Genomic DNA, 40,871 nt, shown 5'->3' on the forward strand with positions numbered 1-40,871 from the left:
GCGTCTTCGACGCCTGGTTCAGACATCAGAAAATAGAAACCATCGACCTCAATGCCATTGATCGATAGGATGGCAAACTGTTCGCGATGTCTTCGCACACCTGTTCGCGATGTCTCCGGTCCAAACAAAGGGGAGAAGGAAAGGGCGCGCCTACAGGCGCTATTCCTTCACCGCTCCGGTCATCGAGGAAACGTAGTGCTCGACGAAGAACGAATAGAGCACCACCACCGGCAGCGAGCCGATCAGGGCTCCGGCCATCAGCGCTCCCCATTCATAGACGTCGGAGCGGACAAGCTCCGTCAGCACCCCGACCGGCACCGTCTTGTTTTCGGACGACTGGATGAACGTCAGCGCATAGATGAATTCGTTCCATGACAGGGTGAATGCGAAGATGCCGGCCGAAATCAGGCCGGGCACCGACAGCGGCAGCACGATCTTCATGAGGATCTGCCAGCGGCTCGCCCCGTCGATGAGCGCGCATTCCTCCAGTTCGAACGGGATCGAACGGAAGTAACCCATCAGCAGCCAGGTGCAGAAAGGCACCAGGAAGGTCGGGTAGGTGAGGATGAGCGCGAACGGGGTGTCGTAAAGCCCAAGGTTGAACACCATCACCGACAGCGGGATGAACAGGATCGACGGCGGCACGAGATAGGCGAGGAAGATCGCCAGCCCGACCTGCCGCGCCCCGGAAAACCGCAGCCGTTCGATCGCATAGGCCGCGAACACCGCAGCCAGCAGCGACAGGAACGTGGCGGCGGTGGAGATGATGATCGTGTTGAGCAGCCAGCCCGGATAGGACGTGTCGAACAAGAGATAGCGGATGTGCTCGAAGGTCGGATGCACGACCCATAATGGATTGAAATTGGCGTAGTCGGTCATCTCGAGGTTGGGTTTGATCGCCGTGATCGTCATCCAGTAGAACGGGAACAACAGCACGATGACGAACACCAGCAACGGCAGATAGACCGTCACCACGCGCCGCGGCAGGCTCTGAAGGTAGCCCATGCCGCCTTCGTCGAGTTCCGGACGTTTCGTTTTTTTGATCGTGGCCATGTCAGTCTCCGCCGCCTTGCTGCCATTTGCGGCGTTGCAGGCCGAAATAGCTGAACAGGATCGCCGCAAGCAGGAACGGTATCATGGCGACCGCGATGGCGGCGCCCTCGCCAAGCTGGCCTCCCGAAATGCCGCGCTGGAACGACAATGTCGCCATCAGATGGGTGGCATTGACCGGTCCGCCGCGGGTCAGCACATAGATCAGCTGGAAATCGGTGAAGGTGAACAGCACCGAGAACGTCATGGTGATGGCGATGATCGGCGTCAGCAGCGGCAGCGTCACAAAACGGAACAATTGCCAGCGACTGGCGCCGTCGAGCGTGGCGGCCTCGTAGAGCGACTGCGGAATCGTCTGCAAGCCGGCCAGCAGCGTGATCGCCACGAACGGAATGCCGCGCCAGACATTGGCGGCGATGACCGAAGCGCGCGCGTTCACAGGATCGCCGAGGAAATTGATGCGATGGTCGATCAGGCCCATTTCCATAAGTGCCCAGGACAGGATCGAGAACTGCGAATCATAGATCCACCAGAAGGCGATTGCCGACAGCACCGTCGGCACCACCCACGGCAGCAGCACGATCGCGCGGAAGAACGATTTGAAGGGAAGGTTCTGATTGAGGATAAGCGCAAGCCAGAGGCCGAGCGCGAATTTCAGGATCGACGCGCTAATCGTGTAGAGCAAGGTGTTGAAGACGGAGAGCCAGAAGACGGCGTCATCCGACAGATATTGGTAGTTTTCGATGCCTATGAAGATACCGGGGCGGCCGATGCGGGCATCCGTGAAGCCGAGCCAGATGCCGAGCCCGAGCGGATAGGTCAGGAAGACCAGCAGCAGCGCTGCCGCCGGCAGCATGAAGCCGAAGCCAAGCGCGTTCCTGCTGTCGGCCAGGAGCGACAGGCTCCGCGACAGGATCGACGGACGCGGCTGAACGGCAGCGGACGACACGGCCATGGGACGGCTCCTCATAAGCTCTGCTGGCATGGTGGCCTGAGTGGCCGCCACACGATTCTGGGAAACAGACCGGGCAGCGCGGTCGCGGCTGCCCGGATCGGCAGTGATCAAACGCGATAGTAGCGGTTGGCGCGTTTCTCCGCCTCTTCCATCGCCTCCTGCGGCGTCGCCTGGCCGGTCACCGCCTTGGCGAACATGTCGACCAGCACATAGTCGGCCATGGTCGCAGCCGAGGCGTAGCCGAGCGGCCCGGCATAGCCATTGGGACGCAGCGTCGCCGAGGCCTTGGCGTAAGCGGCATTGTTCGGGTCGGCCGTCCACACCGGATTGTTGTCGAAGGCCTTGAGTGTCTGGCAGCAATAGCCGGCCGAGGAGGTGATCCATTCCGCCATTTGCTGTTCCTCGAACATGAACTGCAGATAGGCTTTTGCCGCGTTGGGGTAGGGCGTGTAGTCGAAGATCACGGCCGTGGTCACCTGGAACAGCTCGACGGATTTCCCGACGGGACCGATCGGCAGGCTGGTCGTGCGCATATCCTTGGCGATTTCAGCCAGTTTCGGATCATTGTCCTTGTTGGTCTTGGCCGTGTTATACACGGAAATGCCGTTGGCGATGACGCCCAGTTCGCCGGCCAGGAAGGCGCGGTTGTTGTTCACGTCGAGCCAGCTTTCGGTGCCGGGGATGAAGGTCTTGTAGAGTTCCTGGGCGTATTCGATCGCCTTGAGCGTCTCGGGGCTGTTGATCATCACCTTTCCGCTCTCGTCGACCATCTGGCCGCCATGGCTCCAAAGCAGCCAATGAGCATAGTTGTTGCCGTCGCCGACGCCATGGCCGTGCGTGAAGCCGGCCGGATGCCCCTTCGCCTGCAAGGCCTTGCAAAGATCGAGGAAGCCCGCCGTGTCCTTCGGAAATTCCGAGAAGCCAGCCTCCTTCACCCAGCTTTCCCGATAGACCATGGCATTGCCGATGGTGGCCAGGGGCAGGCCGAGGAATTTTCCCTCGCGTGTCGCATATTGCTTTGGTCCGTCGTGCCAGCCGCCATATTTCGTGCCGAGATACTCACCCAGTTCCGACACGTCGTGCAGCTTGTCGGGGTACTGGTGCGGGTCGTCGAACCAGACCAGCATCAGATCTGGACCGGAGCCGACATTGGCGGCAACCGCCGCCTTGGGGCGAATGTCCTCCCAGCTTTCCTTGTCGACGCGGACCTCGACGCCGGTCGCCTCGGTGAACCGCTTGGTGTTGGCCAGCCATTGGTCTTCATCGCCCTGAACGAATGGCGACCAGCGCAGCATGCGCAGCTTTGCGCCGTCTTCGGGCTTGTACGTCAACCCCTCCTGGGCAAAGGCGGAAGAGCCGACGAAGCGGCTTCCCAAGGCTCCCGCCGCCACGCCGGCAGTCGTGCGGATCACGTCACGTCTGGTGAATTTCATGCTCGTTTCCTCCTGTTTATTGTCTCGCCTTATGGTTCCTACTGCCGGGCGCGCAGTTCGAAGCGCTGCCCGGTTTCGCCGTGAAAGAGATGGATGAGGCCCGGTTCGGCCGTGAGCCGGACGGTCTCGCCCGGCGTGAAGGAATGGCGCTCGCGGAAATTGGCGACGACCTCGTCACCGCCGGCCGTCCGGCCGATGAGCTGCACTTCCGACCCGGTCGGCTCGACCACCACGACAGTGACTGGAATGCCATCGTCTTGGGATAGCCGCAGATGCTCGGGGCGTATCCCCAGCACCACCTGCTCGCCGCTGCCGGTCGACGGCACTGCGGCCAGCGGCAGGGAAATCCCCCCGGAGCCGCGAAAAGACAATGAGCCGCCATCCGTCGCGATTTCGCCCCTCAGCATGTTCATGGCGGGCGAGCCGATAAAGCTGGCGACAAAAAGGTTGTTGGGCCGGTCGTAGAGTTCCAATGGCGGCCCGATCTGCTCGACGATGCCGTCATGCATGACGACGATCTTGTCGGCCATGGTCATGGCCTCGATCTGGTCGTGGGTGACATAGACCGTCGTGGTCTTTAGGCGCTGGTGCAGTTCCTTGATCTCGGCGCGCATCTGCACCCTGAGCTTGGCGTCGAGATTGGACAGCGGCTCGTCGAACAGGAAGACCGCCGGATCGCGCACGATCGCCCGGCCCATGGCGACGCGCTGGCGCTGGCCGCCGGAAAGCTGCCGGGGATAGCGCTCCAGCAACGGCACCAGCCCCAGGATTTCGGCGGCGCGCTTGACGCTGGCAGCGCTTTCGGCTTTCGCAACACCCTTGAGCATCAGCGAGAACGCCATGTTCTCGGCGACGGTCATGTGCGGGTAAAGCGCATAGTTCTGGAACACCATGGCGACGTCGCGTTCTTTTGGCGCAACGTTGTTGACGACGCGCTCGCCAATCGCGATCTGGCCGCGCGAAATCTTTTCCAGGCCGGCGATCATCCTGAGAAGGGTCGATTTTCCGCAGCCCGACGGCCCGACCAGCGTGACGAACTCGCCGTCCTCTATATCGACGCTGACACCGTGGAGAATCTCGACGGTTCCAAATGATTTGTAGACATCGCCAATCGCGACAGACGCCATCGATTTCCTCCCGAATGCTTCCTGCGACGTCTTCGAAGGAAACCGCTTTCCTGACTGGCCGCGGCAGTTCCCAAAGCTCCTCCCTGGTCACGCGCGATGATGAAACGGTAGCGCTACCAGACTGCCCTGTAAAGCGGCTGCGTGGCAAGCACGCTTCTTCGCCGCGCCTGATCGTGTTTGTCCCCAATGGGATTGGAGTTCGCCATGTCCAGGGTCGCAGCAGGAGAATGATTTGCCCAGCCCCAGCCCTTGAAACCGGAGGTGCGAGAAGCCATCAGCTACGACACCAGCCTAATCGGAAACTTCGGTTTGCGGCCGGTCGCGGCCGTCGGCGAGCTCGTCGTGCCATTTGCCTTCGGCGTCCTCGTACTGGATGCCGTCGGTGGTGCCGGCGACCTGCTGTTCGGCCGAAGCGATCTCGGCGGCGCGCAGCGCATCCTCGTGCGTAGGGAACGTCTCCGAAAATGTCTCGCCGACCTTGTAGGCCCAGCCCCCGTCATGCTCGACGATCTTGTAGGTCAGCTTGGCCATGAAATCCTCCAGTGGAAAAAGCTCGGTTGCTCAATGCGGTTTGCCTTGGGGCAGTTTGCGGTCGGGCAGTTTGCCTTCGGGCAGTTTGCCTTGGGGCAATCTCTCGTTGGGAACCAGCACGTCCGATTCCTTGGCGGCCTCGACCAATGCCCGGCGCGCATCCGCCGTCGAACGATACCCTTCCAGCACTTTTAGGCAAGTGTCGAGAGCATCGCGATGCCGAGGGCCACGATTGAGCGGCCAGGCGGTCATCAGGCACTCCGCAGCTTCCTGGGTGCTGCGGATCTCACGGTATTTGCCGACATGGCCAAGTTCGACCACGACCGGCTTTTCAAAAGGCTTGCTGTCCATCATCGCCGCCAACGCGGAGCCGCCGATTTGGTTGCACGCCCCTCGGCGTGCGTAATGTCTCGGGGGTAGCGGCCGTTGCGGCGGCAGCCCTGCAATCGGGCCGGTCAGCCGGCCGCCTTCATCCAGTGCTGCATCGTCGTCACCGAGCGGGCAAGCTGCGGCGCCGGCTGGATTTTTTCGCCGAAGGTGGCCGCGGCGCGCCACGCCCAGCGCGGATCGGCGAGGAAGGCGCGGGCCAGGGCCACCATGTCGGCACGGCCCTCGGCGACGATCGCCTCGGCCTGCTTCGGATCGTCGATCAGGCCGACGGCCCTTGTCGGGATTCCGGCGCCGTTGCGAACGGCCTCCGCCAGGTGCACCTGGTAGCCGCGACCTGCCGGCAGCTTCTGCAGGGGCGAATTGCCACCGCTCGAGCAGCAGAGATAGGCGACGCCCGTTGCCTTCAGCGCCTTGGCCACTTCGATTGCGTCGTCGACGTCGAAGCCGCCATCGACCCATTCCTTGACCGACAGGCGCGCCCCGAGCATCAGCCTGGGCACTGCCTTTCTCACCGCCTTGGCGATCTCGACGACAAAACGCATGCGGTTTTGCAGCGAGCCGCCCCAGCGGTCGGTGCGCTGGTTGGAAAGCGGCGACAGGAACTGGAAGATCAGATAGCCGTGCGCGGCGTGCAATTCGATGAAGTCGAAGCCGGCACGTTCGGCCCGCCGTGCCGCCTCGGCGAAGCGTTCGATGATTTGTAGGATTTCCTCGTCCTCCAGCGCCCGCGGCACCTGCCAGCCCGTGTCGTAGGCGATGGCCGATGCCGACACGATCGGCCAAGGGTCCTGATCGGCGTTCAGCGGCCCGCCGCCTTCCCAAGGTTTTTGGTTGGAGGCCTTGCGGCCGGCATGGGCAAGCTGCGTACCGAACCTGGTGCCGGGAGCGGCAACGCGCTTGGCCGCATCGAGCGCGCGCCGGGCGGCCGCCTCGTTGTCGTCGGAATAAAGGCCGAGGCAGCCATGCGAGATGCGGCCGCGCCGCTCGACGTCGGTCATCTCGACGGTGACCATGCCGGCGCCGGACATCGCCAGGTTCATCCAGTGGTACAGGTGCCAGTCGCTGGCCGAGCCGTCTTCGGCGGAATACTGGCACATCGGCGCCACCGCAATGCGGTTGGGAAAGGTGAGGCCGTCAAGCGTGATCGGCTGGAAAAGGGAAGGGGTCATCAGGAAACTCCGGGGAGGGGCTGTCGCTATTTAGGCAATGGTTTGCGCCTGCGCCATACACGAGGCGGTGAAGCGCTGCCCGTCTGCCCCTGCCGGGCACCTCAAACGTTCCGCAGCAGGCACCGTCGGCCAAGCTGCTGTCGGGATTGCGCGAAGGCCCGATCACCGCTACGCCTCGCCGGCAACACGGAGTTTACCATGGAAGACCGCATTCGCATCCGTTCGGAGGAAGTCCTTTCCGACGACTGGGCAGTCCTGAAAAAGACCGTCCTCGATTATCGCCGGCGCGACGGGCAGTGGGAGACGCAGATCCGCCAGACTTACGATCGCGGCGACGGTGCGGTGATCCTGCCTTACGACCCGGAGCGCTCGACGGTTCTGCTGGTGCGGCAGTTCCGCTACGCGGCCTACGCCACCGGCCACCGCGAGCCGCTGATCGAGGCCTGCGCCGGCCTGCTCGATGAACACGATCCCGAAACCTGCATCCGCAAGGAGGCGGAAGAGGAACTCGGCTATAGGCTGAAGGACGTCGAACGGCTGTTTTCGCCCTTTATGAGCCCCGGCAGCGTGACCGAGCGGCTCTGGTTCTTCGTCGCCCGCTATTCGCCGAGCGACCGCATCTCCGATGGCGGCGGCGCGCCGGACGAAGGCGAAGACATCGAGGTCCTGGAAATGCCGCTCGACGAGGCGCTGGCCGGCATCCACGACGGCAGCATTATCGACGCCAAGACCATCATCCTGATCCAGCATCTGAAGCTGAATCCGATCCGGGTGTGATGCAAGCCGGAACCTGGATGCCGTCGAGGAGCGCCGTCGGTGCGACGGGAATCGAACCCGTACGATCAGAGATCGAGGGATTTCAAGTCCGATGTGAGGTGGTGCGAGCGACGGGGATCGAACCCGTAAGCCATTGTAGTGGCGGCAGATTTTAAGTCTGCTGAGTTTACCAGTTTCTCCACGCTCGCTGGCACAGTTGGCCCTGTTTGGCACAGCCGTGGCACTGTGTCACGAAGGTTTCTCAGCAGGATTGGCACGGGCAAACTTGGTGCGCTGCTGCGGTGCAGAACCTTTTGATGGCGGAGCGAGGCGCCCCCTCTGTCCTGCCGGACAGAGGGGGGCGCGAAGGATCGCTACGGAGCGCGTTTATTCTGAGCCGTTGCATTCTTCGGCGGATGTCACGGAATGGATCCCAGGGTCTGCCCCGCGTCGCTTTGCTTGCCCTACTAGGATGACGAAGGCGCGGCGGCTTTCGGCCAATCGCAGACGTTGGAGAATTGGCGGCTGCAGGCCGGTCAGCAGCGACGGGCCATCCACTGATTCAAACTTGATCAAAATCATCCCGGAACCATTTCGCAACGCCTGAGTTTCGGGCTAAAGCTACTGGAACCCCTGACATGGCAGAGTTTGACACAGGACAAGGGAAGTCTGTTGCCAACGCGGTACGGCAATTGCTGCGTTCCGAAGACTATCGCCGGCACTTGCACGGCGTGCTGAATCTTGCCGTCGACCCACGACTGCCCAGCACCTTTGTCCCATTGCTTGAGGCGCTTGATCAGGCCGGGCGGGAACCGTTTTCGCGGAGCCCCAACGAGCGATAACCGAGAAAACGTGCCAGTCCGCTCCTGCACCCCATCTTCTCCTAAATCCCATGACTCAGCGCTACGACATCGAGAAGACACCTGAAGGCACGTGGGACATCATCGATGTGTTCACGGGGCAGCCGGTTGTCGAGGTCGGCGTCCCGTTGATCGACATGCCGATCGAAGAGGCCGACGACCTAGTCGACCTTCTCAACTGCCGCGACAGGGAACAGCGGCAGGATACTTGACGGCCGCCTTGTCTGATCGAAACTCCCGAACGTCAATTCAAAGAAAGATCCGCTAACGAGTGGCGAGCTGATTTAGGCCCGCGCCTGATCGTCTGCGTTCCAGCGCTGGCGGTTGGCGAAAGCCGACGCGACACCAGATCTCCCCCCTTGCGGGGGAGATGTCCAGCAGGACAGAGGGGGGTGGGCAGGATCGCGGCTTCATTCCAGCTTGGGTTCCTCTCCCACGGAGGCAGCTCAGATCTTGAGAAGTCGGAGGGACAGCACCCCCCTCTGCCTTGCCAGGCATCTCCCCCGCAAGGGGGGAGATCGGCAGCTTCGCCGACGGCGCCTACTTTGGAGAGGCCGGCGACGAAAGGTGAAGACCCAGTTCCCCGCTGGTCAAAATCCGCGCGGCTTGGCACAGTCGGGAAAACAGGAGTCTCCTCATGGCGAAGACCGCGCGTGCGACGAAACCAAAACCCTGGGCCGAGGCGGCGACGCATCTGGTCGACGTCGCCATGGGCAGGAGGCCCGCCGATCTCGTCATCCGCAACGGGCGCTGGGTCAACGTGCATTCCGGCGAGATCATCGCCGGCACCGACATTGCCATTGCCGGAGGCCGTTTCGCCTATTGCGGGCCGAATGCCGGTCACGCCATCGGCCAGGGCACCAAGGTGGTCGACGCCGGCGGGCGCTATCTGGTGCCGGGCCTTTGCGACGCGCACATGCATGTCGAGAGCGGCATGGTGACGGTGACGGAGTTCTGCCGCGCGGTCATCCCGCATGGCACCACCTCGATGTTCATCGACCCGCACGAGATCGCCAATGTGCTCGGCCTGCCGGGTGTGCGGCTGATGCATGACGAGGCCGTCGCCATGCCGATCAACGTGCTTGTGCAGATGCCGTCCTGCGTGCCTTCCGCACCTGGGCTGGAGCATGCCGGCGCCGAGCTGACGGTCGCCGATGTGACCGAGGCGATGGGCTGGGAGAACATCGTCGGACTTGGCGAGGTGATGAACTTTCCCGGTGTCGCTGCCAACGATCCGGTGATGGCCGGCGAGATCGCCGCGACGGTGAGAGCGGGCAAGACCGTCGGCGGCCATTATGCGTCGCGCGATCTCGGCCTGCCGTTCCACGGCTACGTCGCCGGCGGCCCCGAGGACGACCACGAAGGCACGCGCGCCGAGGACGCCATCGCCCGCGTCCGCCAGGGCATGAAGGCAATGCTGAGGCTGGGCTCGGCATGGTACGACGTCGCCGCGCAGATCAAGGCGGTGACGGAGAGCGGGCTCGATCCGCGCAACTTCATCCTGTGCACCGACGACAGCCATTCCGGGACGCTCGTCCATGAAGGCCATATGGACCGGGTGGTCCGCCACGCCATCGGCCAGGGGGTGAAGCCGGTGACCGCGATCCAGATGGCGACGCTCAACACCGCCCAGCATTTCAGGCTGGAGCGCGAGGTGGGGTCGATCGCGCCGGGGCGGCTCGCCGATCTGCTGATCGTTTCCGATCTGGCTGCAATGACCATCGACGAGGTCTATGGCCGCGGCGTCAGGCTGGCCAAGGGCGGCAAGCTCGACATCGACATTGCGGCCTATGACTATCCGAAGACGGCAAAGAACACCGTCAAGCTCGGCAAGAAGCTCAGACCGGGGGATTTCGACATCGTGGCGCCTGTCGGCGCCAACGAGGTTCGGGTGCGGGTCATCGGCGTGATCGAGAACCAGGCGCCGACGCGGGCGCTCGAAGCCGACCTTCCGGTGGAGGACGGGCTGGTCGCCATGGACCGTCGCAACGACGTCTGCCAGATCGCGCTGGTCGAGCGCCACCGCGGCACGGGCGGCCTCACCAATGCCTTCGTCTCCGGCTTCGGCTATATGAGCGACTGCGCCATGGCCTCCAGCGTGGCGCATGATGCGCACCACATCATCGTCGTCGGCACCTCCAAGCAGGACATGGCATTGGCGGTCAACCGGCTGGGCGAGGTCGGCGGCGGCGTCGTGCTGTTCTCCAAGGGCAAGGAACTGGCGCTGGTCGAAATGCCGATCGCCGGCCTGATGTCGGACGAGCGCGCCGAAATCGTCGCCGCCAAGGCCGACAAGCTGACCGAGGCAATGCGCAAGATGGGGTGTTCGCTGAACAATGCCTACATGCAGCACTCGCTGCTGGCGCTGGTCGTCATCCCGGAGCTGAGGATTTCCGATGTCGGCCTGATAGACGTGACGACGTTCCAGAAAGTCGACCTGTTCGTTTAGGCCACGAGCGGGGCCAGGCGTTAGCGCCAGCTTACCGTCGCCTCATCGGGGGCGTGCCAACAAGCCGTTGAGGACGAGATCGATATGGGCCCCGATAAAGGCGGCCTCATCGATAGGATTTCTGTCGGCGAAGATCAGTTTCCAGATCGTGAGGTGAACGGCCGAGCTGATCACCACTTCCGGCGTATTTGCAGCGGCGCTCTGGTGAAACTCGCCCGAAGCCACGCCTTGCTCGATAAACGCGCGAACTGCGTCGAGCAAGGGTGCGATAAACGCGCCATAATGCCGGTCGATGATGTTGGGGAAGCGTGATCCCTCAGCCAATTGGAGGCGCAACAACTCCCTCGTCTTCCTGTCGCCGGCGAGTTTGTCGTATCCCAGGAGAAGCAATTGGCGCAAACGGTCGGATTGAGAGCCTCGCAGCGCATCGATGGAAGCTCTGACGTCTTGGAACGGCGCCGAGACATGTCCCATCGTTGCCTCGAACAAAGCGTCCTTCGTCGGAAAATACAGATAGACCGTGCCTTTTGTGACGCCCAGGCGCGCGGCGACGTCTTCGACGCGCGTGGCTGCATATCCCTTTTCGACAAACTCCTCGAACGCCGCATCGAGGATCTCGTGCGGGCGCCTCGCTTTCTGTTCTGCTCGAGAAAGTTTCTTTTCCATAGCTGACATCCTTCGTTGAACTGCTCACACGACTTTGGCCAAAACATCCATTGACTAACTCGTCAGTCAGCGATATCTAGCCCACCGTTTCCTCTGATGCAACGGTGCCTGGAGCAATGAACACATTTCGCGCACTCATTCTGGGTCTCGCCTGTGCCGCCCTGGTCGGCTGCGAAGACCATACCTCAAGCCAAACGGCACCGCAGCCGGTGCAAGCAATTGCCGCCTCGCTGGCTCAATACCAGCCGGGCGCCGCGGTCACCGGGGAAGTGAAGGCTCGGGTTCAATCCGAGTTGTCTTTCCGGACCGGCGGCCGGGTGAGAGAACGCCGCGTCGATGTCGGATCACGGGTGCGTGCGGGCGACGTCCTGATGCGCATCGACGACACCGAGCAGCGCGCCGATGTCGATTCCGCCCGGGCGGGCCTGCGGTCGGCACAAGCCACCGTCAAGCAGAAGGCGCTTGCCTTCGAACGCTACAAGACGTTGCTGAAATCGCGAGCAATCGCTCAGTCGACCTATGACGGCGCGCGAGAGGCGTTGACGACAGCGCAGGGCTCTCTGGAAGTCGCCCAGGCGAGTTTAGAAACGGCGCTGGATGTTCTTTCCCATACGGAGCTCAAAGCCGACGCAGACGGCGTCATCACCTCACGCAGCGTCGAAGCAGGCCAGGTGGTCTCTGCGGCGCAGCCGGCGCTGGCGCTTGCGCGCGATGGCCCGCGGGACGCTTCTTTCGAGGTGTTCGAAGCCTTCTTCCTCCTGGGCCGACCGACGAGTGAAGTCGAGGTTGCTCCGGTGGGTGATCGGGCGCGCACGGCACGGGGCAAAATCCGGGAAGTCTCTCCAGTCATCGATACGAGCACCGGCACCATCCGCGTCAAGGTGGCGCTGCCGCAAGAGGCGCAATGGTCGCTCGGAACGTCGGTGGTGGGTGAATTCCATTCACCGTCTCGTGAAGGTGTGATCCTGCCGTGGAGCGCCATGGCCTCCGCCGGGGGTGAGCCGGCCGTATGGGTCATCGACGCGGCAAGTAAATCGGTCTCGCTTCGCAAGGTCGCGGTCGCCCGCTATCGAACAGCCGATTTCATCGTGACCGGTGGGATTGCGCCAAAAGATCTGATCGTCACCGACGGCGGAAAATTTCTGAGGCAAGGCCAGGCTGTGGCCTGGCAGGAGAAGTGACATGACCAGCTTCCGTTCACGCATCTCAAGCCGGTTCGTTCAGGTGATAACGATCCTTGTCTTGCTTCAGGCCGTTCTGGTGCTGTTGCTTCTTTCGGGCTGCGACCAAAGCCCAGCCGCGAAAGCGGCCCCGCCACGACCGGTCAACATCGTCACGGCGAAACCGGAGCAGCCCGCTGTTTTGGGTTTCGCCGGCGTCGTGCAGGCGCGGGTTGAAACAGATCTGGCATTCCGGGCATTGGGCCGCGTCATATCGCGCAGCGTCGAGGTCGGCGATCTGGTGCACAGGGGCGATGTTGTGGCCGAGCTCGATCCTCTGGCGCTGCAGCTTGCTGTGACGAGCGCCGAGGCTGATCTGCGCAATGCCCAGGCGCAGCTCGAGAACGCCACAGCCACCGAAAAGCGCAAGCGCAATCTCGCGTCTGCAAATACCGGCAGCGTTGCCGATTCCGAAGTTGCGGAGCAGGGCCTCAAGTCGGCCGAGGCGGATGTGGGACAGGCGCAGGCTCGTCTCGACAAGGCACGCGAGCAGCTTGGATATTCGCGGTTGAAAGCCGAATTCGACGGCGTGGTGACCGCCACTTCGGTCCAGGTCGGGCAGACGGTCACGGCCGGTCAGACGGTCCTGAGGTTAGCCGGCCTGGATCGGCGTGATGTTGTGGTCGATGTGCCCGAAGCCCAGATCGGTTCACTACGCCCTGGGACGCGCTTCGACATCGCTCTTCAGCTAGACGACACGGTTCGGGCGGCGGGCGTTCTGCGAGAGATCGGCCCGGAAGCCGACGCCAATACCCGCACCCACAGGTTGAAGATCGCCTTGAACGAGGCACCCGAGGTTTTCCGTCTCGGCTCCGTCGTCACGGCGACGGCGGCAAGCGAAGCGACGACCAGCGCGATCGTGCTGCCGGCCTCCGCAATCCTTGAGCGGGATGGCGCCGACCATGTCTGGGTGATCGATCGGTCCAAACTCACGATCTCCCTGAGATCGGTCCGGCTCGAAGCCCGGCCCGCCGGTGCTGCTCGTGTCCGGGTCCTGTCGGGGCTGCAGAACGGAGAAGAAGTTGCCGTCGCCGGCGCCAATGAACTCGCGGACGGCCAAAGCATAAGGCCTGCACAGGAGCTGCCCCAGTGAACAAGTTCAACCTTTCCGACTGGGCGCTCGAGCATCGCTCCCTCGTCTGGTATTTCATGATCGCCTTTGCCTTGGCGGGGATCTTTGCCTATGTCGGGCTCGGCCGCGAGGAAGATCCATCCTTCACCATCAAGACCATGGTGATCCAGGCGCAATGGCCGGGTGCATCAGCACAGGAAGTCACGCAGCAGGTCAGCGACCGTATCGAAAAGAAGCTGCAGGAACTCGAATCCGTCGAGCATACCCGCAGCCTGACCACGGCCGGCCAGACGATCGTCTTCGTCGATCTCCTGCCATCGACAAAAGCCCGGGATGTCGAGCCGACCTGGCTGCGCGTCCGCAACATGATCGCCGATATCCAGGCCGATTTTCCTTCGGGTGTCGTCGGGCCTTTTTTCAACGACCGCTTCGGCGATGTCTACGGCAACATCTTCGCCTTCACCGGCGATGGGCTGAGCCAGAGGCAATTGCGCGATCTCGTCGAGGGTGCCCGCACCAAGGTTCTGGCGGTTCCGGATGTCGGCAAGGTCGAGATCGCAGGGGCGCAGGATGAAGCGATCTTTCTCGAATTCTCGACCCGCAAGATCGCTGCCCTCGGCATCGACCGGTCTTCGATCATTTCCACGCTTCAGGCGCAGAACGCCGTCACCCAGTCAGGCTTCATCGAGGCGGGACCCGAACGTATCGCGCTGCGTGTCGGCGGCCGCTTCATCTCCGAGGAGAGCCTGCGAGCGATCAATCTGCGGGTCAACGACAGGTTCTTTCCGCTGACCGACGTCGCAACCATCACCCGCGGCTATGTCGATCCGCCGACCTCGCTGTTTCGCTTCAACGGCAAGCCGGCGATCGCTCTGACCGTCGGCATGAAGGCCGGCGGCAATCTGGTCGACTTCGGCAAGGCGCTGGAAAAGATGATCGCCGAAATTACCGGGGAACTTCCGGTCGGCGCGTCGGTAGAGCGGGTGTCCGACCAGCCGGCAGTCGTCGATGAGGCAGTATCGAGCTTCACGCATGCCTTGTTCGAAGCGATTGCCATCGTGCTTGCCATCAGCTTCGTCAGTCTCGGCATGAGGGCCGGACTGGTGGTGGCGATTTCAATTCCGCTGGTTCTCGCCATTACCTTCCTGGTGATGCAATACACAGGCATTTCGCTGCAGCGAATCTCGCTGGGGGCGCTGATCATCGCCCTTGGTCTTCTCGTCGACGACGCCATGATCGCCGTTGAGATGATGGTCGCCCGGCTCGAGGTCGGCGACAGTCTCGAAAAAGCCGCCACCCACGTCTACACCTCGACCGCCTTTCCAATGCTGACCGGCACGCTTGTCACTGTCGCGAGCTTCATTCCGGTCGGCTTCAACAGCAGCAGCGCGGGCGAGTTCGTCTTCTCGCTTTTCGTCGTCATTGCCGTGTCGCTCATCGTTTCCTGGGTGGTCGCGGTTCTGTTCACGCCGTTGCTCGGCGTGACGATACTGCCGAAAACGATGAAAAAGCATGCGGATCACAAGGGCTGGTTTGCAGCCGGCTTCGCCCGCATTCTGCATTTTTGCCTGCGCTGGCGATGGGTGACGATCGCTGTGACGGTCGCTGTCTTCGCCTTGTCGGTTGCAGGCATGTCGCTGGTCCAGCAACAGTTCTTCCCCAGTTCCGACCGGCCGGAACTGATTGTCGACTGGAACCTTCCGCATAACAGCTCGATCAGCGAAACCAGCCGGCAGATGGCACGGTTCGAACAGGAGAAGCTCGCCGGCAATCCCGACATCGATCATTGGTCGACCTATGTCGGAACGGGCGCACCGCGCTTCATCCTCTCTTTCGATCCACAGCCCAACGACATCACCTTCGGGCAGACCATCATTGTGACCAAGGGACTGGACGTCCGCGACAAGCTTAGAAAGGACTTGCAAGACTACCTGCATCAGACGTTTCCGGGCACCGACGCCTTCGTGAAACTGCTCGATATCGGTCCTCCGGTCGGCAAGCCGGTTCAATATCGGGTGTCGGGTCCGGATATCCAGACGGTTCGCGATCTGGCGGGCAAGCTGGGCCCGATCGTCGGTACCCAATCATCGCTGACCAATCTTGCCTTCGACTGGAACGAGCCGGCGCGCGTGGTGAAGATCGACGTCTTGCAGGACAAGGCGCGGCAGTTGGGCGTTTCCTCGGAGGATATTGCCACGGCGCTGAACAGCATCGTCGAGGGAGCAACCGCGACGCAGGTCAGGGATGACATCTATCTCGTCAACGTGATCGGCCGTGCCGAAGCAGAGGAGCGTGGATCCGTCGACACCTTGCTCGATCTTCAACTCTCGAGCAGCAGTGGCAAGGTCATCCCGCTGTCATCCGTGGCGACGTTCCGCTACGAACTCGAACAGCCGACGATCTGGCGGCGCGACCGGATCCCGACCATCACGATCAAGGCCGGCATCAAGGATGCGACGCAGCCGGCAACTATTGTGGCAGCACTTGCCGAAAAGGTCGAGGCGTTCAAGACGACATTGCCGGCCGGATACTCCGTCGCGGTCGGCGGGTCTGTGGAGGAAAGCGCCAAGTCGCAAGGCCCTATCCTTGCGGTGGCTCCGCTTATGCTGTTTGCCATGGCAACGCTGCTTATGATCCAACTGCAGAGCTTCCACCGGCTGTTCCTCGTCTTCTCCGTCGCGCCGCTTGCATTGATCGGCGTTGTCGCAGCGCTGCTGCTCAGCAACGCGCCGCTCGGCTTCGTTGCCCTTTTGGGTGTGCTGGCCCTCATCGGCATTCTCATCCGCAATTCGGTCATCCTGGTCGTGCAAATCGAGGAATTGCGTGGGTCTGGAATGTCTCCATGGAAAGCGGTCGTGGAGGCAACGGAGCACCGCATGAGGCCGATCATGCTGACAGCCGCAGCCGCCACGCTTGCCTTGATCCCGATATCGCGGCAGATCTTCTGGGGTCCGATGGCTTATTCAATGATGGGCGGCATCATCGTCGGGACAGTGCTGACCCTGCTCTTTCTGCCTTCGCTCTATGTCGTCTGGTTCCGGATTCGACCTGATGCCGAGGAGGCATGACGTGACGGCATTTCGCTGCTGGTGCCGTGCATTGCTTTTGCCGGCACTTGTCCTGTGCGTCCTGGCTGGCTGCGCGACGCGGCCACAGAGCGTGCTCAGGCCGCTTGCGCTCGCCCCCGGCGGCGATGCCGCTCAGGTCGACATGCTGGTCGCGACGACCCGCAAGCCGGTCGAGGATCCCGGGCGGCTCTATTCTGGCGACAGAGGAACGGCGATCTCATTGAACAGCATCGTTGTCTCCATTCCTCCAGATCGAATTCGCAAAGTCGGCGAGGTCCAGTGGCCCTCGCACGTGCCGGCGAATCCCGAGAAGGATTTTGCGGTCCTGAAGGTCGGCAAAGTCGCATCGGAACAGAATGTCCTGCGGTGGTTTCGCAAGAACCGCAACGCCAAACGGCAGGCCGTCATCTTCGTCCACGGTTTCAACAGCAGCTATTCTGATGCGGTCTTCCGCTTTGCTCAGATCGTTCATGATTCCGGAACGGATGCAGCGCCTATACTGTTCACCTGGCCTTCGCGCGCCAGCGTGTCCGGCTATCTCTACGACAAGGACAGCACAAACTATTCGCGTCGGGCTTTGGAAGACATGATCCTTCAGGCCGCCGAAAGCCCCGACGTCGGCGAAGTCACGATACTCGCCCATTCTATGGGAGCCTGGCTTACGGCGGAGGCGCTGCGTGGCGTCGGCATGCGCAACGGGACAATTCCAGCCAAAATCAACAATGTCATCCTGGCGTCACCGGACATCGATGTGGACGTGTTTCGTCGACAGGTCATCGAGATGGGGCCAAAGCTGCCGCATTTCACGATCTTCACCTCGACTGAGGACAAGGCGCTAGGGATTTCACGATTGATCTCGGGCGGCGTCAATCGCGTCGGAGCTCTCAGCGACGCCGATCTCGCTCCTCACTCGGCCGATCTCAAGCGGCTCGGCATCACCGTGATCAACACGAGCGCTGTCGATCCACGCGATCCGCTCGGTCATAATGCGTTTGCGGACAGCCCCGAAATGATTCGTCTTCTCGGGCGCGGCTTGGCCGGCCAGTCTTTGGAAGCAGGGCAGGCCACCTTCGCAGGTCAGGTCAGGATGGCGGCAACCAGGACGGCTGGTCTCGCTGGTTCCGCGGCGCGAGCGGCAGTTGTGGCTCCAATGTCGGTAATGAGCGGCGAACGGGTTTTCAAACGCGACCCTTACAGTGAAGCAGAGATTGTGGATGGCGCGATATCCTACTGAGCCGGCAAGCCCGCCACAGCTTGGGCCGCGTTGTCCACTCCTCATCCGCCGGTGGCGATGGTCAGCACCTTGAACGGCGTGGTGATGACGATCTCGGCGACGGAGCCGACGGCCTTGCCGATGCCCTGGCCGAGATTGTCGATCGGCCGCGCCGGATCGACCTCGTCTGATGCCAGGCCGGCCGGGGCGCGCAGCCGGTCGCCGAGCAGTTGCACCAGGAACGGGTTGTCAGCGAATTTGGCGTGGTTCAGGCGGTCGCCGCCTTTGGTCTTGCTCAGGTCGACCACCGACACGCCATAGCTGGCGAGGTCGGCCGCGTCGCCATAGTCGCCGACGCGCGGCTTGTCTCCGGAGATCAGCGAGGACAGCCTCAGGGCGCGATCGTCGCCCGAAAGCAGGATGGCGAAAGGCTTGTCGGGCTTGCCGTAACGGATCATCTGCTTCTTGAACACATCGACATCGATGTCGGGCGAGGCCAGGATGACATAGCCGAGCTTGTCGCCGAGATCACGGTCGCCGGTGATGGCAAGCTGGCGCAGCGCCTCCATCGTCACCCAGGTGCCCATCGAATGAGCGATGATGTCGATGCTCTTGGCCTTCGTCTTGGCCAGCATCCGCAACGTCTCTTCGAGATCGTCGCGCGCCGCGTTGGCGCTTTCCTTGTCGTAGATATAGCCCGTGGTCTTGCCGCTCGACGCCCATGAGAACAGCACCGGCGTGCCGGAGTATTTGGTATCGTGCGCGATCTGCGTCAGCCGGTAGATGCCGTCGTCGAAACCGTTGTTGAAGCCGTGCACGAAAACCAGAGCGCGGTCGCCGCGCATGGCGATGTCGGCGCCGACCGCCTTGGCGAATTGCGGGGCGCCTTCGTAGAATTCGACCTCGGTTGCCGTGAAGTCCTTCGCCGGGTTGCTGTTGGCGGAGCCCCTGACCCGCTCGATGGCGCCGACCTCATGGGTTTTCGGGACGGTGACTTCGACACTGGCAAAACTGGTGGTCGGTGATCGGTCACCGTCGAACACCTGGCGGGGGTCCTTCGTCGCCTTTTTTCGGGTGGTGGCGACGAAGATCTCATGCGTGGCGGCGATGTCGGAGGCAGGCACCGTCACGGTCGTCGTGTTGAGAAGGTCGTGTGTCTTGCGGCCGGCGCAGCCGGTCACGGCGAGCGCAAACGCTACGACGAGAAAAGTCTTCGAACGCACCTCACTGCCCGAGCAGGCTGATGCGGTCGGTCACCTCGCGGTCGCTGGCAAATCCGTCATCCTCGCGCAGCCGCTGGCCGATCATCTTCACCAGCTCGGGGTTGTCGGCAAATTTGGTGTGGTTGAAGCGATCCGATCCCTTGACGCTGGAGAGATCGACGACGCTCACGCCATAGTCGGCGAGGTCGGCGGCGTCCTTGTAATCGCCGACGCGCGGCCGCGAGCCGGCGATCAGGCCGGAGAGCCGCAGCGCCCGGTCGTCGTCGGACAGTAGAAGGATGAATGGCTTGTTCGGCTTGCCGTAGCGGCGCATCTGGCTCTTGAACACGTCGACATCGATGTCGGGCGAGGCCAGCACGACGTCGCCGAGCTTGCCGCTGAGATCGCGGTCGCCATTGATGGCGAGCTGGCGCAGCGCTTCCATGGTAACCCAGGTCCCCAGCGAATGGGCGACGATGTCGATGCGCCGCGAGCCGGTCTGCGAGAGCATTCTCAGCGTGACTTCCAGTTGGTCGCGGGCAGCACTGGCGCTTTCCCTGTCATAGACATAGTCCCGGGTCTTGGCGCCCGAGGCCCAGGAAAACAGCACCGGCGTGCCCGGGTAGCCGGAATCATGGGCGATCTGGGTGACGCGGTAGACGGCAGCGTCGAAGCCGGTGTTGTAGCCATGGACGAAAAGCATGACGCGGCCGCCGCGCGCGGCGATGTCGGCACTGAGCGCGTTGGAGAATTTCGGCGCGGTGTCGTAGCCGACGACGTCGGAGGCCATGAAATATTTGGCCGGGTCGTTCGACTTGCCGCGTGAGCGCCGCTCGATCTGACCGGCTTCGTGGGTTCCCGGCACGGTGACGTTGACGCGGGCATAGTTCAGCGTGGCCGAGCGCTCGCGGTCGAAAACCTTGCTGGGATCGTCGGAGCGCTTGCGCGTCGTGGCGATGAAGATGCTGTGGTTGCCGGCGATATCGGTCACCGGCGCCGACACCATGGCGCTGCCGAGCAGTTCCTCGGTCTGCCGGCCGCCACAGCCGGCAACGAGCAAGGCAAGGACAAGGATACAAATCTTCTTCAACTCTAGAATTCCACTCCGGCCGAAAGGCTTGATCCAACCTCCGCGACCCCTCCCGGACAGCCGAAGTGCGGCAGAAGTAAGTCGTTTCTTGCCGAAATGCGCTCAGCGGCTTGCGACAGTCGTCGCACTGTTGCGCGAAAGCCAGAACGATTGCCCTGATCAAACACGTACGGCGTGTGCTAGCTTCGCGAACACCACAGACGATCCGGGGTAATTTTTTCGATGACCAGTTTCTCTTCCCGCGTCGCGGTCGCCGCTGCCGCGATCCGCCGGATCTTCCCGGAAACACCGCTGCAGGAAAACGACTATCTGTCGAAGAAGACCGGCGCGCGCGTGCTGCTGAAGCGCGAGGATCTGTCGCCGGTGCGCTCCTACAAGATCAGGGGCGCCTTCAATTTCTTCCGCAAGTCGCTCGCCGCCGGCAACGATGCCGAGCTGTTCGTCTGCGCTTCCGCCGGCAACCATGCCCAGGGCTTTGCCTTCGTCTGCCGTCATTTCGGCAAGCGAGGCGTGGTGTTCATGCCGGTGACGACGCCGCAGCAGAAGATCGACAAGACGCGGCTGTTCGGCGGCGAATTCGTCGAGATCAGGCTGGTCGGCGACTTTTTCGACGACTGCTACCGCGCCGCCTCCGAATTCACCGAAAGCGCCGGCGCGCACATGGTGCCGCCGTTCGACCACAAGGACATCATCGAGGGGCAGGCGACGGTCGCCTACGAGATATCAGGCCAGATGCCGGGCGCGCGCATGCCAGACATCATCATCCTGCCGGTCGGCGGCGGTGGCCTGGCTGCGGGTGTGACGCATTATTTCGCCGACCAGCGCCGCGACACGCGCTTCGTCTTCTGCGAGCCGGCCGGCGCGCCAAGCCTGCGCGAGAGCCTCGCCACCGGCAAGCGCATCAAGCTTGCCAGGGTCGACAATTTCGTCGATGGCGCGGCGGTGGCCGAGATCGGCCGCGAGCCGTTGCGGCATCTCAGGGACTTTGCCACCGAGGCCGTGCGGCTGATCCCGGAAAACCGGCTTTGCGCGACCATGATCGAGATGCTGAACGTCGAAGGCGTGGTGCTGGAGCCGGCCGGCGCACTGGCGATTGACGCGCTGAAGGATTTTTCGAAGAAGGAAATCAGGGGCAAGACCATCGTCGCGGTGGTTTCGGGCGGCAATTTCGATTTTGAGCGGCTGCCGGACGTGAAGGAAAGGGCGCTGCGTTTCGAGGGGCTGAAGAAGTATTTCATCATCCGCTTTCCGCAGCGGCCGGGCGCGCTGCGCGACTTCCTCGAATTGCTCGGTCCCGACGACGACATTGCCCGCTTCGAATATCTGAAGAAATCGGCGCGCAATTTCGGCTCGGTGCTGATCGGCATCGAAACCAAGGACCGCCGCAATTTCGAGCTGCTCAACGCCAATTTCGAGGCCGAGGGCGTCCAGTATCAGGACATCACCGACAACGAGACGCTGGCCGGGTTCATCATATGAGCGCCCGGGCGGAGATTTTCGTTGCGTTGTTTTCCGGCATCAATGTCGGCGGCAACCGCATCGTCAAGATGGCGGAGTTGCGGTCGTTCTTCGAGCAGCTCGGCTTTGGCGACGTCGCCAGCTATGTGCAGAGCGGCAATGTCGTGTTCCGTTCGGCAAAGGGCGATGCGGCCACGCTGACCAAAAAGATGGAAACGGCCTTCGAGAAGAAATGGGGACTTCACTCGCGCATCATGGTGCGCGATCTCGGCTGGTTCGAGCGGCTGGTGGCGGAAAATCCCTATCCGGAAGTCGCCGGCGAGCCGACGAAGCTTCACGCCTATGTGCTGGAGCGCCCGCCGACCGCCGACGAGGTCGCGCAGCTGGCCGAAAAATGCACCGGTCCCGAACGGTTCGAGGTCAGGGGCGACGTGCTTTACCTGCATGCACCGGAAGGCCTCGGCAAATCGGTATTTGCCAACCTCATCCCGCGCACGCTGAAAGTGCCCTGCACCGCGCGCAACTGGCGCACGGTGCTGATGCTGCTGGCGATGGCCGGCCGCAATGGCGGCGCCTAGTCGCCTACGCTGCCGAAGCCATTTTCCAGTCGAAGGTCAGCTCTTCGCGGAAAGCGAAGCGTTTGATGTGGTCGGCGACGACCGTCTCCAGCCGTTCCAGCGAGCCGGCTTCGTCGGCGGCCACCGCGATATGCAGCGCTGCCGGGTCGGCATCGAGAACCGTGCGGCCCAGTGAGAGATCGATCGTGCCGTGGTTCGGATCGAACGCGACGGGAAACTTGTGCGCCCAGTGCTTGCAGAGCTGCTGCAGATAGCGGCTCGCATGTTCAGTGACGACAGTGGCATGGCTGGTCGGCATGAATGGATTCTTCCCTAACTTCGCTGGTTACCAGCTTCCAGTGTTCGGCATCGACGCCCAGGGCTCGGCCTTGGCCTTGGCCGGGCCTTTCTGCAAAAGCTCGATCGAGATGCCGTCCGGCGATTTGACGAAGGCCATGTTGCCGTCGCGCGGCGGCCGGTTGATGGTGACGCCCCTGTCCATCAGCTGTTGGCAGGTGGCGTAGATGTCGTCGACCTCGTAGGCGAGGTGGCCGAAATTGCGGCCGCCCTTGTAGTCTTCCGGATCCCAATTGTAGGTGAGCTCGATCAGCGGCGCCTTGTCGGTGATGCCGCTTTGCTCGTCTTCGTCCGCTGCAAGGAAGATCAGCGTGTAGCGCCCCTGTTCGTTTTCGTGGCGGCGCACTTCCTTGAGGCCAAGCTTGTTGCAGTAGAACTCGAGCGAGGCATCGATGTCGGCGACACGGACCATGGTGTGGAGGTAGCGCATGTGATTTTCCTCGAAATGTTGCTTTGCGGCGGAACATAGGGGTCACCCGGCCAAAGGGCAATTCCCGATAGCCGCTCCTGCCGGCAAACAACAAATCCGGTATTCCCGCAATGAACCGTGAAAAAACGCAGCTCAGGTCTTGCACACACCGGAAACGGAAGTGTTAATCTAACGTCAAGAATCAGTTGCGGTATTCTTGAAAAAAGGGGGGCGTTGTTATGGGGGAAAAAGCCTCTTTCATGGGGCGGGACGGAACCGGTCACGACGCCTTGCAAAGAGACGAGAGCGGCGACACGGCCGGTCTTGTCGAGATTGCTGGCGCTATCAAATGGTTCGACGTGGCCAAGGGTTACGGTTTCATTCTTCCCGATGACGGCTCTTCCGGCGATATTCTCCTCCATGTGACATGCCTTCGAAAAGACGGTTTCCAGACCGCCTTGGAAGGTGCGCGCGTTGTCTGCCTGGTCAAGCAAGGTGAGCGCGGATTGCAGGCGTTCCGCGTGCTCTCCATGGATCTCACCACGGCGACCCATCCGGCGGAGATGCAGGAGCAGCGCACCCACGTCTCGGTGACGCCGGAAAGCGGCCTCGAACGGGCGCTGGTGAAATGGTTCAACCGCACCAAGGGCTTCGGTTTCCTGACCCGGGGCGAGGGCACCGAGGACATTTTCGTCCACATGGAGACGCTGCGCCGTTACGGTATTACCGAGCTCAGGCCGGGGCAGGTCGTGCTGGTCCGCTTCGGGCGCGGCGACAAAGGCCTTATGGCTGCCGAAATTCACCCGGATATGGGTACCTTGCCCGTCTCGCACTAAAGTCCCACCTCGATCGAATCGGGACGCGATCTGGTGCTTTCCGCTTGACCGTGATCTTTTTCGAACCGTAGGTTCGGGATCCTGGTCCAGGTGGTTTGAGATTCAGGTCAGGCCGCGCCGAAAATGGTGGTTTCCGAGAACCGGAGCGGAGCGTACTTTTGGGTACGTGAGCACCGGAAGCACAGGAAACCGCCGTTTGCAGGCCGACCTCACCTGAATTTCAACATACCTAGGACGATGGCCGAGGAGTCTGAATGACTTACAGGAACTGGCTGACAACGGGCGTAGTCTGCGCCGCGATCGCCTTTGTCATCGCCACAGGCGCTTTCTTCCATTCGCAGCAACCGGCTTCGGCAGACAGCCGGGCGATGATCCTTGCCGTCGACCCGCAGCCGCTGGTCGCGGTGACGAACGGCGGCGAACGCTCATTCTCCGTCGAAATCGCCGACACCTCCGCCGAGCGCGAGGCTGGCCTGATGTTTCGCCAGGAGATGGCCGATGACCATGGCATGCTGTTCGTGTTCGAGGAGGCTCGGGATGTCAGCTTCTGGATGAAGAACACGCCGATGCCGCTCGACCTGATCTTTGTCGGTCAGGACGGCAGAATCCGGGCGATCAAGCAAGGCGAGCCGCAATCCGAGGCGATGATCTCGCCCGGCGAGCCGGTTCGCTTCGTGCTCGAGCTCAAGGCGGGCACCGCCGCCAGGAGCGGCATCGAGGACGGCGACCTGTTGCGTCACCCGGCAATCGGCACTGCGCGCAACTGAACGCGCAGGATCCATCGCAGATGCAGTTTTTTTCCCATGACGGTTTTGACCTTGCCTTCCTCGACCGCCAGCCGGCATCGGGGCAGGGCGATCCGGTGCTCATGATCCACGGCTTTGCCTCTACCCATTACGTCAACTGGGTGTCGCCCGGCTGGTTCAAGGCGCTGAACGATGCCGGCTACCGCGCCATCGCCTTCGACAATCGCGGCCACGGCGCCTCGTCGAAGAGCTATCAGGAGTCAGACTATACGCCGGCAAAAATGGCTTCCGACGGGGCAGCGTTGCTGAACCATCTCGGCATCGAACGCGCCCATGTCATGGGCTATTCGATGGGCGCGCGGATATCGGCTTTCCTGGCGCTTTCCGATCCGGACAAGGTGGCCACGCTGGTCTTCGGCGGTCTCGGCGTCGGCATGGTCGACGGCGTCGGCGACTGGGATCCGATCGCCGCCGCCCTTCTGGCCGACGATCCAGATAGCACCAGCCATTCGCGCGGCCGCTCGTTTCGCGCCTTCGCCGACCAGACCCGCAGCGACCGCCGGGCGCTGGCCGCCTGCATTACCACCTCACGGGAATTGCTGGCCGAGGCCGACATTGCGCGCATTGCCCAGCCGACGTTGATTGCCGTCGGCACCAGGGACGATATCGGCGGTTCGCCCGACGAACTGGCCGCCTTGATGCCGAACGCCAGGGCGTTCCACATCGATGGCCGCGACCACATGCTGGCCGTCGGTGACAAGTCCTTCAAGCAGCGGGTGCTGGAGTTTTATGCCGAAAATCCGCTGTGAGTAGTAGGTGCGCCTCTCCCTTCTCCCCTTGTGGGAGAAGGTGTCGCCGAAGGCGACGGATGAGGGTGTTCCAGCTTGACACCGACAGCGCTCCGGCCGGCACCCCTCAACCGTCTTGGCGCTGTGCGCCAATCCACCTTCTCCCACAAGGGGAGAAGGAAGAAGCCAGGTCACGCCCCGAGCGCTTCGAGCGAACGCGCCATGTTTTGCCGAGCCTGAGCCTCGAACCGCTGCCGGAACTCCTCGGTGTGGAAGATGTGCGGGCGGGCGAGGAAGCCCTTCAGGACAGCACTGCGGCCGGCGCGCCACATCGGCTCTTCCACCCAGCCATATTCGCGGCGCACCGCCTGTTCATAGGCGTCGAACGCATCAGGCGGCCCCCCCAGGATCGCAAGGTCCATGTCGAGGAACAGCGCGGCGTCGCGGCCGGCATTTTCGTCGGCAAACTGCGGCAACTCATGCGTGGCGGTGGCTGATATCATCGCGGTGATGCGGCCAAGGCGCTGCGCATCGGTGCGGCCGGCGAGCTTTTTCTCGGCAAGGGCGGCGCTCCTCGCCTCGTTGTCCTTGGCCCGGCTGTCATAGATGGCGTCGTGGAACCAGATCGCCGCCTCGACCGCCTCGGGGTCGTGCAACGATGCCCGATAGTGGCCGGCCAGCGCCAGCATCGCCTCGATATGGGCAAGGCTGTGATAGTGGCGGCCTTCGGCCTCATAGAACGCGGAAAGCTCGCGCTTCAGCGGCTCGTCGATCAAGGCTTGGTTTTCCATGGCCGCTTGAATTTCCGTGAACCAAATCCATTTGACGATGCACTAAAGAAAATTGAGTTCAACCGTGCTATGATCTGGCTTATAGAGCATGTCGCGCAAATGTGCGCAGCGGTTTTGGTGCCAAGCCGGAGACATTAGGCCGGAGACCATTGATGAACAGCGTTACGATTGCCCGCCCGACCATGGTGAAGCCGATCGACCCGATCTGGCGCTCGATCCGCGACGAAGCGATGGAGGCGGTCAACCGCGATCCGCTGCTGGCGGCGTTCCTCTATTCGACCATCCTCAACCAGGAAAGCCTGGAGGAGGCGGTCATCCATCGGCTGGCCGAGCGGCTCGCCCATCAGGATATCGGGTCCGATCTCATCCGCCAGACATTCAAGGCGATGGCAGCCGACGACAACGACTGGTCGTCGACGGTGCGTGTCGACATCCAGGCCTATTACGACCGCGATCCGGCCTGCGACCGCTTCATCATGCCGGTGCTTTATTTCAAGGGTTTTCACGCCATCCAGACGCACCGGCTGGCGCATTGGCTGTGGAACCAGGGCCGCCAGGATTTCGCGCTCTACCTGCAGAGCCGGTCGTCCTCGGTGTTCCAGACCGACATCAACCCGGCCGCCCGCATCGGCAAGGGCATCTTCCTCGACCACGCCACCGGCCTCGTCGTCGGCCAGACGGCGGTGATCGAGGACGACGTGTCGATCCTGCACGGCGTGACGCTGGGCGGCACCGGCAAGGCCGGCGGCGACCGCCATCCAAAAATCCGCTACGGCGTGCTGATCGGCGCCGGCGCCAAGATCCTCGGCAACATCGAAGTCGGCCATTGCTCCAAGATCGCGGCAGGGTCGGTAGTGCTGTCGCCAGTGCCGCACAACAAGACGGTTGCCGGCGTGCCGGCCCGCGTCGTCGGTGAGACCGGCTGCGACCGGCCCTCGCGGCAGATGGACCAGCTTTTGCCGTCGCAATCGATGGACCACGTCGTCAGCTTCGACATCTGAACGCTCGGGCAGGGCCCGTTGCAAAGGCGTCTTTCTCCCCGTCACTATACGGGCAGAAATGCCCCGCAGGGCAATGAGGGGCGGCGCAAACCTCAAGCGATTGCCCTGTCTCTCTCGCCGGCTTGCCTTTACATCGCCATTGTCGACGTGCCAGAAGCGCGCTCAAAACGAGCAAGACCGACGATCGGAGAAGACTTTTGAAGCCGGACGAAATCAGAAAGCTGGACGCCTATTTCAAGCGCGTCTTCCAGAACCCCAAGCTTGAAGTGAAGGCGCGGCCGCGCAAGGATGATTCGGCCGAGGTCTATGTCGGCGACGAATTCCTCGGCATCGTCTTCAAGGACGAGGACGACGGCGACTATAATTTCTCGATGGCGATCCTCGACATCGACCTCGCCTGAGCCGGGAGTAAGTTTGCAAGACGTCGGCGGGACAGCGCCCCCCTCTGTCCTGCCGGACATCTCCCCCACTTGGGGGGAGATTGGCCGTCACCACCGCTTTCGCCAATCTCCACGGTCGCAGGTGTGGCAGAGCGGCGAAGCTGCGATCTCCCCCCTTGTGGGGGAGATGTCCGGCAGGACAGAGGGGGGCGCTGTCCCGCCGACGCTTCACCACCCTAGCGTCCGGCCTTCAGCATACGCGCAGCCTTGGCGGCGATGGCTGCGTCGAGCGCCTGCCAGTCGCCCAGAAATTCCATGGGAAAGCGGTAGGTGAGGCTGAGATTGTCGCCGACCAGAATGTCGCGTTCGCAGGGCGCCAGCGACTGCGCAGCACTTGGGCCGCTCAGGCAGCGGGCCACGAACGGGTCCTTGCCCCGGCGATTGCCGACCGCCAGCACCTCGTTGAAATAGCCCGATTTTTCATTGAAGCCGTAAAGCGTCGTGCCGCCCGGACCGGGCGTGCCGGGCTCAACGATCAGGGCGCTGTAGATCGGCGCGAAGCGGCCGCTCATGTCACGCGACATGACCTGTCGTTCGAACGACAGAAAAATGATGCTCTTGGCTGATCCAGTGTGGTTGAAATCGTCGCGGGCCGCCTCGCTGTAGCCGTCCATTTCGGGATAACGCAGATAGAGGTCGAGGCGCGAGGCGATGCCGTCGCGCCGCGCCTGGTCGAAGCGGATGACATTGGCCGGCACGGCGATGACGTTGTTGCCGATCACCACCTCGTGGACTGTCGTGTCATCGGTGTATCCGGCCATGGCGATCGAGCGGCCCAACCATTTGCCGCCAAGGCTGATCGTCATCGAAAGCACCACCAGCGCCGCGAACACGTAGAACACCCGCTTCATCAGCTTGGAATCGACGATGGTGAGTTGCGGACCATTGGCGGCGGCTGCCTGCTTCATCGCGATCCCCGATTATCGGCAGCCTGTCCCAATGCGTCTGTTCCCTTGGGCTGTCCTTGAGCGACTCATGTGCGTGGCACGGCTCTTGCGGCACGCCTGTCGAAACACGACTGTGCGATTTCATGGTAAATGGAAGGTGAAGATGGGTCCGGTTGGACACACACTCGTTGCTTTTAGTGTTGCCTGACGGCGCTGATCTCTTGCGGTTGCACGGCGACGATCTTTGGCGTTGGGCGTCGTGCTGATCGACATTGCAGATCTTTCAGCCTGAGACGATTCGGAGGAGAAAAATGCCGCTCTATGCGATCGATGGAAAAGCCCCCGGTTTCGAGGACGCCGACAGCAACTGGATCGCGCCCGACGCTACCCTGATCGGCGACATACAGATCGGCCGCAACGCGGGCTTCTGGTTCGGTGTCGTCATCCGCGGCGACGACGAGCCGATCATCATCGGCGCCGATACCAATGTGCAGGAACACACGGTCATGCATACCGATGTCGGTTTTCCCCTGACCATCGGGCAAGGCTGCACGATCGGCCATCGCGCCTTGCTGCATGGCTGCACTATCGGCGACAACAGCCTGATCGGCATGGGCGCCATCGTGCTGAACGGCGCGAAGATCGGCAGGAATTCGCTGGTCGGCGCCGGCGCCCTGATCACCGAAGGCAAGGAATTCCCCGACAATTCGCTGATCATCGGCTCGCCCGCCCGTTTGGTGCGAACACTGGACGATGCCGCGGTGGCAAGCCTGCGCGCTTCGGCCGCCCACTACGTCGCCAACGGCAAGCGCTTCAAGGCGGGGCTGACGAAGACCTGAGGCCAGCCTTGGTCAAATCTTCGGCGATATGGTTCACCGGCATCGTCGCCCAGCTCACCATCCATTGGAGCCGCGCCTGGTCATTGCATCGCGCAGCAACGAAGCGCCGGCTTCAAAGCCGGCATTGTCGGCGTCCTCGAGGGCTGTCGTATAGTCGTCGATGCGGGTTTCGAGCGATGGGTCGGCGCCCGCCGCCAACAGCAGGCGGATGGCATCGACGCTACGGATGGCGACCGCATAGTGAAGCGGCGTCCAGTCGTTTACGCCCCGCATGTTCAGGTCTGCGCCCCATCGATCAGGGTTCGGACTATTTCCAGTCTGTCAGCCCGATCGGCGGAGGGTGCCGCAATGATTGCCGGAAAACCGCCGTGGTGGCGATAGTTCGGGTCCGAGCCCGCATCCAGTAAGATCGAGATGAAAGCGGCGGGGCTCCAATAGATCGCATACTCCAGTGGATGCCCAAGGCCGAGTTCAAAGGGCATCTGCTCGTCGAACCAGCCGGGTGAGCCGCCGAGAGCCACACCGAGGGCCTCGAAGTCGCCCGCCTTGAACGCGTCGTCGATGGCCTTGAACAGGCGGTGGCGCTCGCATCGATCTTCCGGGATTTCCAACATCGCAGCGATCCGGAGGTTGAATTGGCCGCCATATTGCTCCCATCCGCCGCTGCCTGAAAGCCTCATGGCGGGCTGCGATTGGAGAGCAGGTCGATAGCTTTGCGCAGCCGTACGCCGGACTTATCGCATCGACATCAAGTTCGTGATCAGACCTGCCTTGATGTCGAGTGCGGGTCGATGGGCCTCCGGATGACCGATGTCGTCCAGCTGATCGGGCGTCAAGTCGGCTAGTGCCATGCGTCTTGCGACGGTGCGCCGCCACCCCCTGAATTCGGCAATCATCATTGCTGCGCCCTTCAGGCCAGGTCCAAACAAATGTCTTTTCGAGGTGCGGGCGGCGCGAGTTTGCGTGTCAGCCATTTTTAGTCTCCCATTTCGAGATTTTGCGGATGAGAGCGTGCCATGCGGCTGTTTTCGGGCTGTTCGGCTGTGCGTGAAAAAAACGGATAAGCCCGACGAACTGCCGTTAAATCGGTGTTAAATCCATCTGCCGGAATGCTATTCTGCCGCGGCGGTCTAAGTCTGGAGACGGATCTGTGCGCATCAGGTTGCTGGGCGGCCTCGAGGTTACCTCCCCGGAGCGCCGGCCCGTCCGCTTCGCCACGCGCAAGACTTCGCTGCTTTTTGCTGCCTTGGTGCTGGCGGGCCGCCGCGGCCATCGTCGCGAGCAGCTTTCCGAAGCCTTTTGGCCGGGACGAAGCAATGGCCAGGCGCGCAATAGTTTGCGGCAAGCGCTGGTCGACATCCGGCGCTCGTTCCCGACCAGCAAGGATGCCACCCTCTACATCGACGGGGATCAGGAAGCCATCGCGCTGATTGCCGGTCCGGATGACGCGGACATTTTGATCTTCGACCGGAAACTGGAGCAGGGCGGGGCGGCCGATCTCGCCGTCGCCGCCGACCTCTACCGCGGTGGGCTGCTTGCGGGGGAAGCCATTCCTGAGGAACTGAATGAGTGGTTTGGACCCTATCTGGACAGGTATCAGCGCAAGGCCCTGCAGTTGGTCGATCGGCTGAGCCTCGCGCTGCCGATACCCGGCTCAGCGGAAGAGACGGCCTGCGAAGGGCTGGCAGAGAGATTGCTTGCCTCAGATCCTATCGCGGAGGCCGCCCATCGGGCGCTGATCCGGATCCATGCTCATCGCGGTCACGAAAACGCCGCCTTGCGCCAGTTCGAGCTCTGTCGCAATGCCCTGAAAAAGCAGCTGGATGCGGAGCCGGAGGCGCAGACAAGCTCGCTGGCGGCTTCTCTGCAGTCCCGCGAACGAACTGGGGATCGGCGGCCCGGGCCAAGCTCTGGCGTCGCGGCGCCGGCGCAGATGCTGGTCCCGACGAGACACGACGACCAGCCGTCAATTGCAGTGCTGCCGTTTCAGAATCTAAGCGGTGATATGGAGCAGGAATACTTTGCCGACGGTATGGTGGAAGACATCGTCACCGCCCTGGCTCACTTTCGTCACCTGTTCGTAGTCGCACGGAATTCGAGTTTTACCTATAAGGGACGCTCGATAGACATAAAGCAGGTCGGGCGTGAACTGGGCGTGCGCTATGTGGTCGAGGGAAGTGTGCGGAAAGCGGGTGAGCGCCTGCGCATCACCGGACAACTCCTCGACGCTTCGAGCGGCCTCCACCTGTGGGCTGACCGTTTTGAAGGTACTCTAGCCGAGGTTTTTGATTTTCAGGACCAGATCGCCTCGAGCATCGTCGGCGCGATCACCCCAAAGGTCGAGGAGGCGGAAATTGAGCGCGCCAAGCGCAAGCCGACTGAGGACCTCGACGCCTACGACTATTATCTGCGCGGGTTGGCGTCCCACGACCGAGCGGTCAACACCAAGGAAACCATGGATGACGCTCTGCGGTTCTTCATGAAGGCGATCGGCTGTGACCCGGTGTTCGCTGCCGCCTATGCCCGGGCGGCGCGCTGCTATGCGGCGCGAAAGAGCAACCGCTGGATGATCGATCGCTTTGAAGAGACTGCCGAGGCGACCCGACTGGCAAAGAGAGCGATCGAACTTGGATGGGACGATGCAATTGCCCTTTCGTACGGCGGATACGTGCTCGGCTATGTAGGCGGCGATGTGGAGGAAAGCGCGGCGTGCATCGAACGCGCGCTTGGCCTGAACCCGAACTTGGCTGCGGCGTGGGGTTACAGCGCGTGGGTTCAAGCGTGCTTAGGTGAGCCGGAGAAAGCCGTCGAGCGCGCCGCGCAGGCAATGCGCCTCAGTCCGTTCGATCCTCGTTTTTTTGTTTGGGAATTTTGCACCGCGCTCGCTCACTTTTGTGCCGGGCGCTATAACGATGCTGCTGAGTGGGCGAAAAGGTCTTTGCGTTCGCAACCAAACTACGCGAGCGCGACGCGTGTGGCGACGGCAAGTTACGTCTTGGCCGGTCGGCTTTCGGAAGCCGAGAAGATGATGGCTCGCCTGCGCGAACTCGACCCTACGTTGCGGCTTTCGAATCTCGCTGAGGTGCTGCCGCCGTTTTGTCGACCGGACGATCGCAGCAGATATATCGAAGGCCTTCGCAAAGCGGGCCTGCCGGACTAGCGCCGTGTCAGCGTGAAGCGAGGCAAACGGCTTCGGCACCAGATGGCCGACGTACTGCCGATGGATGCTAACTATAAGGTGACGGTTGACCGTGGAGGCCTGTGACCTAGCTTAAAGCTTAGCCGGACCGTCCAGAGCCGGAAATGGTGGGATGGTGCGCTACCGTGGGAGAACTCTCGGGACGTTGAGATGCAGAGGTGCAAGTCGGCTTTTCAGAGCCTGTGCGCCCTTGGCGGCCGACAATCGGCGGCCACGGCCTGTCAAGTTTCGTTTCAAACAAAAGTCATCTGCGCCGGCACGCCTATCAACGCGCGACCGCCGCTCCGCCATGCAACAACAATTCGAGCACTGGAGGGACCTCGAAGCAAGTGACAGCTTCGAACGCGACCAAAGGCTTTAGCCAGCACCAAGGCGAGGGGCCAACAACGCTTCACGATCTTAAGATTACACCCAAAACCGCACAGGCACGGCAATGCCAAATCATCTTGCCGAAATTTACGCAAACAGCGCAGATCTCGCCGTCCTGGGCGGGATAGCAGCATTTGCCTCGATGGGCCTCTATCTTGTGCTCCGGCATATCCATATCGCGGTGCAACGGCGTCGCCTCAAATCAGATGTGAGCGAAGGCGGATCTGACCTCCCCGAGGAGGAGGTTTCTTGGGATTGGGAAAGCCCGGTCGACCTTGCAACCGAGCCTGCTTCTTCTTCTCAGGTTGCCGTGCCCTCAGACACGGCAGACCTGGGTATTCGGCGTCAGGATGCCAATAGCCTTCGGTTCGGGGTGCAAATCGAGTATTTCGACGTGATCTCCGAAGCTTGCGAGAGTTCGTCTGTGACCCAGACCAACGCTTTCGCTTCCGCGACGAACATAGCGCAACCCGGCCGACTTGCGACATCGATCAGGGAAATCGCTGGCTATGTCCATAGGCAGGTGGCGGCTGATCTTGCCGCCCCAACTAGTCCAGTCAGGGCTCTGAGCCGTATGCCGACACAACTCGCCCTCGCGAAGGATCCTGACCCCACCACAGCGATGGCCTCACGTCCTCGGGTTCGCAGGCCGGTCGGTCTTGTGCCCCGCTTTGGCGTCGCCGCAATCTGTCTGGCCGTGCCGCTTAGCTATGCGATGACGAGACAAAACTGGGTCGAAAGCGCCCCCGCCATTTCGCGGGTCCAGGGCAACTCCAATCCTTCGCGACCCATCGAGCTTCCGGCGAGTGCTGCATTAGATGTGCGTGGGCCAGCCCAGGGAGACGAGCGCACGAGTGTCGAATTGCTCAGCCCGGATCTCACGGCTGCCCGGGCGCAAGTCGGAGCAGCTGCTGCTCGGGCAGCCGCAGCGAGGGAATTGGCCGGGCAGGAGCACCAGGCGGCGGAAGGCGAGCGCGCCAGGAGCGCCGCTCTGCAGCGAGCGCTGCTCGAATCGCGCAAGGAGATCGACGCGCTGAGGACAAGCATGGCAGCCGCCGATCGCGTACGCCAGGAGCAATTGCTCAACGAGCTCGCGGCAGCCCGCACAGTTGACGCATTGCGGCGCCTTGCGGGAGATACCCGCACGATGCTGCGCGAGGCCACCAACTATGTCTTTACGGAGATGCCCGCTGCTCATCTGGAGCGTCAGCGAGCCGGATCGGTGGCGCGCGATCTATCGCGAGCGCAGGCGCAAATTGAGCGGCTTGAGGCCGAGGCCGCCGAGGATCGCGCCAAGGCCAAGGCTTCGCTGGCGCAAGCGAGCGGAATGCTCGATGACGAACGCCGAAAGTCAGACGAACTTCGTGGCGAGCTCTCCAAAGTGAAACTGTCCAATGCTGCGCTCATGGAGCGCGCGGACGCGGCTGAGCAGGAATTGACCGGTGCCGTCACAGCGAGAGAACGAGTGGAGCAGACGGCAGCCGAGACGGAGCGGGCGCTGGCGCGACAACAGGCGGCAGCAGCGTCGACGCGTGAGGAGCTGAAAAAAGCTCGCCTCGAGCGCGACGCGGCTGAACAGGAACGAGCCAGGGCAGTCTCAGCGAGAAAGCGTGCCGAGCAGACTGCAACCGAGACATCGCAGGCTCTGGCAAGAGAACGCGCTGCAGCAGTCTCGACGGGGGAGGAGCTGAAAAAAACTCGCATCGAGCGCGACGCGGCTGAACAGGAACGAGCTAGAGCAGTCGCAGCGAGAGAACGAGTGGAGCAGACTGCAACCGAGACAGCGCATGCTCTGGCACGAGAACGCGCTGCGGCAGTCTCGACCCATGAGGACCTCGATAAAGCTCGCCTCGAGCGCGACGCCGCCCGAGCACTTTTGCTACAGGTCGCCAAGCTGAAGGAGGCTTTGGACAAGCAACGTGACGTCACTGTTTCTCTTTCCCGCGACCTGGCCGCCGCGCGCGCGGACAATGACAGGCTCAGGGCTGAGCGTCGCAGCGCCAAGATTGAGCCGCCGCTGAAGCGGCGCGCTGGCCGCGCAGCCGCCGCTGCCGGCGGCGTGAAGGCTGTCAGCCAGAAGACTGCACGCAGCAAGGCTCGCGACCCGGCGCGGATTGCGGGGGTGCGTTCTCTCACACTTCCCTATCCCCTCAGGCCAAGACAGGCGACATTGGAGTGACTTCCAAAACGACTGTGCGATCCTCCCGTTGAAGGCCCAAGGCCTTTGGGAGGCATTGCATCGCACCCTCTCACGACGCCGCGGATGAATTGAATTCATTCTGCTCTCGTCGGCGAGTAGTTCTGCGCGATACGCTATGTCAGCCCGATCACACTGCCTGTAGCATTCAATTCGCATTTGATCGGCGCCTGCCGCGTCTCCACGTTGCCTTGCCGTCCATAGTCGATGCTGACCTCGACGGGAGCTGAGATCGTATCCGGGCTCAACCGACGTATGGAACCTGCGCTGCTGACGCGCACACTGGTCGCGCCAAACGGGGCGGCGGCCGACTCGATCGCATCACGGCAGGCGCGAACGACTTCATCCGGGACGCCCGGCAGCGCCTTGATTGGACTGACCGTTGCTGGACTGTCGACGTCACCAGGAGGCTGAAGGCTGGACGGAAGGTCGAGCGACCGTCCACTTGCGGACCGGGCGACACTGGCGGCAGTGGCGGCCGTGGTTGCCGCAACTGCCGCCGTTGCAGTGGTGCTGGTCCCATCGTCATCCACCGGTGACCTGCTGCTGGAGCCGCTGGGTCCTTTGTGCGCGCCGTCTTTGCGGCCTTCACCGTGATGGCTGGCAGCGCTATTGCCTCCGCCACCCTGGCTGGCAGCGCTATTGCCTCCGCCACCATGGTTGCCACCGCTTTTTCCTCCGCCGCGCTCGCCGCCGGCGGTAGCTCCTGCGCAAGCTACCGCGATCGAGCAAACGAATACGAAATATGCCCAGCTGGATTCAGAGGATTGACGCACGACCACCTCCATAAAGTGCGTCGGTCGAACCGTCTTTCCGCGCCATGCAGTCAGAAAGGCGCAACCGCCGCCGCCCCCAGGCAAACCTCGCGACTAACCGCCCACGGAGGGTAACTAGTGGATCAATCCGGTGTATCAAGGACGCTGTACGCGGTACGTGCGTCGTCCCGGCTACCGGCGGGAGGGGAGGCCACGATCTGACCACATCGCTGACATTCTGAGGTGCAGCGTTAGAGAACTGCAAGCGTCTCTACAACTAGCCGACTCGCCTTTTGATGAGATGGGCTGCGAGGCCGGCCGCCTCGTCGGCGATTGCCGGTATTGTCCCCCGATTTCCGCGTCGATCCGGAAAACGAGGCCGGCAAATAGAGGCCCGGAAGAATGCCCACATTCGTGTGCACGCCCGCCTCGCTGTCGCAGGAAGTCTGGCTTGGGCTTGGCGCCCAGGCCGGCGAGGCGAGGTTGCGCAAGGTGGTGACCGGCGGTGGCTTCAAGCGCTTCCGTCGCGCCGCCGAGACGCCGTTCAACATGGTGCTGGAGGCTCGCCCCTAATGCGAAACAACGACCTAAAGCGCGTCACATGAGGCCGCTCAAACGCGACGCGCTTTAGAGTGCGGACGCTACCTGGCGCTGCCGTCGCAAATGCATGTCGCGCAAAAGTGCGCGGCGCTTCTGCGACAGCGTGCCGCTTCAAAAAAGTGGAGCCGGCCCGGGGACTGGGCCGGCTCCTAAACCCGGTCGTTGGGGACGGGGAGTGGGGCTCGACCGGGTTTTTGCGTCGCGTCCTTAGCGGACGCTGGCAACCGCGCCGGAGCGGCCGTCGTTGATCGTTACCCAGGCGCCCGAATTCTGGCTCGATTGGCGCTTCAGATAGGTGTAGTCGGTGTTGGTCCAGGACAGTACCCTGGTTTCGAGATTGTCGAGGATGAACTCTCCGAGGCTGGTGCGCACGGTCAGCACCGCGTGGCCGTCTCCGTTCGGCTGGCGCGCAACCGTCATCAGCAGGTCGCCGGCCGGAACGCCGATGTTCATCAACGCGCGGCGCTTTTCCAGCGCATAATCCTCGCAGTCGCCGAATTCGCTATTGGAATAGGACCAGACCTCTTCCTTGCCCCACAGTTCCATATCGGTGCGCGGCGCGATCCTGCCGTTGACCGAATTGTTGATGCTGACGATCTTCGCCCACAGCTTGCGGGTCAGTTCGATCGGCGCCTGCTTCGGCGTCCGCTGACTGCATTCCTGCGGGATCTTCTGGCAGAACTCGTAATGGCCGACCGGCTGTGTGGTGCGGCTGCCGGTGTGCATGAAGGCAGGTCCCGCTGCATACGCTGTCCCCCAGGCGGTAAGCTGCGTCGCCATTGCCAAGAGCAACAGCTTGCCCCTCGTCTTCTTCATCGTCCAGTCTCCCCGTTTGAGGAGACAATGACACGATTGGATTTATTCGACGCAAAGGCTCGAAGTAGACATTAAGTAAAACGCCCATAGAATAAACATAAAATTTGAATCATTTCAGTATAAAGTTGTTGAGGCGTTTTTCGCGGGGATCACATCGGCGCGGCGCGGCGCGGCGCGGCGCCTTGGCGCGGCATCGGTGGCAGGCCGCGTTGACCGGCGCTCCAACAAAAAGCCGGCCGAAATGGGCCGGTCGATTTGCGGGAGTGTGCGCTAATTGTCAGGTGCCGGATGCGTTGAATTCGGAATCGAGCGTTTCCGGCCGCTGGATGACCGCGAACTCGATGGCGATGCCGTCCTCGAAATGGCGCACCACCTGGCCGCGCATGGTGCCCAGCATGACCTGGATGCCGATTGCCGGCTTGACGTCGATCTCGACCGCGGCGCCCGAAAGCGACAGGTCGATGATGCGGCACTGGTACTGGCGCCCGTCGCCGAGCTGAAGCACGCTGGTCGGATTGCGCGGCGCCACGCGTTCGTGGCGGCGGTCTTCCGGCAGATCGAGCTCGTGCTTGTTGGCAAGCCAGGTCAATTGCGCTGCAAGCTTGTCCTTCTTGCGTTCCGACGCGATGACCGTCATCGCGAAGCCGTCCTGCAGGATGCGGGTGACGACGCCTTCGATGCGGCCGATGTGATCGATATAGGCGATGACTTTCTCGCCCGGCATGCCGATGCGCTCGGTGCGAAGCGCTACATTGCCCGGCGACATGTCGACCACCTGGCACGGATGTTCGGTGCGATCCTCCAGCATGAAGCGTCCATAGATCTTCACGCGGACGCGCTGAAAGTTGCGCCTTTCAGCTTGGGACGGCGCGGTGTCGACCGCCGCTGACCTCATGACTGCCTACACCCCGTTTGGCATTCCGCGCGTTGATGCAAGGAACTTCGCCGGAAAGCTACAGCGAAGCGGGTTAACAAAGGGGAAAGCCTGACGCCGCTACTTTAGGATTTTGGATTATTCCCCGCGCCCGCCGTCGAATACGACCAGATGACGGATGCGGCGTGCCTGGCCGAGCGCCGAAATCGTCTGGGACGGATCGAGTTCCGACGGGACAAGCGAGGGAACGTCGATGGCCGGACGGTTCTTGAGGAATTTCGGTTCCTTCTCCGGATCGACGAGACGGATCGAATCGATCAGGGCGTCGGCGATCGGATCCGCGCCCAGCCAGAAGGGTTTTTCAGCGGCGCTTATCACGCCGAGGCAGCGCGGATTGTCGACGCCGCCGTCGAGCGGCAGGGCGAGCAGCTCGAACTTGCTGGAACGGTCGGTGCGGCTGAAACCTTCATAGGTGATGAGCACGACGGATTTCTGATCGAAGACGCCCTGGATCAGTTTCGAGATAAGCCGCTGGTCCTTCTCGCGCCACAGCGAGGGAAAGGAAAACCCCTTGAGTTCACGGCCATAGACCGCGCAAAGCCTGGTGCCGGCGAGCCGGAATACCGCTTCGCCGCGCGTATCCTTTTCCAGGATGAATGTGTCGGCCAGCAGCGACTTGATATCGGCCGGCTCGACTTCCGAACGCTTCGGGGCAGGGCGCCCGTCACGCAGCCGGTTCCAATAATGGAACAGCGTGATCGATCCGTTCTGGTTCATGTTATGCTGCTCCGCGCAATCTGTCGTCTGATGTCCCATCGGTGAACAGAAGGGCGCCCTCCGAGGACCTACATGCGTTGCGGAGCAGGATGCGTGCCAGCATCGTTAACACTTGTTCACGGGTCGGGGCCGTTAAGGTTAACAATTGGTTTACGTTGCGCTCCGCCCAGGCCCGTGGCACGTTAAAACCACTCCAGAAGCGGTCGTTTCGCAGCGATCGGCAGCATTTCAGTCAAGAGTTTGGGGGAGCATGGGGGCTCGACCAGCCGTTCAAGGGCAACCTTGGACGGCTTCTTTTTGATTCGCGCCAATTTTGATTCGCGCCGTTTTGATTTGCGTGGGGCGATTCGCCCCTTTGTGAATCGGGTGACCGTGATCTACATGCTCGCGAAGTCGAAACCAGCGACTGAGTGCGAGCCATATGAGCGAACCAGCAAGCCCCTCGGAAATCGAACAGGGCGAGGGCGGACCTGTCGGCCATGAGCCGGAGCCGCGCCGCGAGCCGGTGTTCAACATGCCGCCCGTTGTGCTGGCGCTGATCGGCATCTGTGTCGTCGTTCACCTGATCCGGTTCTACTGGCTCACCAACGACCAGGATTTCTCCCTGCTGATCCGGACCGCCTTCATTCCGATCCGCTATTCCGGCCGCTTCGACCTCGATTTCTACGCGTTTTCGAGCCCCTTCACCTATGCCTTGCTGCATGGCGGCTTTGCACATCTGGCCATCAACATGGTTTGGCTGGCGGCTTTCGGCTCACCACTGGCGAACCGCTTCGGCGCGCTTCGTTTCAGCCTGTTCTTCGCGGCGACGGGGCTGGCGGCGGTATTGCTGTTCTGGGCCGTGCATCCGCTCGGCCAGACACCGCTGGTCGGCGCGTCGGGGGCGATTTCCGGGATGATGGGGGCGGCCGCCCGCTTCGGCTTCCGCACCGACCGCTCGTCCGGCAAAGCCGCCTTCGCCGGCGCGCCGCTGCCGATGGCGGCGGTGTTCCGCTCGCGTGGCGTTGTGACTTTTCTAGCCATCTGGATGGTGATCAATCTCGCCACCGGCCTCGTTGCCTTCGCGCCCGGCATCGACAGCCAGATCGCCTGGGAGGCGCATATTGGCGGTTTCGTCGCCGGCTTCTTCGGCCTGCGCGCTTTCGATCGGCGCCAGCAGGCGGATGAGTTCAGGGCCTGAAGCATGTCGCCCAAAAGCATGGCCTCGGTCCTGAACCGAGGCTGCGCCGCTGTTTCGCGACAACGACATGCGATGCGCATTAAGGCGCCGCACTTGAAAACCAATCGATCGCGGCGCACGATGTCCGGCACTAGGGAAAGCCGGTCAGGGCAGGAACCGGCAAGGTAAACTGAGGAGGACGCCATGACTGTTAAGGCAATTCTCGAGCAGAAGGGCCACGACGTGCTGACGCTCGGGCCGAACGAAAAACTGAGCGAGGCCATTCGCATCCTGGCCGAGCACAGGATCGGTGCGCTGGTCATCACCAATGGCGATCACAAGATCGTCGGCATTCTTTCCGAGCGCGACGTCGTGCGGGTCCTCGCCAGGGAAGGGGCCGCCGCATTGGATATCGCGGTGCGTTCGGCGATGACCCCCAAGGTGAAGATCTGCAATGAGAACCACACCGTCAACGAGGTCATGGAGATCATGACCAGTGGCCGTTTCCGCCATCTGCCGGTGGAAAAGGACGGCCTGCTCGACGGCATCGTTTCGATCGGCGACGTGGTCAAGCGGCGCATCGAGGATGTCGAGCGCGAGGCCGCGGAGATCAGGGCCTATATCGCGACGGCGTGAGATCGCCAGCAAGTTTTGTCGAAGTCGGCGCCGCCCCTCATCGCCCTGCCGGGCCCCAAAACCCCCATAATGAGGGGGGGGAGGGGGCGGGCGGCCCCGCGGGGGGGGGTGTTGGTGAGATCTAGGTAT

Annotated in this window: 41 protein-coding genes, 1 tRNA gene and 1 pseudogene; 21 read left to right on the forward strand and 22 right to left on the reverse strand. The window is 62.3% G+C overall.

Annotation, left to right across the window (positions count from 1 at the left end; all coding sequences use genetic code 11):
- Nucleotides 1-159: 159 nt before the first annotated feature.
- The 7 genes from AC0L17_RS30465 to AC0L17_RS30495 form a co-directional block, all read right to left on the reverse strand.
- Nucleotides 160-1,053, reverse strand: a complete 894-nt coding sequence (locus AC0L17_RS30465) for a carbohydrate ABC transporter permease (protein ID WP_091591324.1) — start codon at nucleotides 1,051-1,053, stop codon at nucleotides 160-162.
- A 1-nt stretch (nucleotide 1,054) separates the two neighbouring features.
- Nucleotides 1,055-1,906 (reverse strand): carbohydrate ABC transporter permease, encoded by an 852-nt coding sequence (locus AC0L17_RS30470; protein WP_413468443.1) that lies wholly within the window; start codon nucleotides 1,904-1,906, stop codon nucleotides 1,055-1,057.
- 206 nt (nucleotides 1,907-2,112) lie between these two features.
- Nucleotides 2,113-3,438: an ABC transporter substrate-binding protein gene (locus AC0L17_RS30475; RefSeq protein WP_473518489.1), complete on the reverse strand. Its 1,326-nt coding sequence runs from the start codon at nucleotides 3,436-3,438 to the stop codon at nucleotides 2,113-2,115.
- Between the two features lie 38 nt (nucleotides 3,439-3,476).
- The gene (locus AC0L17_RS30480) at nucleotides 3,477-4,565 is read right to left on the reverse strand and encodes an ABC transporter ATP-binding protein (protein ID WP_473518490.1); all 1,089 of its coding nucleotides are present in this window, start codon (nucleotides 4,563-4,565) and stop codon (nucleotides 3,477-3,479) included.
- Nucleotides 4,566-4,856: 291 nt separating this feature from the next.
- Nucleotides 4,857-5,096, reverse strand: coding sequence for a DUF2188 domain-containing protein (locus tag AC0L17_RS30485; RefSeq protein ID WP_023798198.1), 240 nt, complete (start codon nucleotides 5,094-5,096; stop codon nucleotides 4,857-4,859).
- A 30-nt stretch (nucleotides 5,097-5,126) separates the two neighbouring features.
- On the reverse strand, nucleotides 5,127-5,450 hold the full coding sequence (locus AC0L17_RS30490) for a DUF982 domain-containing protein (protein ID WP_473518515.1): 324 nt from the start codon (nucleotides 5,448-5,450) through the stop codon (nucleotides 5,127-5,129).
- A 101-nt stretch (nucleotides 5,451-5,551) separates the two neighbouring features.
- On the reverse strand, nucleotides 5,552-6,655 hold the full coding sequence (locus AC0L17_RS30495) for an NADH:flavin oxidoreductase/NADH oxidase (RefSeq protein ID WP_023798196.1): 1,104 nt from the start codon (nucleotides 6,653-6,655) through the stop codon (nucleotides 5,552-5,554).
- A 198-nt stretch (nucleotides 6,656-6,853) separates the two neighbouring features.
- Between AC0L17_RS30495 and AC0L17_RS30500 the strand changes: the two genes are divergently transcribed.
- Complete coding sequence (locus AC0L17_RS30500; RefSeq protein WP_128173225.1) at nucleotides 6,854-7,432, forward strand: NUDIX domain-containing protein; 579 nt, start codon at nucleotides 6,854-6,856, stop codon at nucleotides 7,430-7,432.
- A gap of 99 nt (nucleotides 7,433-7,531) precedes the next feature.
- On the opposite strand, the gene AC0L17_RS30505 is transcribed toward AC0L17_RS30500, so the two are convergent.
- Nucleotides 7,532-7,620: transfer RNA gene (locus AC0L17_RS30505), tRNA-Leu, on the reverse strand.
- Between the two features lie 429 nt (nucleotides 7,621-8,049).
- On the opposite strand from AC0L17_RS30505, the gene AC0L17_RS30510 reads away from it, so the two are divergent.
- The 3 genes from AC0L17_RS30510 to ade all read left to right on the forward strand — a co-directional run bounded on the left by AC0L17_RS30510 (nucleotide 8,050) and on the right by ade (nucleotide 10,720).
- On the forward strand, nucleotides 8,050-8,253 hold the full coding sequence (locus tag AC0L17_RS30510) for a hypothetical protein (protein WP_473518491.1): 204 nt from the start codon (nucleotides 8,050-8,052) through the stop codon (nucleotides 8,251-8,253).
- A gap of 50 nt (nucleotides 8,254-8,303) precedes the next feature.
- Nucleotides 8,304-8,483: a hypothetical protein gene (locus AC0L17_RS30515; RefSeq protein ID WP_254026564.1), complete on the forward strand. Its 180-nt coding sequence runs from the start codon at nucleotides 8,304-8,306 to the stop codon at nucleotides 8,481-8,483.
- A gap of 425 nt (nucleotides 8,484-8,908) precedes the next feature.
- On the forward strand, nucleotides 8,909-10,720 hold the full coding sequence (ade, locus tag AC0L17_RS30520; protein WP_473518492.1) for an adenine deaminase: 1,812 nt from the start codon (nucleotides 8,909-8,911) through the stop codon (nucleotides 10,718-10,720).
- A 42-nt stretch (nucleotides 10,721-10,762) separates the two neighbouring features.
- Here the strand turns inward: ade and AC0L17_RS30525 are convergent, their stop codons facing one another.
- Nucleotides 10,763-11,395: a TetR/AcrR family transcriptional regulator gene (locus AC0L17_RS30525; RefSeq protein WP_473518493.1), complete on the reverse strand. Its 633-nt coding sequence runs from the start codon at nucleotides 11,393-11,395 to the stop codon at nucleotides 10,763-10,765.
- A 107-nt stretch (nucleotides 11,396-11,502) separates the two neighbouring features.
- Here AC0L17_RS30525 and AC0L17_RS30530 point away from each other — a divergent pair, with 107 nt between their 5' ends.
- The 4 genes from AC0L17_RS30530 to AC0L17_RS30545 are packed head-to-tail and all read left to right on the forward strand — an operon-like array spanning nucleotide 11,503 to nucleotide 17,980.
- Entirely contained in the window at nucleotides 11,503-12,567 is a 1,065-nt protein-coding gene (locus AC0L17_RS30530) for an efflux RND transporter periplasmic adaptor subunit (protein ID WP_473518494.1), read from the forward strand.
- Between the two features lies 1 nt (nucleotide 12,568).
- Nucleotides 12,569-13,699 carry an efflux RND transporter periplasmic adaptor subunit gene (locus AC0L17_RS30535; protein WP_473518495.1) on the forward strand — a complete coding sequence of 377 codons (1,131 nt, stop codon included), beginning with the start codon at nucleotides 12,569-12,571 and terminating at the stop codon, nucleotides 13,697-13,699.
- Complete coding sequence (locus AC0L17_RS30540) at nucleotides 13,696-16,746, forward strand: efflux RND transporter permease subunit (RefSeq protein WP_473518496.1); 3,051 nt, start codon at nucleotides 13,696-13,698, stop codon at nucleotides 16,744-16,746. Before AC0L17_RS30535 ends, AC0L17_RS30540 begins: the two co-directional genes overlap by 4 nt.
- Nucleotides 16,730-17,980: an alpha/beta hydrolase gene (locus AC0L17_RS30545; RefSeq protein WP_473518497.1), complete on the forward strand. Its 1,251-nt coding sequence runs from the start codon at nucleotides 16,730-16,732 to the stop codon at nucleotides 17,978-17,980. Before AC0L17_RS30540 ends, AC0L17_RS30545 begins: the two co-directional genes overlap by 17 nt.
- A gap of 41 nt (nucleotides 17,981-18,021) precedes the next feature.
- Here the strand turns inward: AC0L17_RS30545 and AC0L17_RS30550 are convergent, their stop codons facing one another.
- A complete protein-coding gene (locus tag AC0L17_RS30550; RefSeq protein ID WP_473518498.1) occupies nucleotides 18,022-19,182 on the reverse strand; it encodes an alpha/beta hydrolase in 1,161 nt (386 codons plus the stop codon).
- Between the two features lies 1 nt (nucleotide 19,183).
- The gene (locus tag AC0L17_RS30555) at nucleotides 19,184-20,251 is read right to left on the reverse strand and encodes an alpha/beta hydrolase (RefSeq protein ID WP_473518499.1); all 1,068 of its coding nucleotides are present in this window, start codon (nucleotides 20,249-20,251) and stop codon (nucleotides 19,184-19,186) included.
- A 222-nt stretch (nucleotides 20,252-20,473) separates the two neighbouring features.
- Between AC0L17_RS30555 and ilvA the strand changes: the two genes are divergently transcribed.
- Nucleotides 20,474-21,730, forward strand: coding sequence for a threonine ammonia-lyase IlvA (gene ilvA / locus AC0L17_RS30560; RefSeq protein ID WP_473518500.1), 1,257 nt, complete (start codon nucleotides 20,474-20,476; stop codon nucleotides 21,728-21,730).
- Nucleotides 21,727-22,287 carry a DUF1697 domain-containing protein gene (locus AC0L17_RS30565; protein ID WP_473518501.1) on the forward strand — a complete coding sequence of 187 codons (561 nt, stop codon included), beginning with the start codon at nucleotides 21,727-21,729 and terminating at the stop codon, nucleotides 22,285-22,287. The genes ilvA and AC0L17_RS30565 overlap by 4 nt, the downstream gene beginning before the upstream one ends.
- 4 nt (nucleotides 22,288-22,291) lie before the next feature.
- On the opposite strand, the gene AC0L17_RS30570 is transcribed toward AC0L17_RS30565, so the two are convergent.
- Complete coding sequence (locus AC0L17_RS30570) at nucleotides 22,292-22,585, reverse strand: DUF2218 domain-containing protein (RefSeq protein WP_473518502.1); 294 nt, start codon at nucleotides 22,583-22,585, stop codon at nucleotides 22,292-22,294.
- A gap of 27 nt (nucleotides 22,586-22,612) precedes the next feature.
- The gene (gene gloA, locus AC0L17_RS30575) at nucleotides 22,613-23,053 is read right to left on the reverse strand and encodes a lactoylglutathione lyase (RefSeq protein ID WP_473518503.1); all 441 of its coding nucleotides are present in this window, start codon (nucleotides 23,051-23,053) and stop codon (nucleotides 22,613-22,615) included.
- 239 nt (nucleotides 23,054-23,292) lie between these two features.
- On the opposite strand from gloA, the gene AC0L17_RS30580 reads away from it, so the two are divergent.
- The 3 genes from AC0L17_RS30580 to AC0L17_RS30590 all read left to right on the forward strand — a co-directional run bounded on the left by AC0L17_RS30580 (nucleotide 23,293) and on the right by AC0L17_RS30590 (nucleotide 25,423).
- The gene (locus AC0L17_RS30580) at nucleotides 23,293-23,868 is read left to right on the forward strand and encodes a cold-shock protein (protein ID WP_329608822.1); all 576 of its coding nucleotides are present in this window, start codon (nucleotides 23,293-23,295) and stop codon (nucleotides 23,866-23,868) included.
- Nucleotides 23,869-24,122: 254 nt separating this feature from the next.
- Nucleotides 24,123-24,635 carry a DUF192 domain-containing protein gene (locus AC0L17_RS30585; protein WP_473507566.1) on the forward strand — a complete coding sequence of 171 codons (513 nt, stop codon included), beginning with the start codon at nucleotides 24,123-24,125 and terminating at the stop codon, nucleotides 24,633-24,635.
- Between the two features lie 20 nt (nucleotides 24,636-24,655).
- The gene (locus tag AC0L17_RS30590; RefSeq protein WP_473518504.1) at nucleotides 24,656-25,423 is read left to right on the forward strand and encodes an alpha/beta fold hydrolase; all 768 of its coding nucleotides are present in this window, start codon (nucleotides 24,656-24,658) and stop codon (nucleotides 25,421-25,423) included.
- Nucleotides 25,424-25,593: 170 nt separating this feature from the next.
- Here AC0L17_RS30590 and AC0L17_RS30595 read toward each other — a convergent pair whose 3' ends face one another.
- Complete coding sequence (locus tag AC0L17_RS30595) at nucleotides 25,594-26,193, reverse strand: HD domain-containing protein (RefSeq protein ID WP_473518505.1); 600 nt, start codon at nucleotides 26,191-26,193, stop codon at nucleotides 25,594-25,596.
- 152 nt (nucleotides 26,194-26,345) lie between these two features.
- On the opposite strand from AC0L17_RS30595, the gene cysE reads away from it, so the two are divergent.
- Together cysE and AC0L17_RS30605 are read left to right on the forward strand one after the other, a co-directional pair.
- A complete protein-coding gene (cysE, locus tag AC0L17_RS30600) occupies nucleotides 26,346-27,194 on the forward strand; it encodes a serine O-acetyltransferase (protein ID WP_027156043.1) in 849 nt (282 codons plus the stop codon).
- A gap of 197 nt (nucleotides 27,195-27,391) precedes the next feature.
- Nucleotides 27,392-27,595 carry a DUF3126 family protein gene (locus AC0L17_RS30605; protein ID WP_013531334.1) on the forward strand — a complete coding sequence of 68 codons (204 nt, stop codon included), beginning with the start codon at nucleotides 27,392-27,394 and terminating at the stop codon, nucleotides 27,593-27,595.
- Nucleotides 27,596-27,810: 215 nt separating this feature from the next.
- Here AC0L17_RS30605 and AC0L17_RS30610 read toward each other — a convergent pair whose 3' ends face one another.
- Complete coding sequence (locus AC0L17_RS30610; RefSeq protein ID WP_473518506.1) at nucleotides 27,811-28,542, reverse strand: hypothetical protein; 732 nt, start codon at nucleotides 28,540-28,542, stop codon at nucleotides 27,811-27,813.
- Between the two features lie 290 nt (nucleotides 28,543-28,832).
- Between AC0L17_RS30610 and AC0L17_RS30615 the strand changes: the two genes are divergently transcribed.
- Nucleotides 28,833-29,360, forward strand: coding sequence for a gamma carbonic anhydrase family protein (locus AC0L17_RS30615; protein WP_473518507.1), 528 nt, complete (start codon nucleotides 28,833-28,835; stop codon nucleotides 29,358-29,360).
- Between the two features lie 54 nt (nucleotides 29,361-29,414).
- Here AC0L17_RS30615 and AC0L17_RS30620 read toward each other — a convergent pair whose 3' ends face one another.
- The 3 genes from AC0L17_RS30620 to AC0L17_RS30630 are packed head-to-tail and all read right to left on the reverse strand — an operon-like array spanning nucleotide 29,415 to nucleotide 30,334.
- Nucleotides 29,415-29,633 (reverse strand): hypothetical protein, encoded by a 219-nt coding sequence (locus AC0L17_RS30620; RefSeq protein WP_473518508.1) that lies wholly within the window; start codon nucleotides 29,631-29,633, stop codon nucleotides 29,415-29,417.
- Between the two features lie 2 nt (nucleotides 29,634-29,635).
- Nucleotides 29,636-30,040 (reverse strand): hypothetical protein, encoded by a 405-nt coding sequence (locus AC0L17_RS30625; protein WP_473518509.1) that lies wholly within the window; start codon nucleotides 30,038-30,040, stop codon nucleotides 29,636-29,638.
- 54 nt (nucleotides 30,041-30,094) lie between these two features.
- Nucleotides 30,095-30,334, reverse strand: coding sequence for a DUF1127 domain-containing protein (locus AC0L17_RS30630; protein ID WP_473518510.1), 240 nt, complete (start codon nucleotides 30,332-30,334; stop codon nucleotides 30,095-30,097).
- A 176-nt stretch (nucleotides 30,335-30,510) separates the two neighbouring features.
- Here AC0L17_RS30630 and AC0L17_RS30635 point away from each other — a divergent pair, with 176 nt between their 5' ends.
- The gene (locus tag AC0L17_RS30635) at nucleotides 30,511-32,520 is read left to right on the forward strand and encodes a BTAD domain-containing putative transcriptional regulator (RefSeq protein ID WP_473518511.1); all 2,010 of its coding nucleotides are present in this window, start codon (nucleotides 30,511-30,513) and stop codon (nucleotides 32,518-32,520) included.
- A 616-nt stretch (nucleotides 32,521-33,136) separates the two neighbouring features.
- Nucleotides 33,137-35,107: a hypothetical protein gene (locus AC0L17_RS30640; protein ID WP_473518512.1), complete on the forward strand. Its 1,971-nt coding sequence runs from the start codon at nucleotides 33,137-33,139 to the stop codon at nucleotides 35,105-35,107.
- 134 nt (nucleotides 35,108-35,241) lie between these two features.
- Here AC0L17_RS30640 and AC0L17_RS30645 read toward each other — a convergent pair whose 3' ends face one another.
- The gene (locus AC0L17_RS30645) at nucleotides 35,242-35,913 is read right to left on the reverse strand and encodes a hypothetical protein (protein WP_473518513.1); all 672 of its coding nucleotides are present in this window, start codon (nucleotides 35,911-35,913) and stop codon (nucleotides 35,242-35,244) included.
- A 375-nt stretch (nucleotides 35,914-36,288) separates the two neighbouring features.
- Between AC0L17_RS30645 and AC0L17_RS30650 the strand changes: the two are divergent.
- Nucleotides 36,289-36,453: pseudogene (locus tag AC0L17_RS30650) on the forward strand (SAM-dependent methyltransferase); the annotation flags it as partial.
- 234 nt (nucleotides 36,454-36,687) lie between these two features.
- On the opposite strand, the gene AC0L17_RS30655 reads toward AC0L17_RS30650, so the two are convergent.
- The 3 genes from AC0L17_RS30655 to AC0L17_RS30665 form a co-directional block, all read right to left on the reverse strand.
- Nucleotides 36,688-37,296, reverse strand: coding sequence for a transglutaminase-like cysteine peptidase (locus AC0L17_RS30655; protein ID WP_287074461.1), 609 nt, complete (start codon nucleotides 37,294-37,296; stop codon nucleotides 36,688-36,690).
- Nucleotides 37,297-37,573: 277 nt separating this feature from the next.
- On the reverse strand, nucleotides 37,574-38,191 hold the full coding sequence (locus tag AC0L17_RS30660; RefSeq protein ID WP_027154470.1) for a PilZ domain-containing protein: 618 nt from the start codon (nucleotides 38,189-38,191) through the stop codon (nucleotides 37,574-37,576).
- A 117-nt stretch (nucleotides 38,192-38,308) separates the two neighbouring features.
- Nucleotides 38,309-38,947: a PAS domain-containing protein gene (locus AC0L17_RS30665; protein ID WP_091591271.1), complete on the reverse strand. Its 639-nt coding sequence runs from the start codon at nucleotides 38,945-38,947 to the stop codon at nucleotides 38,309-38,311.
- Nucleotides 38,948-39,368: 421 nt separating this feature from the next.
- Between AC0L17_RS30665 and AC0L17_RS30670 the strand changes: the two genes are divergently transcribed.
- Together AC0L17_RS30670 and AC0L17_RS30675 are read left to right on the forward strand one after the other, a co-directional pair.
- Nucleotides 39,369-40,127: a rhomboid family intramembrane serine protease gene (locus AC0L17_RS30670; RefSeq protein ID WP_473518514.1), complete on the forward strand. Its 759-nt coding sequence runs from the start codon at nucleotides 39,369-39,371 to the stop codon at nucleotides 40,125-40,127.
- Nucleotides 40,128-40,310: 183 nt separating this feature from the next.
- Nucleotides 40,311-40,742 carry a CBS domain-containing protein gene (locus tag AC0L17_RS30675; protein ID WP_023798170.1) on the forward strand — a complete coding sequence of 144 codons (432 nt, stop codon included), beginning with the start codon at nucleotides 40,311-40,313 and terminating at the stop codon, nucleotides 40,740-40,742.
- Nucleotides 40,743-40,871: the final 129 nt, after the last annotated feature.

Source organism: Mesorhizobium sp. WSM4829, assembly GCF_055811475.1.

Coding starts and splice junctions, on each gene's coding strand:
- AC0L17_RS30465 (WP_091591324.1), bottom strand. CDS start 1,053: ATGGCCACGATCAAAAAAACGAAACGTCCGGAACTCGACGAAGGCGGC.
- AC0L17_RS30470 (WP_413468443.1), bottom strand. CDS start 1,906: ATGCTGCCGGCGGCAGCGCTGCTGCTGGTCTTCCTGACCTATCCGCTC.
- AC0L17_RS30475 (WP_473518489.1), bottom strand. CDS start 3,438: ATGAAATTCACCAGACGTGACGTGATCCGCACGACTGCCGGCGTGGCG.
- AC0L17_RS30480 (WP_473518490.1), bottom strand. CDS start 4,565: ATGGCGTCTGTCGCGATTGGCGATGTCTACAAATCATTTGGAACCGTC.
- AC0L17_RS30485 (WP_023798198.1), bottom strand. CDS start 5,096: ATGGCCAAGCTGACCTACAAGATCGTCGAGCATGACGGGGGCTGGGCC.
- AC0L17_RS30490 (WP_473518515.1), bottom strand. CDS start 5,450: ATGATGGACAGCAAGCCTTTTGAAAAGCCGGTCGTGGTCGAACTTGGC.
- AC0L17_RS30495 (WP_023798196.1), bottom strand. CDS start 6,655: ATGACCCCTTCCCTTTTCCAGCCGATCACGCTTGACGGCCTCACCTTT.
- AC0L17_RS30500 (WP_128173225.1), top strand. CDS start 6,854: ATGGAAGACCGCATTCGCATCCGTTCGGAGGAAGTCCTTTCCGACGAC.
- AC0L17_RS30510 (WP_473518491.1), top strand. CDS start 8,050: ATGGCAGAGTTTGACACAGGACAAGGGAAGTCTGTTGCCAACGCGGTA.
- AC0L17_RS30515 (WP_254026564.1), top strand. CDS start 8,304: ATGACTCAGCGCTACGACATCGAGAAGACACCTGAAGGCACGTGGGAC.
- ade (WP_473518492.1), top strand. CDS start 8,909: ATGGCGAAGACCGCGCGTGCGACGAAACCAAAACCCTGGGCCGAGGCG.
- AC0L17_RS30525 (WP_473518493.1), bottom strand. CDS start 11,395: ATGTCAGCTATGGAAAAGAAACTTTCTCGAGCAGAACAGAAAGCGAGG.
- AC0L17_RS30530 (WP_473518494.1), top strand. CDS start 11,503: ATGAACACATTTCGCGCACTCATTCTGGGTCTCGCCTGTGCCGCCCTG.
- AC0L17_RS30535 (WP_473518495.1), top strand. CDS start 12,569: ATGACCAGCTTCCGTTCACGCATCTCAAGCCGGTTCGTTCAGGTGATA.
- AC0L17_RS30545 (WP_473518497.1), top strand. CDS start 16,730: ATGCCGAGGAGGCATGACGTGACGGCATTTCGCTGCTGGTGCCGTGCA.
- ilvA (WP_473518500.1), top strand. CDS start 20,474: ATGACCAGTTTCTCTTCCCGCGTCGCGGTCGCCGCTGCCGCGATCCGC.
- AC0L17_RS30565 (WP_473518501.1), top strand. CDS start 21,727: ATGAGCGCCCGGGCGGAGATTTTCGTTGCGTTGTTTTCCGGCATCAAT.
- AC0L17_RS30570 (WP_473518502.1), bottom strand. CDS start 22,585: ATGCCGACCAGCCATGCCACTGTCGTCACTGAACATGCGAGCCGCTAT.
- gloA (WP_473518503.1), bottom strand. CDS start 23,053: ATGCGCTACCTCCACACCATGGTCCGTGTCGCCGACATCGATGCCTCG.
- AC0L17_RS30580 (WP_329608822.1), top strand. CDS start 23,293: ATGGGGCGGGACGGAACCGGTCACGACGCCTTGCAAAGAGACGAGAGC.
- AC0L17_RS30585 (WP_473507566.1), top strand. CDS start 24,123: ATGACTTACAGGAACTGGCTGACAACGGGCGTAGTCTGCGCCGCGATC.
- AC0L17_RS30590 (WP_473518504.1), top strand. CDS start 24,656: ATGCAGTTTTTTTCCCATGACGGTTTTGACCTTGCCTTCCTCGACCGC.
- AC0L17_RS30595 (WP_473518505.1), bottom strand. CDS start 26,193: ATGGAAAACCAAGCCTTGATCGACGAGCCGCTGAAGCGCGAGCTTTCC.
- cysE (WP_027156043.1), top strand. CDS start 26,346: ATGAACAGCGTTACGATTGCCCGCCCGACCATGGTGAAGCCGATCGAC.
- AC0L17_RS30610 (WP_473518506.1), bottom strand. CDS start 28,542: ATGAAGCAGGCAGCCGCCGCCAATGGTCCGCAACTCACCATCGTCGAT.
- AC0L17_RS30615 (WP_473518507.1), top strand. CDS start 28,833: ATGCCGCTCTATGCGATCGATGGAAAAGCCCCCGGTTTCGAGGACGCC.
- AC0L17_RS30620 (WP_473518508.1), bottom strand. CDS start 29,633: ATGCGGGGCGTAAACGACTGGACGCCGCTTCACTATGCGGTCGCCATC.
- AC0L17_RS30625 (WP_473518509.1), bottom strand. CDS start 30,040: ATGAGGCTTTCAGGCAGCGGCGGATGGGAGCAATATGGCGGCCAATTC.
- AC0L17_RS30630 (WP_473518510.1), bottom strand. CDS start 30,334: ATGGCTGACACGCAAACTCGCGCCGCCCGCACCTCGAAAAGACATTTG.
- AC0L17_RS30645 (WP_473518513.1), bottom strand. CDS start 35,913: ATGGAGGTGGTCGTGCGTCAATCCTCTGAATCCAGCTGGGCATATTTC.
- AC0L17_RS30655 (WP_287074461.1), bottom strand. CDS start 37,296: ATGAAGAAGACGAGGGGCAAGCTGTTGCTCTTGGCAATGGCGACGCAG.
- AC0L17_RS30660 (WP_027154470.1), bottom strand. CDS start 38,191: ATGAGGTCAGCGGCGGTCGACACCGCGCCGTCCCAAGCTGAAAGGCGC.
- AC0L17_RS30665 (WP_091591271.1), bottom strand. CDS start 38,947: ATGAACCAGAACGGATCGATCACGCTGTTCCATTATTGGAACCGGCTG.
- AC0L17_RS30670 (WP_473518514.1), top strand. CDS start 39,369: ATGAGCGAACCAGCAAGCCCCTCGGAAATCGAACAGGGCGAGGGCGGA.
- AC0L17_RS30675 (WP_023798170.1), top strand. CDS start 40,311: ATGACTGTTAAGGCAATTCTCGAGCAGAAGGGCCACGACGTGCTGACG.